This is a genomic window from uncultured Kushneria sp. (genome assembly GCF_947497025.1).
GTDB lineage: Bacteria > Pseudomonadota > Gammaproteobacteria > Pseudomonadales > Halomonadaceae > Kushneria.
Genome location: NZ_CANMFC010000008.1, coordinates 1 through 57671, shown reverse-complemented (window position 1 = coordinate 57671; position 57671 = coordinate 1). Strand labels below are relative to the sequence as shown.

The window sequence follows — 57671 nt, the reverse complement described above, 5'->3', positions numbered from 1 at the left end:
GATCGCCTGATTCATTGAGCGACACGCTGCCCATGCGCGAGCTCAGAAAGCCGATCACACCCTCGGGGGCCATGGCCGGCAGCAGCGCGCGGGCCAGGCGCAGCGGCGCCATGGCGTTGAGATCGAAAAGCTCACCGACTTCCTCCGGACTCGCCTGCTCGGCGCGCTGATGGTCCGGCCCCATGATACCGGCCGAGATCACCAGCAGATTCAATGTGCCTGTCCCGAACGCTGCAGCCAGCTCACCGGGGCGGGACGATTGGGCGAGATCAAGCTCGATCATTTCAAGTGCTGCACCGTACTGTTTCTGCAGCGCCGAGAGCGCCTGCGGCAGGCGCGTGGTATTACGTACCGTGGCTGTGACCTGCCAGCCGCGTGCGAGCATCCCCCGTACCAGTCCCAGTCCGATCCCGCGGGAGGCGCCCACGACCAGAGCGCGGTGCCAGAAGGGTTCAACGGTTGCGTTATGGCTCATATCCTCTCTCCATGGTCGTTCTATTCAAGGCGTATTTGATTTAAAACATGGGGTTGTCGTTGGCGGATGCTTCCGGTACTGCATGGACCACATCCCGGTGCTCGATGACTTTACCGTCATCGACGCGGAAGATATCCACCACGGCTTCACTGGAGCCGGCGACCATTGATCGAGTGGACGATATCCAACAACATAAAGGCACCTCAAACCCCCGCCTCAGGCAAACCCTCCGTTGGCACGCAGTATCTGGGCGTTGACCCAGCCGCCATCAGGACCGACCAGAAAGGCGACGGTGCCAGCAATCTCCTCGGGCTGGCCCAGCCGCTCAAGCGGCGCCATGCCGGCAATATGGGCCACCTGCTCCTCACTCTTGCCTTCGAAAAAGAGCTCGGTGGCGACCGGCCCTGGCGCCACGGCGTTGACCGTGATCTCACGTCCGCGCAGCTCATTGGCCAGCACCTTTACCAACCCCTCGACGCCTGCCTTGCTGGCGATATAGGCCCCGTAGCCCGGAAAGGATTTCGCCAGCACACTTGATGACAGCGCGATGATTCGACCGCCCTGTTCCAGCACTTCAGCGGCTTTTGCCATCACCAGCCAGCTGCCGCGCAGATTGACTGACAGCGCGCGATCGAGCACGTCCAGGCTGTCGGTCGTGATGTGACCCATCTCCATGATGCCGGCATTGTGAACGACCACATCGAGACGTCCGAACCTTTCAAGCGTGGTGGCAAAGAGTCTCTCGACCGCCGCGGCGTCGCTGATATCAGCCTGAACAGCCTGTGCCCGCCCGCCGGCCGTTTCGATGTCGGTGACCACTGCCTGAGCCTTCTCGGCGCTGCCGGCGTAATTGACGATGACGGTAAAGTTGCCCTCCGCCAGCTTCAGCGCAATGGCACGGCCAATACCGCGGGATGCACCGGTGACAATGGCCACCTTTTGCTGCTTGCTCATGAGTCTGCTCCATGTCCGGGGTGAACTTCTCTTGCTCGGCATTGCAGTACACGCCACTGCAACGGTCAGGACTACACTGACCATAGCCTGTCCCGCCCTGACAGGCTTTTCGGTCATCCATGTCGAGGAGAAGTCGCATGATCAATATCAGTGCCGCAGGCCGCTATACGCTGGGCGCCTGGCAGGTCTGTCGAATGGGGTATGGCGCCATGCAGCTGGCCGGTCCCGGTGTTTTCGGGCCGCCAAAGGACCCGGCCATGGCCCGTCGCGTGTTGCAGGCGGCCATCGAAGCAGGTGTTGATCATATCGACACCTCCGATTTCTACGGCCCGCACGTCACGAATCAGCTGATCCGCGAGGCCCTGCACCCGTACCCGGATCAGTTGCACATCGTGACCAAGGTCAGCGCCCGACGAGACGAAAAAGGCGGCTGGCTGCCGGCGCTTTCCCCCGAGGAGCTGACCCGAGCCGTGGAAGACAACCTGCGCCATCTGGGTCTTGAGGCACTGGATGTGGTCAACCTGCGCAGCATGATCGATACGCACGGCCCGGCAGAAGGCTCGCTGGAAGGTCCCTGGACCACCCTGCTCGAGTTAAAGGAGCGCGGGCTGATCCGCCATCTGGGACTGAGCAATGTCACTGCCACTCAGGTGCGCGAGGCACAAAAGAGCGGTGAGGTGGCCTGCGTGCAGAATCAGTACAACCTGGCCCGGCGTCTGGACGACGCGCTGATCGACGAGCTGGCCACGCAGAACATTCCCTACGTGCCCTTCTTCCCGCTCGGCGGCTTCACGCCGCTTCAATCAGACGCCCTTGATGAAGTGGCCGCGCGCATCGAGGCCACCCCGATGCAGGTTGCGCTGGCCTGGCTGCTGCAGCGCTCGCCCAATATTTTATTGATTCCGGGCACCGCGTCGCTTTCGCATCTTGAAGAGAACCTGGATGCTGCCAATCTGCTGCTTCCCCACGCGGAGCTGGCCGTACTGGATCAGATCGGTCAGGGTGAGGCGCACGGCAGCGCGTAATCAGGGCGTGTATGCCAGCAGCGCGACTTTCCCGCCAGCGCCTGCTCCGATGCCGGCCCGTTTTCAGGGCCGGTATCGCCGGGCAGACGCCCGGGCCTACAGGATCAGCATGCTCAACACGATATAGCGCAGCGCCTTGCCAACCGTGACAAGCGCCAGAAACCAGAGCAGATTGACCCGCAATATGCCGGCGATCAACGTCAGCGGATCGCCGATGATCGGCACCCAGGAAAGCAGCAGCGACCAGCGCCCGTAGCGGCGAAAACGCCGCTCGGCACTGATCATGAGCCCGGGCTTCTGGCGCTTGAGCCAGCCCTGGTTGGCCCAGTACCCCATGGCGTAGCTCACGACCGACCCCAGTACATTGCCGGTTGTGGCAATGATCACCAGCGTGACCGGCGCGCCACCCCCGAGCAGCAGCGACGCCAGTATGGCTTCCGAGCCCAGCGGCAATAGCGTGGCCGATAAAAAGGCCGAAATGAACAGTCCGGTCAGACCGATATCCAGTAGTTCTCCTCCATGACACCACGCTGACAGGGGCCGGTATGATCAGAGACACCCCTCCCGATCGCCCCCACCCTCACAGGGAGGCGACCTGACACTTCGATGCCTGAATGGTGAGCGATGCAGGCCTGCGTGAAGGTGTCCAGACGCGTGCCGGCCGTCTGGCATAAGGCCAGTGGCCATTTTTCAGAATCAGGCTTGGGCCCTGTCGGGACAATGACAAAAAGGGCCGGCGCCAGGCAATACCTGAAAATGAAGACAGCGGGTGGCGTACGCTGGCCAGCGACATGCAGGCCCGGGGAATGGCTTCTGCCCTTTTCGGCTCGATAATGGCCTTCTGCACCGGCCGACCGACGGCAGGCCCGGCCGTCGGCGAGCTCGAAAACCCGCTACACTGATGACTTTGCCGGCCCCTTCACGGCGCGTTCTACGCCGGATGAAGGCCGCTGGTCCCCCTTCGCTTTGGCATGGACGCTGACAATCTCTTCATGATCGATCGCTTTTCGATGACCCTTTCAATGCCCCCCAATGATGCTGCACGCCTGATGTCCCATGCGTGATCGCCGGCTTTTTCGCTCGCTGAGCGTCTACAACTACCGGCTCTGGTTTGGTGGTGCGCTGGTGTCCAACATCGGCACCTGGATGCAGCGTATCGCCCAGGACTGGCTGGTGCTGACGGTGCTCACGGCCAATGATGCCAGCGCCATGGGGATTACCATGGCACTGCAGTTCGGCCCGCAGCTTTTGCTGCTGCCGCTGTCCGGCTTTGCCGTGGACTACCTTGATCGCAGGCGCCTGATCATGCTCTCTCAGGCGTTGCAGGGTCTGCTGGCGCTGGGCCTGGGGCTTTTGACCCTGACCGGCGCCGTGACGCTCTGGCAGGTCTATCTTTTTGCGTTCGGGCTGGGCTGCGTGACGGCCTTTGATGCCCCGGCGCGCCAGGTCTTTGTCAATGATCTGGTCGGCGAGAAGTTTCTGGCCAACGCCGTGGCGCTCAACTCCACCTCGTTCAACGCCGCGCGCATGGTGGGCCCGGCCGTGGCGGGCATGCTGATTGCGGCGGCAGGTACCGGCTGGCTCTTTATCATCAATGCGGTCTCCTTTGCCGCGGTACTGGGCGCGCTGTGTCTTTTGCGCGTCAAGGATCTGCACATCACGGAGCGAGCCACGCAGCGCCGCGGCAGCCTGACCGAGGGCTTTCGCTACGTGCGCCATCGCCCTGATCTGAGCGCACTGCTGATCATGCTCTTTTTGATCGGCACCTTCGGGTTCAACTTTTCGGTCTTTATCTCGACCATGTCGGTCAGTGTCTTTCACGGCGATGCCCACCAGTACGGGCTTTTGACCACCTGTCTGGCCATTGGCTCGGTGATCGGAGCACTGCTGGCCGCCCGGCGTGAACAGCCGCGCATGAGTCTTTTGCTGGTGTCGTCGTTGTCATTCGGCGTGTTCTGCCTGCTGGCCGCGCTGGCACCCAGCGTCTGGCTCTTTGCCATCGCGCTGATGCTGACAGGGCTTTCGGCACTGACCTTCATGACTGCCTCCAACGCCACGATGCAGCTCACCACGACGCCGGCCATGCGCGGGCGCGTGATGGCGCTGCGCATTGCGGTCACCATGGGCGGCACACCGATCGGCGCCCCCATCGTGGGCGCCATCGCCGATCACGCCGGCCCGCGCTGGGCGATGTTGGTAGCCGCGGCGGCAGGGCTTGGTGCGGCCTGTGTGGCGATGCGGGCGATCTCTGCCGAACACCGCCAGGGCGCACAACAGATCGACGGTCGCGACTAGCACTTTCAGCACTGCTGGAGCGTTGATTTCGCTTCTTTTTCTCAAAAGCCCGGCGTATAGTGCGCTCGCTTTCGACCGCCCGGTCGAAGGTCCTGCTTTCGAAAGACCCGGCGGCTCCTCTGCCCGCCGACGCCCATCAGGATCAAGACACCTCATGTCACGCCAGCTGTTCTCCATGGCCCTTGCGCCATTACTCGGCCTTTTTATTTTTGGTATCGGCAATGGTTTTCTGATGTCGCTGGTGACGGTGCGTCTGGACGCCGCCGGCGAATCCGCCACCACCATCGGCTGGATATCGGCCGCCTTTCATGGCGGTCTGGTGATCGGGGCCCTCTTTAGTGACCGGATTTTGCTGCGTATCGGCCATATTCGCGCCTATGCCTGTTTTGGCGCGCTGGTAGCGGTGACCGTGCTGGCTCAAGGGTTATGGGTGAACGCCGAATTCTGGTTCGTCATGCGCTTTTTATGCGGCTGGGCCACGCTCGGCGTCTATCTGGTGATCGAGAGCTGGCTTTTAAGCGCCTCCGACCCGAAGGTGCGCGGTCGTTTGCTGGCGCTCTACATGATCGCGCTGTATGGCGCCGGGGTGATCGGCCAGCTGCTGCTGGGCATCGCCGATATCGGTGACGACACGGCTGCGTTCATGATCATCGCCATTCTGGCCGCGCTGTCCATCCTGCCGCTGGGGCTGATCCCGCGGGTATCACCCTTGATTGAACATGCCGAGCCGCTCTCCCCATGGCGGTTGATCACGGTCACACCAACCGGTGTAGTGGGCTGTTTCATGGCCGGGCTGTTGATTTCGGCCGTTTATAGCCTCTTGCCGCTGTATCTGCAGCGCATCGGACTTGAATTGCAGGACGTCGGCCGAATGATGGCGATCGTGATTCTCGGCGGGATGCTGCTTCAATATCCCATCGGGCGCTGGTCGGATCGCCACGACCGGCAGATGGTGCTGATTCTGACCAGCGTAACGCTGTCCGCCCTCTGTTTTGGTCTGCTGCTGATCGGTGATGCCCCCCTGCTGATGGCCGGCATGCTCTTTTTAATCGGTGGCAGCGTTTTCGTCCTCTATCCGGTAGCGATCAGCCATGCCGCCGACCGGGCGCCGGCGGGCGCACTGGTGCGCATGAGTCAGGGGCTTTTGCTGATCAATGAGCTGGGCGCCACCTTCAGCCCACCGCTGATTACGCCGGTCATGTCGCGTCTGGGCAATGGTGGTCTGTTCATGGCGATGGGGGGGCTTGGCGTGGTGCTGGCGGTCTTTTTGCTGTGGCGGCGCAGTCAGCGTCCGGCGCCGATGCCGGTGGCGCCCTTCAATTCAAACGCACCGCATTCCGTGGTCGGCGCAGAGCTTGTGGTCACCGAAGCACTGGTGCAGGGGGCGATCGAGCACGAACACCAGGAAGACCTCTCGCAGGTGGTGCCGGACGTGGACACCGCGCATCCTGATCCAGCCTCCCCCATGGGAACGGGCCGGCCGGCCTGATAACAGGCTCCTGACAAGCCATGCCGGGAGAATTCCAACGCAATGCCGGCATGGTGTCACGGCCCCGGGGCAATCGCTGAAGGGTGATGACCCCGCCCGCCGGACGGTCATTGAAGGACGCTCAGGGTGGACAGGTATGATCTGTCCCCTGGTCTTTTTATTCAGAATGCATTCAGGTTTGAACCAGGTCGAAAGTGCTTCATTGATGCCGCCGTAAACCGGCTACGCTGTAATAGTAGAATGAGTAGTAGAACGCTCATGATAATAACGTGCCGACCCGGCACGCGTTTCCATTCGATGATTTCAAGGGGCTCTGCCGTGAACGCTGCTGCCGAAACGACGTATCGACGCGGATTGAATCCGCTGCACGGAGTGCTGCTGGCCGGCACTTTCGTGCTTTTTCTTGCCGCCCTGCTGAGCGATTATGCCTATCTCACCAGCTACCAGATCCAGTGGGCCACGTTTGCCTCCTGGCTGATTGCCGGGGCGCTCGTCTTCAATGGCCTCGCCTTTTTGTGTGGCGTGCTCGGACTTTTTCGCGCCGGTAACCGCCGCCGCGGCCTCATCCATATCGCTCTGCTGCTGGTGAGCTTTGTGCTGGGCTTTATCAATGCGCTGATGCACGCCATGGACGCCTGGGCGGTCATGCCCACCGGTTTCATCCTGTCGATCATCGTGACCCTGCTGGCGCTTGCCGCCACCTGGATCGGTTTTTCAAATACTGGCGCGAAGGTAAAACAATGACACTTTCAAGACGCTACCTGACCACGCCGCTGGCAATTGCGCTGCTGGCCGGCACAGCCGGCGCCTCGGCATCCGAGCAGTTCGGCGCCAATCCGAACCTGCCGGAACCCCAGCGCGGGCTCCTGCCCAACATGACCGTGCCCGAAAAGGCGGCGTGGAATGATGAAACGCCTACCGTTCCCGACGGCTATAGCATCACGGCCATTGCCACCGATCTGAAAATTCCGCGCCAGACGCTGGTGTTGCCCAACGGCGATATTCTGGTGGCCGAAGGCAGTGGCGGCCACGCGCCGAAGCTCAAGCCCAAGGACTTCATTGCCGGCGTCATCCAGGCCAAGGGCAAGACCTCGGTCAAGGGTGGCAACCGACTGACGCTGCTGCGTGATGCCGATGGCGATGGCACCTACGAAGAGCAGATGGTATTTGCCGACGGCCTCGACGCGCCCTACGGGCTTGCCCTGATCGATGACCGTCTCTATGTCGCCAATCAGGGCTCGCTGGTGCGCTTTGACTATGAGGAAGGTCAGACGCAGGCCAGCGGCCCGCCCGAGCTTGTGACGCTGCTGCCCTCCGAGATCAACCACCACTGGACCAAGGCGATGACCGCCAGCCCGGACGGTCAATATCTCTACGTGGGTATCGGCTCCAACAGCAACATCACCGAGCGCGGCATGGAGGCCGAAGTCGACCGCGCCGAGATCTGGCAGATTGATGCCGAGACCGGCGCGCATCGCGCCTATGCCACCGGCGTGCGCAACCCGACAGCGCTGACCTTCCAGCCGGGCACCGATACACTCTGGGCGGTCGCCAACGAGCGCGATGAGCTCGGCCCGCATCTGGTACCGGACTATCTGACCTCGATTCAGGACGGCGGCTTCTATGGCTGGCCATACAGCTACTGGGGGCAGCACGTTGACCCGCGCGTCAAGCCGGAAAACCCCGACAAGGTCGAATCGGCCATCGCGCCAGACTATAGCCTGGGCTCTCACCGGGCACCGCTGGGGATCGCCTTTTCCAATCCACAGGTGGGTGGTGAATACAGTGAGGGCGTGTTCATCGGCCAGCACGGCAGCTGGAACCGCGCCGACCCGGTGGGGTACAACGTGGTCTTCGTGCCCTTTGAAAACGGGGAACCCGCGGGCGACCCCGTCGACTTTGTCTCCGGCTTTCTCACCGATGACAGCCGCACCCGCGGCCGCCCGGTGGGCGTAAGCGTCGCGCCGGACGGTGCGGTCATCGTGGCTGACGACCTGACCAACGCCGTGTGGCGCGTCACGCGTGATGACGCCGGCTCAGTGCCGCCAGCCCCGGCCGCTGCCAATGACGACAGTGCCGCCATGCCGGAGAGCGACTCCAGCATGCCGGAAACCGAGCCGGCGACGCCCGAGGACAAGGCCTTCATGCCCGAAAGCGATTCGGCCACGCCCGATAACAGCATCGATATGCCCGAGACCGAGCCGGCAACGCCCGACGACAAGGCCATGATGCCCGAGGCGCCCTCAGACACTCCCAATGAGCAGTCCGACGACGCCCGGAAAGAACCTGCCACTACGGCGACCTGATCACACGGTTTTGACAAGACACCATCCTCATCCCCCGGAGCGAGCGCCCCGGGGGATTTTTTTGGCACGGCCGACTCTGAGGAATGCCGTTACGAGTGCGTTTTTGTGTGCTCACCAAGGGCGATGTCCTGTTCACTCAAGACCACCACCTGACGCGGCCACCAGTCGGGGGTGATGATCACGAATGAACGCCATGAGTTTCTCGCGGATGCTCGCCTCTGCCGCCCAGCCGGACAGCGGATCGACCGTCATCATGAAACAGGTAATGGTCTGTGCCGAGGCGGTCTGCGCGGTCACGCTGCACAGCAGCTTGTGATGCTCGATGACGTTCTCTTCGGCCATGGCATACTCGAGAAACTTCTCGCGCAGACAGGCCACATCAGCGTTGAGGTGCAATGTCAGCTCCAGGGTTCGATACTCCACGGTGCTTTTGGCCGACAGGTTCTCAAAGGGTTTTGAAGCAAAGTATGTGACCGGCACGATCAGACGTCGCTCGTTCCATACCCGCAGCAGGATATAGGTATAAAAGATACCCTCGACGTAGCACCACTGTCCCTCGAACATCACCAGATCACCGATGCGCAGGGGCTTGGCCAGCGACAGCTGAAATGATGACAGGATATTGCCCAGCACCGCCTGTCCGGCGATGCCCAGCAGTACCGCCAATACGCTTGCCGAGGCGAGGACCGACATCCCCAGCGTTTCGAACAGACGCACCTGACCGAGCACGTAAATCGTCACCAGCACGACCATGATCAAAATGATGACCCGGCGCAGCGCATAGAGTGTGGTCAGAAGCTTGCGCTCATCCTGGGGCTTGGAGTCATCGATCTCGCCGGCCATGCGTCGGGTCATGTGCAGCATGAAGGTATCGATCAGATGCAGCGCAATCATCCCGACGCCCCAGGCCATGACGATGGTAAGCGTCACCCGCAGGGTGTTGGCCACCACAGCCGAGAAGGAGACCACGAAGTCAATCAGGGTCTGCATGACCAGCGCCATGACAATCAGCGCCACCGGGCTTCGGATCTGGGTAAAGAAAATGCTTGGAGAACCCGAAGGCAGCCAGCGCGTCATGATCGCCATGAGCAGGTGAACCCCCTTGCCGATCAGAGCGATCGCCAGCAGTACCAGCGGGATGGCGATCCACTCCCACAGCCTCAAAAGCCCGAAGGTCTCCTTTAAAGGCTCGGGGATATAGCCCTCAAAACGTGAGGGGCCGTAGCGATCATAGAGTGCCGGAATCGAGGACACGCTCTCCGGTGTGATCAACCAGATGGGCTCGTCGTCTCCCACCCGGTAGCGGCCCAGGCGAATGTCGTAGGCATCGTTACCGGCCTCGAGCGAGGCCAGCTCGATATCCCGCCGCATCTTGCCCGCGCGCGGATCCTTGCCGGAGACATCCTCGATCATGCCATCCGGGCGCGACGAGAGCGTGGAGATATTGAGCCACTTGCCGCGCCGAAACACCTCGGCCAGTTGTCGGGCCAGCTCTCCGCCCCGGGCGTGCTGCTCGCTCGGAGACAGATCGGCGAGATTGAGAATGTGCGCGGCACCTTCATAGTCACCGTTTTCAATGAGGTGCATGAAATGGCGCATCGTTTCGCGTGGCGTTCGAAGGCTTGTCCGGTCAATACGGTCGTCAAGCCCGACGTTTAAAGAGCTGATCTCGTACCAGCCCTCCTCCCCATTACCACTACCACTACCACTACCACTACCGCTGCCACTACCGCTCTCCTGCGCCATGCAAAGGCTTGATAAGACCAGCGCTGCCAGCGCTCCCAACCACAACCACCACGGCCTGTTTATCGTCATGCCTGCGTTACCGGGTTCGTGAATCATCCATGAAATTATCTGCCGGAGCATTCTACACCGGGCAGCGCCCGGGCTGGCGCGACTTATTCTGTCTTGTACCCTTGCCTGAACGCGGATGCATGCGGGCCACACAGGCGCTGCGCGCCCGGATCGACCATGCTGAAGACGAAGGTTGCAGACAATCAGTAACGCCCTGATAGCCATCACGAACAACACCGGCGGGAGGTGATCATGACCGACGAGACAGGACAGACACGCAAGGCGCTCTACGAACAGGCGCAAAAACTCGGGATTGCCGGGCGCGCCGCCATGAACAAGGCAGAGCTGGCCGCGGCGCTTGAGCGCGATGGCTCAGGCACCGCCCAGCCGGTCATCGGCACCCGGTTCGAGACCTTTCGCCGGCTGGCCAACGCCGTGGCCGGCGGTGAGTTTATCCTGCGACCGCGGGTGCTGGCCGGCTTTGAGCGGCGAGTCCACGTGCGCCAGACCCTGCGGGAAGATCACCAGACCCGCATCGCCGATGGCACCGAGGAAACAGCGATCAAGTTCGACCAGCTCTCGAACTCCCTTTTCTCGTTCTTTCGCGGCACGGCACTGCTGTTTTATCGCGACATGGCCGGTGATGACGCCTAGCTGCCCACCGTGCTGGCACTGGGCGATGTGCATCCCGAGAATTTCGGCATCATGCCCAACGTCAGCAACGTGCCGATCTTTTCGGTCAACGATTTCGACGAGGCCTATTACGCCCCTTTCACCTGGGATCTCAAGCGCGGCGCGACCGGTTTCATGATCGCCGCCGAGACCGAAGGCGAACTCAAGCGCAAGCACCGGACCAAAGTGGTGCGCCACTTCATCAAGGGCTACATCGAAACCATGCAACGCCTTGCCCGGGACGGCACCGAGCAGGAAGAGGAAATGCGCTTTGATAACGCCCCGAAACTGATTCGAAAGTTGTTCAAGGAGGCCCACGAGGCGCGCGCCGACTGGCTCAGGGAGGATTATCTCGACGAGACAGGCAGACGTTTTCGCTCGACCGACAAGCTGGTGCCGGTCTCTACTCGCCGCGACGAGTTTCAGCAGATCACCGACCGACTGATCAAGAGTAACGCCATCGAGATACCGCCGAGCGCCCGGGCGCCCGTTGGCACCGGCATGCGCGTGAAGGATGTCGCGATCCGCCGCGGCCAGGGCACCGCGTCATTGGGGCTGGATCGCTACTATGTGTTGATCGAAGGCCCGCAGGGCGATGGCACGGATGATCTGATCATTGAATACAAGCAGGCCCGGCGCTCGGCGCTGGCCGGTCTGGTGCCGCCCAACCAGCACGAGATGGACACCCGCGCCGAGCGCATCATCCACGCCCAGGCGGTGCACCTGATTCGCGGCGACCGGTTCTATGGCCATATCGAATTTGACGGGCACAGCTATATGTCCCGCGAGCGTGCGCCCTTTCGTGACAGCATCGATCTGGATGATCTGTCCAAAAGCGACTGGAAGCAGTACGCCCGCATCTGCGGTCAGGTGCTGGCCGGGGTGCATGCGCTGTCGGACGAAGCCGGCCGGGTGGATTACGACATTGAACCGGCGATCATCGATGCCTTCGGCCCGTCAGCGCTCTTTACCGAAGACATGGTGAGCTTTGCCGAAGAGGCCGCCGAACGCGTGCGCCGTGACCACGACATGTTCCGGGAAGATCACGCCCGCGGCGCGTTTACGCAGCTGGACCGGGTGTATCGGTGAGTGGCGGCGTGATCAGCGCCAATGGCTGACCGTCAGCATGAAGCCGGATCATGCGGGTGCTGGCGTTTAGCCTGTCAGGTAGACGCTGAGCCGCCTTGGGTACCAGCGCCATCGCGGCCTCCAGCTTACGAGCACTGGCCTCAAACCGCTGCTGGTGTAGCGTCCAGCCCCGGGTGAGATGCTCCCGGAGAACACGCGTGGCCCACTGACGAAAGCGAACTGCCCGACGCGAGTTGACGCGATAACCGACAGAGATGATGACATCGAGATTGTAAATTTGAACACGTCGTTTTCCCTGCCTCTGGCCTTCCTGCCGAACTATCGAGGATTCCTCGATAGTTGCGAAGCCCCCAGTTCGCCATCGGCATAGATGTTTTTCAAGTGAAGGCTGATGTTATCAACCGAAGTATCGAAGACCTCACTCATTTGCCGCCGCGTTAGCCATACGGTGTCGCGGCCTTCATCCAGATGTATCTCAACGGCCTTGTCGGCCTCGTCATAAATCAGGATTGGTGGTGATTCACTCATGTCAGTCTGGTCCGCATGCATTGGTGATCAGCGAACCATAGCATGGTGTGTTCAGGGGCTCGTATTGCCAAAAGAACGCTCTCTTTTTGATGAGGACTGCCTGCGGTAGAACACGATCAGGGATTCTCGAAACGCTTTCAGGGCACGGTCAGCAGAATGATGGCTGCCGCCAGCAGCAGCCCCACACCCACCAGCGTGGCGTGAAAGGTGCGAACATACAACCCCACCACCACCATGCCCGCCCCGACCGGCAACAGAATCAGCCCGGCGATGAACAACCAGTCCACCAAAAACGTGTTCATGGAAACCTCCCCGAAAATAGCGCCCTGCTCAAGGATAGCTGCCATGCCCACCAATGCTTTAGGCATTCGTCACTACCGGACTGATGATGCCGACAGCACGCTCGCGCTTTTTCAGAGCAGCGTGACGTGGCCTCACAGGACTATACCCCGGCGCAGATCGAGGCATGGGCCGGCAACATGGATCAAAGCGTCTGGGCCAACAGTCTTGAATGCCAGCTCACATGGGTCGCGATACAAGAGGGCATGCGAGCGGGCGCCGTATCGCGATGACATCGACCTCGAGGATCTGTCCAAAGGCTCGGCAAGTACCATCGTGATCGCCGGCCAGGCGATACGCTGCCGACAGATGATATTAGCGTGCTAATATCCATGATCCCGTCGCCATCCGGATTTGCCGCCTGTGTCAGCTGCCACGCCCCCTTCCCAGGATTCCACCCCATGGCCGACCATTATATTGCTGGCGCTGACCGCGTTTTGCGCTTCGGCCACCCAGCGCATTCTCGACCCCATGCTGCCGCGGCTGGCGGATGTCTATATGACAACGCTGAGCGCTGCCTCCTGGGCCATCACGGCCTTCGCCATCGTCTACGGCTGCCTGCAGTTGGTACTCGGCCCGAGCGGCGATCGTTACGGCAAGCTGCGGGTGATCTCGCTGTTCTCGATGGTGGCGGCGGTGGCGAGCCTGCTGTGTGCGCTCTCGAACAGCCTGACGACGCTGATCGCGGCGCGCATGCTGGCAGGCGTCGGCTGCGCGGCCGTCATCCCCCTGGCGATGGCGTGGATCGGCGACAACGTCCCCTACGAAAAACGCCAGGCGGTGCTGGCGCGCTTTTTGATCGGCCAGATCTTCGGGCTGGCCTGCGGCCAGACCTTTGGCGGGCTGGCTGCCGAGCAGAACTGGTGGCAGTGGCCGTTCGTGGTCTACACGCTGCTGTTCACCTGTGCCGGTGGGCTGTTGTGGTATCGCGCCGGCCGTCACGAACGCCCTCAGGGGCGAAAGCCGGAGGCGCTTGGCGTGAGCCTGCGCCACGTGCTCGCCAGGCCCTGGCCGCGCGTAGTGCTGATCAGCGTATTCTGCGAGGGGGCGGCGGTATTCTGCGGCTTCGCCTTCGTCGCGAGCCATCTGCACCTGGCCGGCGGGCTACCGCTGACCGAAGCGGGGATGATACTGGCGACGTTCGCACTGGGCGGTTTGAGTTTCGCCCTGCTGGCGCGCCAGCTGGTCCCCAGGCTGGGCGAAAGCGGCCTGTGCCGGCTGGGCTGCGTGTTGATCGCCCTCGCCCTGGCCGCGATCTGTTGGCGCCCCACCCCACTGGTTGCCGTGCTCGGCTGCTACGGCTTCGGGCTGGGTTTCTACATGCTCCATAATACCTTGCAGACCACCGCGACGCAGATGGCGCCGGAACGCCGCGGGGCCGCGGTATCGTTGTTCGCCACCGCCTTCTTCACCGGCCAGTCGCTGGGTACCGGCCTCGGCGGGGCGATCATCGCACTCTACGGAACGACACCAACGCTGGCGCTGGCGGCCATCGCCGTGCTGCCGGTGGGCTTCGGTTTCGCCTGGCAGATTCAGCGTCACGGCAGGCAAATGACCCGCGCCTGATGGGCCAGCGGGTGCTGGCCGTGACAGCGATTCGACAGCCAGGCCTCAGTCGCGTCTTGAACTTCCTTCTTAAACCATCGCTGGCTCGTCTCATGAAATGCGGTGAGCCAGCAAGTGTCATGGCCATGAACAACAAGGACCTGCCTGACATCTCCCTGCGCCGTTACACCATGGATGATGCCGACATTACGCTCGCACTTTTTCAGCGCGCCGTGCGTGAAGTGGCCTCACGGGATTACACCCCCGCGCAGATCGAGGCATGGGCTGGTCATATAGATCGCCGCGTCTGGGGCAACAACCTGGAACGCCAGTCCACATGGGTCGCGATGCGGGAGAACACCCTCGCGGGCTTTGCCAGCCTTAACGACCACGGGCATCTCGATATGCTGTTTGTCAGCCCGGATCATCAGCGCCGCGGCGTAGCAAGGGCGCTATTAATGACCGCCGAGCAGGCTGCTTGGCAACGCGGTATGGATCGTATGACGACCGAGGCGAGTCTCACCGCCCTGCCCTTTTTCAAGGCGCGAGGGTTTGAGGTCGTGAAGGCGCAGGAGATCGAGCGGCGCGGTCAGGTGCTGAAGAATTTTCGGATGGAGAAGGCGCTACACGGCACCGGCAGCGCACGCTAACATCTTTTCAGCAGATGCGGTCCGCAGGACTGGTCGTCGAGGACGCCGCCGGAGGCAACATAAAGCTTCAAAATTCACTTATTACTCCTCACTCAAAGCTCAAAAGGCAGAATTTTTCTGTCAAAGTTCTACATAATACTCATATATCTGCCGATTATAATATTCTGCTCTCTAGATAGAGCAAAATCACATCTGGCGTAAGCTCGTACACCTGAATATTCATACCCAAGCAAAATCAAGCCAAGTGTAGAGTGCTAGTTAAAAATTTTTCTTTGAATAACTAAGCGCGCTCCGACTCTTTGCAAAGATCCCAACAACGTCACTTTTCCAACCGCAGACAGCAGCAAGACTAGAAACCACTAATTTAAAATGTAATCAGGGTTAAAACATGCCTTTCAAGACAGTTGATGAGGATGTCCAGAAGTCGCTCTTGCTGACTTTGATCACTGCGGAAAAAGTGAATTTCGCGTCCTCCCAGAATGGTGTTTCAGTAATCAAGAAGATCGTTTTGGAGAACCAGACGGATAAACCGCTGGAAAACCTTACCGTCGAGCTGACTTGCAAGCCAAGCCTGTTACGTCCCAAAACATGGAAGCTGGACCGACTGCCATCAGGCGGGCGGCAAGAGCTACATGATCTGGAAACCCCTCTGGACACGGTTCTTCTGGGTGGCCTCAACGAAGCTGAAAGAGGTGAGCTAACGCTGTTAGTGCGGCAGGGCGATGTCGAGATGATATCCGAGAGCTGTCAGGTAGAGATGCTTGCACGCGATGAATGGGGCGGCGTTGGCGAGATGGCGCATCTTTTGGCAGCCTTCGTCTCTCCCAACGATACGGTCGTTGCCGGAATACTCAAAGAAGCGGGGCGGCTTCTTGAGGTAACAGGGCAAAGCGGCAGCATGGATGGATACCAGTCCAAAGATCCGTCGCGATCGTGGATGCTGGCAGGAGCCATCTGGTCTGCCGCTACAGGCCTAGGTTTAACCTATGCCGTACCCCCAGCCAGTTTCGAGCTGCACGGCCAGAAGATTCGCGACCCGGGACGCATCCGTTCCGAAGGGCTTGCAACCTGTCTCGACAGTGCGCTCTTTTTGGCCGCCTGTTTTGAGGCGGCGGGACTGAATCCAGTCATTCTGTTTTGTGAAGGGCATGCCTGGACAGGGGTTTGGTTGACCGAAAGGGATTTCGGGACCATAAGCGAACCGGACGTTATGACAGTTCGCAAGGCACTTGATGCCCGGGAACTTGTAAGCATGGAAACCACTCTGCTTACAAAACGACCCAGCATTGGGTTCGAAGAAGCAGTGGATAGCGCACGTGAGCTTACTTCAGAGCGCAATGAACACAGTTTTACCATGGCCGTCGACATTCGTCGCGCCCGTGCGGCACGAGTGCGACCTCTTGCCAGCCATCGCAGCGAGCCCGCCATCGAAATAGAGGACATCCCGGCAAGCCCTGCTGCACTTCCCAGACCATTGTTTCTGGGGATGCTTCCCGGTGAACTGATTGAAGAAGAGCCGGCCACTCCTGCAGACCGGATATCACGTTGGCAGCGAAAGCTGCTGGATCTTTCTTTGCGTAACCGGCTACTGAATTTCAAGGATACCCAGCAGACGCTGCCATTTTTTTGCCCGGATGTTTCATCGCTGGAAGATCAGCTTGCAGGTGGTAAAAAATTTCGCGCACTGGCGTTAAAGGATGAAGACCCGGTTGGAACGCGGGATCTGCTGGCGAAGGAGGAGCCGAAACTCCTGAAAGAAGTGGCCACGGACGCTTTCTCAAGGGGGCAGATTGCGGTGGCTCTGACGCGTAGGGAGACCAACTCACGGCTTCTGGAGCTATACCGACGTGCCAAAAGTGATATGCAGGAAGGAGGCACCAATACACTTTTCCTTGCCGCCGGTTTCCTGCGCTGGAAGAAAACGGAAGGAGATACACAAAGCTATCGTGCGCCACTTTTACTTATCCCGATCAAGATTTCCCGACAATCCGCGCAGTCCGACTTCGTCATTGAGCATCATGAGGATGAGGTTCGCTTCAACACAACGCTTCTTGAATTTTTAAAAAGAGACTTTGATCTCAAGGTTCCGGAGCTGGAAGGAGAACTACCGCGCGATGACAGCGGCTTCGACCTGCCACGAATTTTTGAAATCATGCGGCAAAGAGTAAGAGACGTAGCGGGGTTCGAGGTGGTTGAAGACGTTGCGCTTTCGACCTTTTCCTTTGCCAAATTCCTTATGTGGAAGGACCTGGTCGAGCGTACCGATAGCCTGCGCGAAAGCGCGCTTGTAAAGCATCTGGTTGATAATCCGTCCGAGCCTTTTCTTGCCAAGGGAGATCCGGGACTGCCTGATGCTACGGATGTCGATCGGCGTCTCGCACCGCGTGATCTTTTCACCCCTCTACCAGCGGACTCTTCTCAACTTGCAGCCGTGCTGGCAGCCGAGGAAGGGCATGACTTTGTGCTCATTGGACCGCCAGGTACAGGCAAGAGCCAGACCATCGCCAACATTATTGCGCAATGTCTTGCGGTGCAGAAAACCGTTCTTTTTGTTGCCGAAAAATCCGCAGCGCTGGATGTGGTTCATCGTCGCCTTTCAGCGCATGGACTAGGTGATGCGGTACTGGAGCTGCATTCCAACAAGGCTGATCGTAAATCAGTACTGTCACAGCTTGGACGCAGCTGGAAGCGTGCGACGCGAGACTGCGAAGCCGAGTGGGTCAGGGTGACCGACGATCTTTCCGTCACCCGCGATCAGCTGAATGCTTACGTCGCAGCGCTGCATGAAAAAGGAACTCAGGGCTTCAGTATTTTTCAGGCCATCGGAGAAGCCTCGGGTGGAATGCCGCCGTTCAGACTTTCCTTTGCGAACAAGGATGCTCATGACACGACCAGCTATACGCGCCTTAAAGATCTGAGCGAGGCGCTGGGCCGATGCCATGAAATCATCGCAGGGCGGCAACCGTTATCGCTTGTTCAGGCGGATGACTGGTCCTTTTCATGGCAGGCCGAACTTCTCGAGCAGACCGCTGCGCTCGCCTTGGCCACGCATGAGCTATCCGATGCCGCCGAAGGGCTTGCACATCAATCCGGCTTGGCTTGGAACGGCGTCGGCACCCCAGAGAAACTTGAGACGCTGCAGCAGCTTGCCGACATATCCGCAACCGGCGAAGACGTGAGCTGGTGTTTGTCGCAAGACATGGCAGAAATACAGCATCAGGCTCAGGCCCTGCGCGATCTGCTTGATCAATATAACAATGCCATAAGTCGTGCGTCGGCACGCTATCCGATGGAACGGCTCGACGAGATGCCTCTGGATAGACTGGACGAGAGCTGGCGACTCGCCCAAGCGAAGATGTGGCCGCTGACTATCTTCGCGAAATCTTCAGTACGCAAGTTACTGCAGACCTATGCCGAGAGCGGTCAGGCAGACCCTGGCAGAGACATTGCGGCAATGCAGGATGCAAGGCGACTGCGGACAGAGATTGAAGCAAATGTCTTACAGAAATGCCCCATCGTTGACGGCGTGAACACTGATATGGAGCGGTTAATGGATTGGGTGTCTCAGGCAGGCAACCTGAAGGCAACACTGGATGCCATGGCACCAGCCGTTTCGGATCAGGCCCGCTGGGAAACCACCAGACTGAGTCTGGCACAGCGTGCGCAAAGCGATCTGCATCGCGCCATGAGGCATTTTTCGCAACAACGTTCCATCTGGAAGAACTGCGCTGGCGCTTTTGCCCGGGTCTCACTGTCAGATCCCGAACAGCTGTCGCTGTCGAGGCTTGCCGAAAGCCTCGAAGAAGTTCTGGATCACAAGGACCACCTTTCCGACTGGACACGCTGGATCGATATTCGACTGCAGGCAGAGGCAGCCGGCTTGGCGCCTCTTGTAGAGGCTGTCGAAGAGGGGCGTCTTGACGATGATGTCGAGTCCGCCTTCGTCGCCGCTTATGCCGCCTGGTGGCTGCCGCTGGCGATGGATGCACGAACACCGCTAAGAGGTTTTTCGCATTGGGCGCACGAGGACGCGATCAAGCGCTTTCGCGAGCTTGATAATCGCGCAACAGAGATGGCAGCGAGCCAGGTTCTGAGACGCATTCAACACGGTCTGCCGGCACAGGACGCCGTAGCTCGGCGGTCCGAACTTGGCACGCTTCGGCATCAGCTGACCCTTCAGCGGCCCAGCATGCCGATTCGAACGTTGATTTCGGAAATGCCGAACAGCTTTACCAAGCTGGCACCCTGCGTACTCATGTCGCCTCTGTCAGTAGCGCAGTACCTGCCTGCCGGACAGGCGGCCTTTGACGTCGTGATTTTCGATGAGGCCTCCCAGATCACTACATGGGACGCCATCGGCGCGATCGCAAGGGGTCGACAGGCGATTATCGTAGGTGATCCCAAACAGCTGCCCCCAACCAATTTTTTTGGCCGCAGCGACGATGGCGATCAGGACATGCCCGAAGCGGAGCGCGATCTAGCCTCCATTCTTGACGAGGTAGCCTCAGCGGGCATCCCGACAAAGCAGCTTGACTGGCACTACCGCAGCCGGGACGAATCACTCATCGCTTTCTCCAACTGGCACTATTACAGCGGTCGCCTTGTGACCTTTCCTTCTCCGGCGACGGCCTCCAATGCAGTCCAACTGCATCAGGTGGACGGTGTCTACGGGCGGGGTCTGGGGCGCACCAACGAAGCTGAGGCGCGCGCAATCGTGCGCATGACAGTAAATCGTCTGACCGAATGGTTGGCATGGACTGAAGAAGATCGACTTACACTGGGCATCATTACCTTCAACATTCAACAGCAAAGTCTCATTCTTGATCTGCTCGACGAAGAGCGGCGACAAACTCCTGAACTAGAGTGGTTTTTCGAGGATGCTCGAGAAGAACCCGTAATCGTCAAGAATCTGGAAAACATCCAAGGCGATGAGCGCGACGTTATGCTGTTCTCGATCACCTTCGGGCCGGATCACGCGGGCCGACTCTCCATGGCCTTCGGCGCCTTGAACAGCGATGGTGGTGAAAAACGCCTCAATGTCGCCGTAACTCGTGCCCGACAGGAGCTGCACATTTTCGCCTCCCTGCGCGCCGATCAGATTGATCTGACTCGCACCAAGGCGACGGGCGTGAAGCACCTTAAGGCTTTCCTCGACTTTGCCGCGCGTGGTCCGATCGCCCTGCCGGCTCAGGACGAGGGTTCGCTGGGACCAGTCGAGAATGTCTTCGAAGCCGCAGTCAAGGCGGCCATTGAGGCCAAGGGCTGGGAACTTCGTCCACAGATTGGCGTTTCAGGATTTCGCATTGATCTGGGCGTTGTCCATCCAGACCATGCAGGCGTGTACTTGGCTGGTATCGAATGCGACGGGGCAACATACCATGGCTCCGCTACGGCGCGGGACAGGGACAAGATTCGACAGGCGGTGCTTGAGAATCTTGGCTGGACCATCCTGCGAATCTGGTCCACGGACTGGTTTCGAAACCCTCGTACGGTCGCCGATCGCATCCATGCAATGCTGGTGGAACATCTTGAGATGGACCGCAACAAGAGAGCTACGGAAAAAACCAGCCTTGTACTGACAGATCGGAACGAGAGTACCGAAGCCTTTGTCAGCGCCGCCCATGACGAGCAACGAAGTAACATTACGCTGGATAGCCCCGCAAAAGATCAGGCGGCTGGCCCTATGCGGGTGGAAGCGTCACTCACACGGCAGGAGCCCATGGTGGCAAGGTCGATGTCTTCTGATCATTTCGTAACATCGGCCACCATGGAACCTGACGAACCTATGCCGGACCCCGTGCTGTTCTATCATCAAGCGTACCTTCCGACCCTAGCGCTTCTTGTGGCTGGTGTCGTTGATCGCGAAGGGCCTATGCCCCTGAGCCTTCTCAGCAAGCGCATTGCCAGCATGCACGGCTGGCAACGAACCGGTAGGCGCATCTCCGAGCAGGTGGCCAATGCGCTGGATCGCGTCGAAACACACCGCGAAGACAACGTCGATTTTCTCTGGCCAATCGGAAGCTACTCGGACAGGACTGCATTTCGATCAGGACTGGATCGCTCGATCCGGGATATTTCTCGAGCCGAAATCGCCGAGCTTTACGATCGTCATGAGTCCTTACTTCTAAACAGTCAGGACCAGATTCTGGAGCTTGCTCGTTATGCTGGTATTGCCCGGCTTTCAGCGGAGAATCGCGCTTATCTGGAAGGTTGCATCAACTGGAGAGCTTCTTCGCCCTTGTAAAAGCTAATGCACCTTTCGAGGTCTATCGAAACAAAAAACCCGCCTTTCGGCGGGTTTTCTCATTTAGCAAGCAGCTACAGCCTCATTCCCACTCGATCGTCGCGGGCGGCTTGCTGCTCACATCGTAGGTCACGCGCGACACGCCGCTGATCTCGTTGATGATGCGACCGGAGACCTTCTCCAGCAGCTCATACGGCAGGTGCGCCCAGCGAGCGGTCATGAAGTCGATGGTCTCCACCGCGCGCAGGGCGATGACCCACTCATAGCGGCGGCCGTCCCCCACTACCCCGACGGACTTGACCGGCAGGAACACGGCGAAGGCCTGGCTGGTCTTGTGATACCAGTCGGCGTTGTGCAGCTCTTCAATGAAGATGGCGTCCGCCTCGCGCAGGATGTCGGCGTACTCCTTTTTGACTTCCCCCAGAATGCGCACGCCCAGGCCCGGCCCGGGGAACGGGTGACGGTAAACCATGTCGTACGGCAGGCCGAGTTCGAGGCCGAGCTTGCGCACTTCGTCCTTGAACAGTTCGCGCAGCGGTTCGACCAGCTTGAGCTTCATGGTCTCCGGCAGGCCGCCCACGTTGTGGTGCGACTTGATGACGTGCGCCTTGCCGGTTTTCGAGGCGGCGGATTCGATCACGTCCGGGTAGATGGTGCCCTGGGCGAGGAAGTCGACGCCTTCGATCTTCGCGGCTTCACGGTCGAACACGTCAATAAACGTGTTGCCGATCGCCTTGCGCTTGGCTTCCGGGTCATCCACGCCCTTGAGCTTATCCAAAAACTCGTCTTCGGCATCGACACGAATGACGCGCACGCCCATGTGCTGGGCGAAGGTGTCCATCACCTGGGCGCCTTCGTCCTTTCTGAGCAGGCCGTTGTCGACGAACACGCAGGTAAGCTGATCGCCAATCGCCTTGTGCAGGAGCGCTGCCACCACGGAGGAATCCACCCCGCCGGAGAGGCCGAGCAGCACGTGACGGTCCCCGACCTGCTCGCGGACGCGCTCGGAAAGATCCTCGATGATCTTCGCCGGGGTCCAGAGCCGTTCACAGCCGCAGATCTCGAGCACGAAGCGCTCAAGGATGCGCTGGCCCTGGGTGGTATGAGTCACTTCCGGGTGGAACTGCACTGCATAGAGGCGCTTTTCAGCCCAGCTCATGGCGGCGATCGGGCAGCTCGGCGTGGAGGCGGTGATTTCGAACTGTTCGGGAACGCTGGAAACCTTGTCACCGTGGCTCATCCACACGTCCAGCAGTGCATCGCCGCGCTCGCCGATGTGGTCCTTGATGCCGCCGAGCAGGTCATCCTCAGAGGAGACACTGATCTGGGCGTAGCCGAACTCACGCTTTTGCGAGCCTTCAGTGGCTCCGCCCAGCTGGGCGGCCATGGTCTGCATGCCGTAGCAGATACCGAATACCGGCAGCCCCATGTCGAACACGCACTGGGGCGCCCGCGGAGAGTCCAGCTCGGCGACCGATTCCGGCCCGCCGGAGAGGATGATGCCGTTGGGGTTGTACTCGCGGATCTCTTCTTCGGTGATGTCGAAGGCGCGCACTTCCGAATAGACCCCAATCTCGCGCACGCGGCGGGCGATCAGCTGGGTGTACTGGGAGCCAAAATCGAGAATCAGAATCTTGTGGGCGTGAATGTCGGTCATCGTATCTCTCTACTGCGGCGAGGATATAAATAAACAAGCGGGAAGCTTTCGCCTCCCGCTCTTCAAACTGGACTGCCCGGCAGCCGGTGGACGTGCCCTGCCCGCGCATCGATCAATGAGGATCATGATCACACGCGGGCAGCACATGCCATCAGCTCCGGTAGTTCGGCGCTTCTTTCGTGATCTGCACATCATGGACGTGCGATTCGGCAAAGCCTGCGCTGGTGATGCGAACAAATTCCGGCACGGTGCGCATGGTGTCGATATCGTGCGAGCCGGTGTAGCCCATCGAGGCGCGCAGGCCGCCCATCATCTGATGGACGATGGCACTCATCAGGCCCTTGTAGGCCACGCGGCCTTCAATGCCTTCCGGCACGAGCTTCTCGACGCCTTCGTTCTTGTCCTGGAAGTAGCGATCCGACGAGCCCTGGGTCTGGGACATGGCGCCCATCGAGCCCATGCCGCGGTAGGCCTTGTAGGTCCGGCCCTGGTAGAGCTCGATCTCGCCCGGGGATTCTTCGGTACCCGCCAGCAGGCTGCCGACCATGACGCAGTGCGCACCGGCCACGATCGCCTTGGCGATATCCCCGGAGAAGCGGATGCCGCCATCGGCGATCAGCGGAATGTCATAGGGCTTGAGGGCCTCGGCGACATCCGCGACCGCGGTGATCTGCGGCACGCCCACACCGGCGACGATACGGGTGGTGCAGATCGAGCCCGGGCCGATGCCGACCTTGACTGCATCCGCACCGGCTTCGGCCAGTGCCTTGGCCGCCGCGGCGGTGGCGATGTTGCCGCCAATGACCTGCAGCGCGGGGAAGTGTTCCTTCACCCAGCGCACGCGCTCGAGGACGCCGGCGCTGTGGCCGTGGGCGGTGTCGACCACGATCACATCAACACCGGCGTCATACAGCGCCTGAACGCGATCGCCGGTGTCTTCACCGGTACCGACCGCGGCGCCGACCAGCAGGCGACCGTCGCTGTCCTTGGCGGCGTTCGGGTAGGTGCGGGCCTTTTCGATGTCGCGCACGGTGACCAGACCGCGCAGATGAAAGTCATCGCTGACGATCAGGATCTTCTCGATGCGATGTTCCTGCAGCAGGCGCTTGATATCTTCCAGCGGCGTGCCTTCCTTCGCCGTAATCAGCTTCTCGCGCGGCGTCATGATCGCTTCGACGCTGTCGCTGTAGTTGGGCTGAAAGCGCATGTCGCGACCGGTCACGATGCCGACCAGCTCTTCACCCTTCACGACCGGAAAGCCGGAATAGCCGTACTCCCTGGCCATGGCCAGCAGGTCGGTGAGCTTGGCATCGGGGCTGACCGTGACGGGGTCCTTCACGATCACGCTTTCGTGCTTTTTGACCTTGCGTACTTCCGCGGCCTGAGCCGCGATCGACATGCTCTTGTGCACGATACCGATGCCCCCTTCCTGCGCCATGGCAATCGCCAGGCGAGCTTCGGTGACGGTATCCATGGCAGAGGAGACAAGCGGAATATTGAGGACGAGGTTGCGGGTCAGGCGGGATTTCAGAGAGACGTTCTTCGGCAGGACATCGGAATAACCGGGAACGAGTAATACGTCGTCAAACGTAAGCGCTTCTTGAGCTATACGCAGCATAACTGGCGTCCACTGAGTGGGTTGTACAGGCGGCGGGAAATAATTAATCGAGCATTTTAACGCTTGAGGCCCGCCCATACAACGGACATCCCGCCGGCTGCGCGCTATTGCCGCCATATACATTGCCTTTTTCGATACCTGAATATGCGCACGACACTTCACGCGGCAGACACCGGCGCACGCGCATGACAGACTGATGCCATCAAACTGAATCTCCCGCATGGAGCCGCCATGACCCCCTCTTCATCGAATGAGGCACTGAGCGTTTTCGAACTCAACCGGCGCGCCCGCGGAGCGCTTGAAGACACCTTTGGCGAAGTCTGGGTCGAGGGTGAGCTATCGCGCGTGTCGCGCCCGGCCTCGGGACATCTCTACTTCACGCTCAAGGATGACCGCGCCCAGGTCAGCTGCGCACTCTTTCGCAACCGGGCCCGCTTTGTCGCCGCCCCCATGCGTGAAGGCGACAGCGTACGCATTCGGGCGAAGGTCTCGATCTTCGAACCCCGCGGCGACTATCAGCTGATCGTGGAAGCGGTGCAGGAAGCCGGCCGCGGCGCCCTGCTGGCCGCGCTGGAACGACTAAAGACAAAACTCGAGGCCGAAGGCGTTTTCGACAACGCGCGCGAACTGCCCTGCCCACCGCGGCATCTGGGCATCATCACCTCCGCCAGTGGCGCGGCCCTTCAGGACGTGCTGGCCGTATTGCAGGCGCGCTGGCCGCTGCTGGACGTCAGCGTGCTGCCAGTGCCGGTACAGGGCGATCAGGCGGCACCTTTGATGATCCGCGCGCTGGCCGCCGCCGGACGCGACGGCCGCTTTGATGCGCTGTTGATCACCCGCGGCGGCGGCAGTCTGGAGGATCTGTGGTGTTTCAACGATGAGCGTCTGGCCCGCGCCATTCAGGCAAGCCCGGTTCCGGTGATGAGCGCCGTAGGCCACGAGATCGACACCACCCTGAGTGATCTGGCCGCCGACGTGCGCGCCCCCACGCCCTCGGCCGCCGCCGAACGGCTGGTGCCGGATCGTCGTGACATTCTGGAGCGGCTGGCCACCCTGACGCAGCGTCTCGAAAGCGCTCAACAGCGCCAGCTCGAGCAGCTCGAGCAGCGTCTGGATCACGCGGCCTCGCGCCTTCGCCACCCTGGCGAACGCCTGAGCACCCAGCGCCAGCGTCTGAACGATCTGAAGGCCCGTCTGACACGGGCCATGTCGTATCAACTGGCGCAGTCCCGCCAGCAGCTGGCAAGCGATCAGGCGCGGCTGCAGCAGGCCTCCCCCGAGCGCATGCTGCGTGATCGCCGCGAACGACTGGACGCCCTGGAACAGCGCCTGAAGGCCGCCCCGGAGCGCCAGATCAGCGCGCAGCGTCAACGACTGGAAGGAGTAATGCGCGAGCTCAATGCGGTCAGCCCGCTGGCCGTGCTGGGGCGTGGCTATGCGATTCTGGAGTCCCCTTCCGGGGTGGTGCGCCGCTCACAGGACACCACCCCCGGGGAAGTGCTCACGGCCCGTCTGGGTGAGGGCCGGCTGAAGGTGGAAGTGAAGCGCCGGTTGAAGCGCTGATCAGATCTGTCCTGTGGCGTAAACCGGCTTGAAGCTGTTGGGATCGAGTTCGTGTCGGGCGAGCAGCTTGTAAAAATCGGTGCGATTGCGCCCGGCAATGCGGGCCGCCTGGGTGACATTGCCTTCGGTAATCTTGAGCACCTTGACCAGGTAGCCGTGCTCGAAACCGGCCCGCGCGGCATTGAACGACGGCAGCGCGTTATCCTCGCAGGCCAGCGCCTGTGCCACCAGCGCATGGGCAATGATTGGCGCGCTGGACAGCGCCACGCACTGCTCGACCACGTTGACGAGCTGGCGCACATTGCCCGGCCAGGCATGGGAGGCCAGCAGGTTGATGGCCTCCTTCGAGAATCCCTTGACCGAGGGCTTGTGTCGATCGGCCGCCAGCTCCAGGTGATAGCGCGCCAGAATGGGGATGTCCTCCGGGCGTTCACGCAGGGCCGGCAGGCGCAGGTTCACCACGTTGAGCCGGTAGAACAGATCCTCGCGAAAGCTGCCCTCACTCATCGCGGCATTGAGGTCACGATGGGTCGCCGAGATCACGCGGACATCCACATCGACGCTCTGTGTGCTGCCCAGCGGGCGTACCTGACGCTCCTGAAGCACTCGCAGCAGCTTGACCTGCAGTGACAGGGGCATATCACCGATTTCATCGAGAAAGAGCGTCCCCCCGTGCGCGGCCTGAAAAAGCCCTTCATGGGCGTTCACTGCGCCGGTAAAGGCGCCGCGGGCATGGCCGAACAGTTCACTTTCCAGTAGTTGCTCGGGCAGCGCCCCGCAGTTGATGGCAATGAAGGGATGCTCGGCGCGCGCACTGGCACGATGCAGGGCGCGCGCCAGAAGCTCCTTGCCGGAGCCGGAGGGGCCGGAGAGCAACACGCTCACATCGCTGCCGGCGACCTTGCCGGCCTGCTCGAGCACCTGCTCCATGACCGTGCTGCGGGTGATGATGTCGCGACGCCAGGCGGGGTCTGCCTCATCGCTGGCAGGCGAGGTCTGCATGAGGGCCTCATCCACCAGCGCAAAGAGTTCGGTACGATCGATGGGCTTGGTCAGAAAGCCGAACACCCCCTGACGGGTGGCACTGACGGCTTCGGGAATGGAGCCATGCGCGGTCAGAATAATGACCGGCAGGCCCGGATGGCGGGACTGGATCTCGCCAAACAGCGCCATGCCGTCCATGCCATCCATGCGCAGATCCGATAACACCAGATCAGGGCGCTGCTGTTCTACCAGTGACAGTGCCTGGGCACCGCTCTCAACGGTACTGACCCGATAGCCACGGCTTTCAAGACGCATACCCAGGAGCTTCAAGAGACTCGGGTCATCGTCGACCAATAGCAGATGGGCAGTTTTCACGTATGTCTCCTTGCACACCCAACGCGCGAGGAGGGCTCAGGGGCTCTGCCTGGCGTTCATGCTCTCCTCTATCGCGGTCAGGGCATCCAGTTTCTTTTTCAGCTCGACGTTTTCCTGCTCCAGCACCTGAATCTGCTGGCGCTGACGGCTGTTACCCTGAGTACTGCGATTATGCTGTGCATCCAGCCTGGATTGAAGCCTGGATTGAAGATCGATGCGACGCTCCAGATCCCTTTGCCACTGCTGCAGTAAAGGCTGAATGCTCTCGGGGGCCTGGGCGGTATAGCGCCTGAACAGCGCAAGACCTGCCGGCCAGTGCTCGGCCTCCTCCTGAGAAAAGACCACCGCTCGGGCCAACCCGCCACGAGGCGTGTCGCTGCCCATGTATTGAAGCACTTCATCACGCCATTGCTGTGTGCCGGTTTGCGCAGCACGACCAAAGGCGACCCACGTCGGTAGCAGGCATTCGTCATCCACCATGGTGGGAATGCCACGGGTAATACACCCTTCTTCAGCAGCGCCGGGAACGCGATCGCCCAGCATGGCGCATCCGCTTAGCAGCATGGTCGCCGTTAAAAGACTGCCTGCGATCAGATTGTGCTTCATTGTCATATCCTTGCCAGCGCCGCCTTTTCCCTTGCGGCCCGGGGTAGAGAGGGATTGTCCTGTGAAGACTCTTCCACGATCCAGGGAAGTACCAGTTCAAAGCAGACTTCACAGCCGTTGATCGAGTCCTCGATCAGACTCAGCGTCCCGTGCTGTGCACGCGCACTCTCGGCGGCCACAGAAAGTCCGATACCGGACCCCTTGAGCGGCCCCTTGCGCTGCGAGCTGCCCTGATAGAACGGCTCAAACAGATGGTCGCGGTCACGCTCGTTGATGGCCTGGCCGCTGTTGGCCACATCCAGCGTCAGGTGCTGCTGATCGGCGCTCGCTGAAATATAGAGCCGCCCCTCGTCTTCGCCATAGGCAATGGCATTGGACACCAGATTGTCGAGTATACGAGCCGTGCGCGCCCGGTCGGCCTGCCAGTACAGCGGCGCGCGGCGCTCCTCGACGACCATGCCCTTTTGCTGCAGGGCGAGACGATGCTTGGAAAGCACCTCATGGATGACACTTGCCACGTCAAAGCGCGTCACATTGAGACGCCGATTCTGCTGGAGCAGATTGTAGTCCAGCAGCTGTTCGATCAGCGTCTGCAGCTCCTGACCGCTTTCATCGATCAACAGCACGATTTCGCGCTGGCGCTGGGTCATCTCGCCGACCACACCATCGGCCAGCAGTCCCGAGCCTTCGCGAATACTGGCCAGCGGCGTCTTGAGCTCATGAGACATGTGACGCAGAAACTGCTGCTTTTGTTCCTCAAGCTCACGCAAACGTGCCGACAGCCATTCAAGACGTTCCTCCAGATTGACCAGCTCCAGCGGGCCCTGAATCGGGTGACTCTCCTCGGTATCCCCACTGCCTCCGATACCGAGAATGCGCTGCTCGAGCTGGCGAATCGGGCGGATGATACGCCAGGTGAAAAAGAGGATCAGCATTAGACTGAACGAGACCAGCGCCAGCGTGGCTTGCCACAGGCGGGTCGTGACCTGATCGGCCTGGGTGCGGATCTCGTCGATGCGAGCATCGACCTGCCGCCGGGTGGCCTCGGCCAGTGCTTCCGTAGTGGCCGTAAAGCGGCTGAATTCGGAAAGCTGTGCGCTCAGGCTCGCCTCGCCGGGTGTCGGCAGGGTCTCCAGTACGGTCAACTGCTGGCGCAGCGACTGCATCAGGGGGTTGTCCCCCATGAAAGCGGCATGCTCGTTGAGCAGATCGCTGTAGCGCGCGCGGCGCTCACCATAGATTTCAAGCAGGCTCCGATCATCGAGTACCGCATACTGACGGGCGCTGCGCTCCATGTCCGTGGACAGATTGGTCAATTGACGGGCGCGACGGGTTTCGTCGACCGCCTCGCGAGCGCTGACATCCGCCAACTCTGAAAGCTGGGAAAAACTTTGACCGGCGAGATGAATCAATACACCGATCGGCAGCATGACCAGCAAAAAGGCGGTCAATACCTGCTGAAGAAGGGATCGAGGACGCCACCGACGCTTTATTCGAGAAGCCATGAGTTGACAATCTCCGACAGGCGAGCCGTTAAATGAAATCGTGAGGAATGCGGGAGAGAATAACCGATATTCTCACCGTCCGATAACGTCCGTACACATTTTTCACTCATTCAGTTTCATTAACCCCGGTGGAATAAAAAAAAAGAGCCGGCAGGGCCGGCTCTCAACATACGCAGGGAACTGAAGGGTAATGTGGTGATACGCCCTGCCCGCCTGACCATGCAGGGCCAAATCACCGAGGGCCTGGAGGGGCCCGAAGCCACGCTATCGAGATTGACATTCAGGCTTTCGATAGCGCCTGCGGCTTCTTCATGATCAAAGACACGCCGTGGCGCTGTCTCTGAAAGACGGACCCGGGATGGCATCCATGCCATGGCCGGAACGGCCTGATGCCTCCTTTCATGGGTCTTCGGCGGGCAAGCGTCACAGGGCACTCATTTCCACAGAAGCCTTCATGACATGCTTTTTCGCCATGCATAATCCGTAGCCAAAGACGTGCCATCATTAAATTTCAACTTTAAAAACAAAAACTTGAAAATTCAAACCGCTCAAGAACACCTTTCCCTGCAAATACAGCGCCATGGCAAACCCCAAAAGCGTCGCCAGATGGCGACAACGCAATCTTCTTTATAATTTATCTATATGTTTTTATTGAATTTTATGATGTCTCCATGGACCGACAAATGCCGCCTGGTGCTGTCTTGAAAGCAAGACAGTGGTGCTTGCTTATGCCTGGGGTCAGCTCCCTGCCTTTGACAGGCCATGGGAGGTCAGTGTCTTGAGCAGCACTCTGGAATTGCGCTGCGGGTTGTAGAGCTGACGCCGCCTTTGAGGCAGCGCCTCAAGGTCTGACGTCACAAAACCACGCTCCAGAAACCAGTGCAGGGTATGAGTCGTCAGCGCAAACAGAGTGGTCAGACCCTGCTCGCGGGCGCGCTGCTCTACACCCTCGAGCAGCAGATCGCCGCGCTCGCCGCCGCGGTAACTGGGATGAACCGCGACACAGGCAAGCTCCGCGCTACCTGCTTCCGGATAGGGGTGAAGCGCCGCACAGCCGATCACCATGCCGTCACGTTCAATGACCACATAGTCGTCGATCTCCTGTTCCAGCCGCTCGCGTGAACGCGCCACCAGCATGCCCCGCTCTTCCAATGGACGCAGCAGCTCCAAAAGCCCGCCGATGTCGTCGATGCGGGCACCGCGCAGCTGCTCATAGCGCTCGCGGGTGATCATGGTGCCGACACCATCACGGGTAAAAAGCTCGGCCAGCAGCGCATCGCGGTCCTGCCAGGAGATCAGGTGAGTACGGCCCACGCCCTGACGGGCCGCATCGCAGGCAATATGCACATGCTCGGCCAGTTCGGTATTCTCGTGCTGGCAGGCCAGTGCCTGCGCCTCCTGCAGGTTGGGCTGACGCAGCAGTCGACCCTGGGCATTGTGCAGCCCGCCAGCACGGCCCACGATGATCAGCTTGTCGGCATGGAGCGCAATGGCGGCGTGGCGGGCAATATCGGCTGCATCCAGATCAAAGACCTCACCCGTACTGGAGTACCCCAGTGGTGGAAGCACCACCAGCGAGCGCTGATCCAGCAGGGTCCGAATGGCATCGCTGCGTATCCGGCGCACCTCGCCTGCCCGCAGAAAATCGACGCCTTCCCGAATCCCCAACGGCTTGGCCATGACCAGATTGCCGCTGATGGCATTAATCTCGACGCCATGCAGCGGCGTATTGGAAAGCCCCGGCGAAAGCCTGGCTTCGATGGCCAGACGCAGGGTTGAGACTTCGCGCTCGATCAACGTCATGCAGGCTTCATCTACCACGAATCGACCCTGATGGCGTGGCGGCGTCAGCGCGGCCTCCTGCAGTGCCTGGCGTACCTGGGCGCGCACACCAAAGACCAGCACCAGCCGCACCCCCAGGGTATGCAGCAGCGCCAGGTCCTGAATCAGCGGCGCACGACGCTCGGGCGTCAGCCCTTCTCCCTCGATCAGTACCACAAAGGTACGTCCCCGGTGGGCATCGATATAGGTCGATGAGTTTCGAAACCAGTCGGCAAAGGGAAATGAGATATCCAAGGGGACTCCAGGATCAAACAGGCATCAATAAGGACTCACAAGGGTGAGATGTCCCCATCTTAAAGCAGCCGGCGCCGGGACGCAGGCTCGGGTGATGTCACCGAACGTCGGACACAAGGGCCTAACACAAGAAAAGGCCGCCGTGGATCACGGCGGCCTTTTCTGGCAAATCATGGCAAAGCTCTGTCGAGAGCCTAGCCAAACATGCCCTTGAGCATGAAAAAGAAGATGATCGACAGCGCCGCACCGGCCGGCAGCGTCACCAGCCAGGAAATCACGATGGTGCCCAGCACCCGCAGGTTCAGCGCCTGCATCCCGCGCGCCAGACCCACACCGAGTACTGCGCCGACCAGCGTATGCGTGGTCGAAATCGGCAAGCCCGTGCCGGAGGCGATCACCACGGTCGTGGCAGCAGCAAGCGTTGCCGCAAAGCCACGCGAGGGCGTCAGTTCGGTAATGCCGGTGCCGACGGTGGCAATCACCCGGTGGCCATAGGTCAAAAGCCCGACCACGATACCGCCTCCGCCGAGGATCAGGATCCACCAGGGCAGCACCGCGCTGCCCCCGATTTCGCCCTGATTTTCCACGACGCTGACCACTGCCGCCAGCGGCCCCACGGCATTGGCCACGTCGTTGGAGCCGTGGGCAAATGCCATGGCACAGGCCGTAAACATCATCAAAACACCGAAGATGCGCTCGACGCCTGAAAAACTGGAACGATTCTCCTTGCGTGGCTCGTGTCCGATACGCCGTTCAAGCAGGATACCCAGCAGCGTAATGATAGCGCCGACGCCCATGGCCCAGAGCAGCGCATTAGTAAAGCTGAGGTTCAGCCCCACATGGCTCAGACCCTTGAGCAGCGTCACCATCGCCACGATGAATCCGACCAGAAACATGTAGCCCGGCACATAGCGACGCGCCGCTGCCAGCGGATCCTTGTTTTCAAAGATCAGGGACTGAATCGAGCGGAACAGCAAAAAGGCGATCAGGCCCGCCATGACGGGTGATACCACCCAGCTCGAGACGATCTTGCCCAGCACGTCCCAATGCACTGATTGTGGCCCCAGGCCTGCCACGGCAAAGCCTGCGATAGCGCCCACGATTGAATGCGTGGTCGATACCGGCCAGCCCTTTTTCGAGGCCACCATCAACCAGATGGCAGCGGCCAGTAGCGACGACAGCATGCCGTAAACAAGGTACTGCGGAGTTTCACTGAGCAGTGAAGGATCAATGATGCCATTGCGAATGGTGGCCGTGACTTCACCGCCGGCAAGCCAGGCGCCAAGAAATTCAAAAATAATGGCGATAATGATCGCCTGACGAATGGTAATGGCCTTCGAGCCCACCGAGGTGCCCATGGCATTGGCGACGTCATTGGCGCCCACACCCCATGCCATGAAAAAGCCAAAGGCACAGGCGAGAATAATAAAGAGCTCGCCATGCTGTACGATGATGTTCATAGAAAATGTCGTTATCCGAACTTCAGCACCCGATGGTGACGTGCACCTATCGGGCCAAAAGGATTTGCAGGCGACTGCCTACGCGTTCAGAGCGGTCGGAAACCTCACCGATCCAGTCAATGATCTGGTAAAGGAACATGACATCGATTGGCGGCAGTTCTTTTTCCAGCTCAAAAAGGCGGCGGCGGATCATGACCTGCTGATCGTCGGCCTGGTGTTCAAGCTCATGGAGCTTGCGAATCTGATCGTTCAGAAGATCGGAAACATTGCGTCCAAACCCCGATTCCAGCAGATCATCCAGCTCGGCCAGCGCCTGCCGCGCCTGATGCACGGTGGCGACTGCCGTACGCACGTATTCCTGAAAGATGTCTTCCATCGCCTCGGGAATACGCATGCGACGGCCCAGCATGATCCCGGCGATATCCTTGATCTTGTTGGCTATCTTGTCCTGTACACTGATCAGCTCGAGCAGGTCGGAACGCGAGACCGGCAGAAAAAGGCTGTTGGGCAGATTCATGCGGATATGGGTTTTCAGCTCGTCGGCCTCATGCTCGCCGGCGCTGATGCTATTGCGAATCTCGCCAGCGCGTGTCCAGTCCTGCTCAAGGGTTGCCTGAAAAAAGATCGGCAGCAGGTCGGCACACTCGACGGTCTTGTCGATATGTTCAAGCAGCGGCTGAAACGGCGACCGGCCGAACAGTGCTGAGAAGGGATTGGATGACACCATGGTAATTTCACTGCAATGAAAAATGGCGTCACCAGTATATTTATCTGATCACCCTGCGTCATGAAAATTTAACGTTTGGCCCCCGGATAGAGCGAATCAACACATGAATCCGAGCACGCACAGCGACGACACTGTCACAAATGCCCCTGATTCCCCGCAGGAGGTGGAACTCAAGCTGGCGCTGGGCCAGGGCAGCGCCGAGACGCTGAAGGCCCACCCGCTATTGCAGAGCACGCCCTCCGAGACGCATCGACTGGCCAATGTCTATTACGACACGCCCGACCGTGCCCTTGAGCAGCATCGCGTAGCCCTGCGCCTGCGCGGCGACGGCCAGCGCTTTGTTCAGACGGTCAAGACCGCCGGCAGCGGCCACGGCGGACTGCATACCCGTGGTGAGTGGGAGACCCAGCGTGACGAAGAAAGTCTGGACACGGACTGGCTGGCAGGACTCGGGGTGATTCCGTTTGAGCAGGACGCCGTACGGCAGACGCTGCAACCGGTCTATCGTACGGACTTTCAGCGCACCCGGTGGCTGCTCGAACATGAGGGCAGCCATATCGAATTGGCGCTGGATATTGGCGAGGCCATCGTCGGCGAGCGTCGGGTTGCCATCCATGAAATCGAACTTGAGCTCAAGGCTGGCCGGGAAGCGGCGCTCTGGTCGCTGGCCGAACAGCTGGCCGGGCAATGCGCTCTACGCCCGGCCAATGCCAGCAAGGCGGCGCGGGCCGTCTCCCTGCGCGAGCAGCAGTGGACGCTGCCGCCCTGCGCGCTCGATATGCCGGAACAGTGTCTGGAGCGTGCGATTCTGGCGCTGGATGCCTTCCAGGACAGTCGAGAGCCGGAATTTCTGTATGCCGCCCGCCAGGCGCTGCTTAATCTAACGCGTCATGACGAACCGGGCGTGGCGATGCTGGCCGGCCGACTGGCGGACGCCCTGGCGCGTCCCGAGTGGCTTGATGGTCCTTTCGGCCAGCAGTGGCTGCTGTTGATGCAGCATCTGTATCGTCAGTAAACAACCGCAGCATTGATCACGGGCCGACCTGATGCCTTAAAACGACGTCGGCTGCAGGGCTACTGGCAAAAGCGTGGCATTGAGCCGTCCCAGCACGTCCTGGGACGGCATGGGCCGGGCATAGATAAAGCCCTGGATCTGCTCGGCCCCCATGTCGCACACCGTTTTGAGCGTCGCACTCTCCTCGACTCCTTCTATTACCACGCGAAAATCGAGGCGGCGGCACAGATCGATGACCGACGTCATCACGTGGCGCTTGCGCGGCTCACGCTCCAGATCCATCACAAAGCGGCGATCGATCTTGATGCAATCCAGCGGCAGCTCGCACAGCTGTGACAGCGAAGAGTAGCCGCTGCCGAAGTCATCAAGGGCAATGGAGATGCCGTGCTCGCGCAGCCGGTTCAGATTGCGCAGTGCAATGGCAGGTTCGGCCAGCACGGCCGACTCGGTGATTTCCAGATTGACCCGCCGCGGGTCAGCACCATGCTTGTTGATCAGCCGCATCATGTCATCGACCAGCATCGCGTCCTTGAGCTGATGGCGGGACAGATTGATATTGATCACGAAATTCTGGCCAAAGCGGTGAGTAAAGGCCGGATCCACCAGAATGTGCAGCGCCTTGTCGATCAGCTGCTGACTGAGCTGATGAATCAGGCCAGTGGATTCCGCCGCCTCGATAAAGGCGCCGGGCATGGCGATGCCCTCCTCGCCATCGCGCAGACGCATCAGCGCTTCAAAGGCAACTACCCGCCCGCCCTCACTGACACTGACAATGGGCTGCAGAAAACAGAGCACGCCATCACAGGCCAGTGCCGCACGGATCAGCTGCTCTCCACGACTGGCCTGCCGGGCGCGCTCCTGAAGCTCATCGCTGTAGTAGTGGATACCGCCCACGCCCGTGCCGGAGGCGTTACTAATGGTCAGGCGCACCTGCTTTCTCAGCGTTTCCACGTTGACAGTGCTGCCGGCGTCAAAGGGCACCACGCCCACGACATACGACAGCCATACGCGCCCTGTAGGTGTTTCCAGCGGCATGCCCAGCATCTGCTGAATCGGCTCGACCAGGCGCGCCATGGTCTTTTGATCATGAAAGGGGGCGACCAGCGCATAGCTGAAACCGGGCAGCGCAATCAGCCTGCCGGCAGGCAATAGCGTGACCAGCAGATCGGCGATGCGGGTTTCCAGTTCGCGGGTATTGCTGAAATGCTCGGATTCGCTCAACAGCGTGGCATTGACCAGGGTGATCTGGATCAGCGCATGGCGCGCGTTGTACGTATCCTTCAGGGCATCTTCCAGAAGCTGGTCGAGCAGATCGGAGTTGCCAAGCCCGGTGACCGGATCACGATAGCGCTCATCGGTGATATCACTGAGCACCCCGGTCAGACCCGCCCCCCCTGCCTGATCATGGCTGACCGTGCGCAGGCGCACGAAACGCCACTGCCCCCGGCCATCCAGAAGACGGCATTCGATTCGCGACAGCCCACGGGTAGCGGCCGCCTGATGACATAGCATTTGTACCCGGTCGCGGTCCTCGGGGTGCAGCTTCTGGCACCACTGGGTCAGTGACAGGGGTTTGACGTTGTCGTGATACAGCATTTCCCAGCGTGATGACAGCGTCAGGGCATCGTCTTGTGCCTGCCAGTGCCAGATCACGTCGTGCTCACACAACAACATGCGCTCATATTCAGACAGCGGGATACCGTCCGGCGCCGGGCGAACAGCCTCCGGCGTCGAGGGAGTCTCGAGCAGCTCAAGCAGGTTGTCGCAGCAGGTCGACAGGTGGGCAAGTCTTTTCTCGTCGGGCGACGTCGATCCTGTCGCGAGCTCATCGGCCAGATAGCGGATATCGTGACATAATGCCTGCACCGTACGACTCATGGCGCACCCCGTAAATGTTGTTGCTGACCGGCGACGGACCTTATCGCGCACTGCTCGTCACCCTCCTTCGACGGATTACCCAAAATACGCATGCGTTAGCCATCAAGCGTATTGCTGTCTTTAACGGCGGGGGCTGCGTTTGCTGAAGCGTCATGGCATGATTTTCCATCGTTTCCCATGAGCCCGGAGACTACACACTCCCCCAAGGATTTCGGAGCGCCGGTGAGCAGCGACCCCCACGAAAAACAAATGACGCTTCGAGACCGTATCTTTCAGATCATTTTTGAATCGGATACCCCGGCCGCCAAGGGCTTTGATATTGCTCTGATCATCATGATCGTGTTGAGCGTTACCATCATCCTGCTCGATAGCGTCGCCAGCCTGCAGGCGCGCTACGGCGAGGCCTTCATGATCGCCGAATGGGTCTTTACGGTCATCTTTACGGTCGAGTATCTACTGCGCCTTTATTGCCTGGATCGTCCGGTGCGCTATGCCCGCAGCACCTATGGCCTCATCGATCTGCTCAGCCTGCTGCCCTCCTGGCTAAGTCTGATATTCCCCGGCGCTCAGGCCCTGCTGGTCATCAGGGTACTGCGTATCATGCGTTTGTTCCGGGTACTGCGTCTGATGGGCTTTGTCAGCGAAGGGCATTTGCTGCTCGAGGCGCTGGAGCGCAGCCGCCAGAAGATTTTGATGTTCTTGATGACCGTCATGTCGCTGGTCATCGTGTTCGGGGCACTGGTCTATCTGATCGAGCCGGTCGAGGCCGGCTTTACCAGCATCCCCAAGTCCATCTACTGGGCGGTAGTGACGCTGACCACGGTGGGCTATGGCGATATTTCCCCCATTACGCCCCTGGGGCAGTTCATCTCGGCGATGATGATGATCCTGGGTTATTCGATTCTGGCCGTGCCCACCGGCGTGTTCTCGGCCGAGGTCATGCGCTCGATTCGCCGCGATCACTACTCCGATGAGGCCTGCCCGGGCTGCGGTCACGAAGGCCACGAGCGCGATGCCAAATACTGTCGTCGCTGTGGTACCTGGCTCAATGAAGAGGCCGAAGATCCCAGGCGCAAGGAGCTCGACGAAGAGATCGAACAGCTGCAGCAGGACCGCCAATCCATCAACGAGGAAATGAAGCTGCTAAAGCAGGAGCGCGACGGCACCTCGCCCTCCCACGACGGCTGCGACCACCCGGATGAGCCGCATGAACCCGATGAGCCACCGAATCATCGATAGCCACCACGCAGTGTCATGACCCAAAAAAACCTGCAGACGACCCTGCAGGTTTTTTTGTGGGCAACGACCGGGTCGCCGGATGACTCATCAACCAAAGGCGCTGGTATCGCCTCGCCCCTGTCGAAGGACTTCGGGCGGCAGGATTCGCATGTCCAGCACCGTGGTGGGTTCCATCGGGCAGGCGCCGCCATCGATGATGGCATCGAGCTGCGCACCGAAGCGGTCACGAATTTCTTCGGCATCCGTCATGGGCAGCGTCTCGTCCGGCGCAATGAAGGTCACGCTCATCAGCGGGGCGCCGGCGGTCTCCAGGATATCCCGGGTGATGCGATGATCAGGCACCCGAATGCCGATGGTACGCCGCTTGGGGTGCAGCAACAGCCGCGGCACCTCATTGGTGGCATCAAGGATGAAGGTGTAGGCGCCCGGCGTATGGGCCTTGAGCACCCGAAAAACCGGACTGTCCATGCGGGCATAGGTACCGATCTCGTTGAGATCGGGAAACATCAGGGTGAAATTGTGCTTGTCATCAAGGCCACGCAGCCGCTTGATCCGCTCCACGCCCTTTTTATTGCCCGGCAAACAGCCCAGCGCGTAGCCCGAATCGGTCGGATAGGCAATGACCCCCCCTTTTTCAAGAATCTCGCGCGTTTGGGTTAAAAGGCGCTTTTGCGGGGTTTCCGGATGCAGGGAAAAGAACTGGCTCATGGATATCTCTCCTGGGTCTGGCAAAAATGGCGCTTAAGGCCTTTTAAAGGCGGGTATCAGCCGCGGATGCTGCCAGATGGGCATCAGCTGACTGCGAGGCACGGCACTCAGGGTGCCCGGAGCAAGTGCACCGCCCTGATAGTGAAAGTCACTGCCCAGCGAGGCATAAAGCCCTCGCCTGGCCAGAAGCGAGGCCAGATCGCGGCTGCGGTCATCATTCTGGTAGCCGCTGATCAGCTCGGCGCCCTCGCCGCCGAGTTCGGTGAACTCATCCAGCAAAAGCCCCAGCCGACGCCGGGTCAACCCGTAGCGCAGCGGATGCGCCACCACCGCCACACCGCCAGCCTGGCGAATGCTCTCAAGCGTTTCTTCCAGTGTGGGCCAGTGGACCTTCACATCGCCAGTCTTTCCCGCCCCCAGATAACGCTTGAAGGCACGTGTCATGTCCGGCACGAGCCCTGCCGCGACCAGCGCCCGGGCAAAGTCGGGGCGCCCCAGCAGCCGGGCGCCTGCGCTCTGTTCGCGCGCGCGCGCCAGGGCATTGTCAAGACCGACCTTTTCCAGCCGTCTGGCGATCTCCAGCGCCCGATCATGCCGAGCCTGCGCCAGACGTTCGAGCAGCGCCATCATGGGTGCCTGAGCCGGGCCATGCCACAGCGCGACCACGTGAATGCCCACCCCCTGCCAGCGGGTGGACAGCTCGACCCCGGGCACCAGCGTCATGCCCAGCGCCCGAGCCTCGCGTGCTGCCGCCTCGACGCCATCGATGGTATCGTGATCGGTCAGTGCCGCGCACGACAGACCACGCTGATGACACAGTGTCATCAGCGCCTGCGGCGAAAGCCTGCCGTCAGAGGCCGTGGAGTGCATATGAAGGTCGATATGGCCGGCCTGCTCGAGCGTCATACCGGGATCAAAGGATGACGATCCGGTGTCAGGGAATGACGAGATAGTATCCTGCGGGTTCATTGGCCTCCCGGTAGCAGCAAAATCAGTGGCAGCGAAGTCTGCGTGGTATAACAGCGTGGCCGTCACTCAAAACGTGACGACGGTAAGTGCGGGCATGTTGCGCCGGGTGTCCCAAAGAATCAATGAAAGCCCATGGTGATGCGCCACGCCCTGCCCGCTGGTCTTTTTTCAGGAGTGTTGTGTATGAAAATGCTGATCGACTTTCTGCCGATCGCCATCTTCGTTCTGGTCTATCAGATGACCAAGGATATCGTGCTGGCCACCGCCGTGCTGATTCCGGCCACCATTGTGCAGGTGCTCTTCACCTGGTGGCGCTGGCGCAAGGTTGAAAAGATGCACCTGGTCACCCTGGCGCTGGTCGTACTGCTGGGCGGTGCCACCGTCATTCTGGGGGATGGCGACTTCATCAAGTGGAAGCCGACCGTGGTCAACTGGCTCTTTGCCGTGGCCTTTCTGCTCTCGCCGCTGTTCGGCGGCAAATCGCTGATCCAGCGAATGATGGAAAAGAACCTGACCCTGCCGGCCCCGGTCTGGATGCGCCTGAATCTGGCCTGGGTGGTCTTCTTTCTGGCCATGGGCGCGATCAACATCGCGGTGTTCACCCATTTCAGCGAGGAAGTCTGGGTCAACTTCAAGCTCTTTGGCATGATGGGCCTGACGATTTTGTTCATCCTCATTCAGGGCGTTTATCTGGCCCGCCACCTGCCCCGCGAAGATGAGGCGATCAAGGGCACCGACACCAGGGAGAAGTAAACATGCTTTACACCATCATCGGAGAAGATGTGGATGAAAGCCTTGCGGCACGACAGAGCGTGCGCCCCGAGCATCTGGCCCGTCTGGAGGCCCTGCGCGACGAGGGTCGTCTGGTTCTGGCCGGACCGTTTCCCGCAGTGGACGGCACCGATCCTGGAGAAGCCGGCTTCAGCGGCAGCCTGATCGTGGCCGAGTTCGACTCTCTCGAGCAGGCACGTGCCTGGGCCAATGACGATCCCTACGTCGGCGCCGGTGTTTATGCACAGGTCAGCGTCCGTCCGTTCAAAAAAGTGCTGCCCTGATCTTTAAAGAGTCCATATTCGCGGGGCTCGCGCATGCTTATCCACAGGATTGTCGTTATGCACACTCTGCGTGGATAAGCCTGTGACAACATTGTGCGATCCCCGCGAACACATTGCGCAAAGCGTGATAATGACAGGCCTCCCAGAAATTGTTCAAATTTTGATCACTCCTGAACTTTCCCCGGTATTGTCCCTTGTCTTCTAATCATTTCCCGGCGCCTTTCGCCCTTCAGCCGGCACAGCTTCACTGGCGCGACGACAACGCACCTGAAGCCGTTGACTACGGCGATGTCTACTTCTCGCGTGAAGACGGCCGACGCGAAACCGAGCATGTCTTTTTGAACGGCAACCATCTGACCGTGCGCTGGCAGGACTGGCCTCATGCCCGCCCCTTTGTCATCGGCGAGACCGGCTTTGGCAGCGGTCTCAACGTCCTGTGCGCCGCCCACGCCTTTCTGGCGAAGGCGCCGGACAGTGCCCGCCTGCATGTGATCTCCACCGAGCAGCATCCGTTCACCCGCGAGGACCTGGCCCGCGCGCTGGGCCATCATGAGGACTTCGCCGAGCTGGTCAGCGCCCTGATCGAACAGTGGCCGCCGACCCTGCGCGGCATTCATCGCCTCACACTGCACGAGCGCGTCACGCTGGATCTTCACTTCGGGGATGCGGCCGAAAGCCTCGAGCAGCTGGAAGGCCGGGTGGACGCCTGGTTTCTGGACGGCTTCGCCCCGTCCAAAAACCCGGCCATGTGGTCAGAGACCCTTTTTGCAGCCCTGGCCGGTGCCAGCCGTGAAGGGACGACGTTTGCGACCTTCACCTGCGCCGGCGTGGTCAAGCGGGGGCTGCGGCAGGCCGGTTTCGAGATCCGGAAGGTGCCGGGCTTTGGCCGCAAGCGCGAGATGCTCAGCGGCCACATGCCGACCTCGCCGCCCCTGCATGCCCGCCAGCAGGCGCGACGTCGCCTGACCCCCTGGGTGATCGATGCCGCGCCGCGCCCGGCCAGAAAAAATGACCACATCGCCGTGATCGGCGCCGGCATTGCCGGCACCAGCACGGCCCACGCGCTGGCAAGACGCGGGCGACGCGTGACCCTGATCGACCCGACCCCACCCGGCAGCGGCGCTTCGGGCAATCGTCAGGGCGCGCTCTATATTCGCCCGGCGGTCGAGGTCAACGACCAGAGCCGGTTCTACCTGGCGGCGCTTCAATATACGCAGCGCTTTCTGGACCGGATCGACCCCGGGCATCACCTTTGGCACCCGACCGGCGTGCTGCAGCTGGCCACCAGCGAGCGCGAGGCCGAGCGCCAGCGGCGCTGTCTTGATCACTGGCAGTTGCCCGAGAGTGTGGTGCGCGGTGTCACCCGTGAAGAGGCAGCAAGGCTTGCCGGACAAACGCTGGCCGATGGCGTGCGTCACGGCCTGTATTACGCCGGCGCCGGCTGGGTGCGACCGGACCGCCTCTGTGAGCGCCTGGCCGCGACAGCGGGGATCACCCGGCACCAGGCAGCACTTGAGGGGCTGGCTTCAACGGACACGGGCCATGACCTGACGCTCAGCGATGGGACGCACCTGAGTGCCGATCACGTGGTGCTGGCCTGTGCCGACGGTGCCACGACGCTGCCGGCCGCTGCCTTTCTGCCGCTGCAGGCCGTCCGCGGTCAGGTCAGTCATTATCAACTCGATGAACGGGGCCATGCCCTGTCGCCGCACTGCGTGGTCTGCGCCGGCGGCTATGCCCCGCCGGCCCGGGAAGGGGTGCAGAGTCTGGGGGCCTCCTTCTCGCCCAACGACCGGGACCTGTCGCTGCGCGATGAAGACGATGCCTTTAACCTGACAGAGCTGAGTCACACCCTGCCCGAGCTTGCCCGGGTGTTGAAGGAGACCCCGGCGCTGCCCTCGCGCAGCGGACTTCGCTGCGCCAGTCCCGACAAGTCGCCCTACGCCGGCGGTCTGCCGCAGGTCGAGGTCTGGCGGAAGGCCTACGCGAGCCTGGGGTTTGACGCCACGCGCGTACCGGACACGCTCGGGCGCTATCAGTCGGGCCTGTGGGTGACGCTGGCCCACGGTTCACGCGGGCTGGTCAGTGCCCCGCTGATTGCCGAGCTGCTGACTTCGCGCATCTGTGACGAGCCGCTGCCTCTGCCCGAGTCGCTGGTGGACCACCTCAACCCGGGACGGCGTCTGATTCGCGCCATCATCCGCCGTGAAGCGCAGGCGCCTTCTAGCTGTTAACGATGCGCTCGAGCGCCTCGCGATCCAGACAGCGGTAGGAAAACGAGGGTCGGCCCACCTGGCCATAGGCGAAGGACTCGGTGAGCAGACCCAGATTGGCCAGATACTTGAGATACTTGCGTATCGACACCCGGGACATGCCGGCCACTTCGGCCAGCCCTTCGGTGGAAAACTCGTCCTGCAGCAGCGCCAGAATGGCCTCACAGACCTGGGCCAGACTATGGGCGGTCAACCCCTTGGGCAGGCCGTTCAGACGCCGGGGGGCATGACTGTCGGCCCGAAACAGGGTATCCAGCGTCTGCTGGTCCACCTGATCACTGAGGACATCAAGGGCATCACGTCGCTGCCGGCAGGTCTCGAGTGCCTCGCGAAAGCGCTTGAACTCGAAGGGCTTGACCAGAAAGTCGTTAATGCCCAGCCGCCGTGCCTCGCGCACGGTCTCGGTTTCCGAGGCGGCCGTAATCAGGATGATGTCGGTGTCGATATCACGCTCGCGCAGCCAGCCGGCCACTTCAAGGCCGCTGCGCTTGCCCAGATAGACATCCAGCAGCACCACGTCGACGGTCTCGCGCTCCAGCACCACCAGCGCGGTGGTGACGTCGCTGCAGCGTCCTACCAGCGCCATGTCGCCGACCCTGGTGAGGTAGTCGACATTGAGCTTCATGACCATCGGGTCATCTTCTACGATCAGTACTCTCATGTGTGGCTGCTCTTGCACCTGATGAACACGCCGGCCCTGCCGGCGCCTGGTCATTGACGTGTTCGCCCGCTCGCCGCGTCAGCGTGTGAGGCACCGTTGGCAGGATGATAGGGGTAGCTGACTTCGATCAGCGTGCCCTGCCCGGGCGATGAATAAAGCGACAGACTGCCTTCAACGGCATCGACCTGCTCGCGAACCAGAAAAAGCCCCAGGCCGCGGCGCTCTCCCTTGCTGGAAACGCCGTGCTCAAATATTTGAGCCTGGCGTTCAAGCGCAATGCCGGCCCCGTTGTCCTGAATCTGCAGCGACAGCGTACGTGACTCCAGCGCCATGTGAATGGCGACCCGAGGGTCATCACTTGTGTCGAGCGCCTCAAATGCATTCTCGAGAAGATTGCCGATGATACTGACCAGCGCATGTACCGTGGCGCCGTCACTGGCCTGGGGAATGGGTGTTTCGGCCTCGACGCTCAGCGTGATGCCCTTCTCCCGGGCCTCGCTCTGCTTGCCGATCAGAAAGCCCGCCAGCACCGGTTCACGCACGCGCTCGACGATGGATTCCGAGACGGCATGACGGTAGTCGACCAGTTCCTGCAGATATTGCCTCAGCGCCGGCAGGTCTTCCAGCTGGGCCAGCCCCAGAATGACATGCAGCTTGTTCTTGAACTCGTGCGTGGTGGCCCGCAGGGCTTCGGCATAGCGCCTCACGCCGGTGAGCTCCTCGGCCAGCGCCTGCATCTCGTGGCTGTCACGAAAGGTCATGACCGCCCCGACCAGACGCCCGTCAGCCTGCATCGGCTGGTAGTTGCCCAGAAAGGACTGCCCTCCCAGCAGCATGCGGCGATTGATCATGGGCCGGTCACTGAGCACCTGATGCTCCTGGTAACTGGCGGGCAGCAGCACCTCGAGCTTCTCGCCCAGCCTGATGTTGTGCGCGTTGATATCCCCCAGCAGCAAACGCGCCGCCGGGTTGATCAGGGTCACCCGGGCTTCGGCATCCACGGCAATGACGCCTTCATGGATGGCATCCAGCGTGACGCGTCGCTCGGCCACCAGGCGCGCAATATCATCAGGCTCCATGCCCATCAAACGCCGACGGATGGTACGCGCCAGCCACGCCGAGCCCAGACCGCCGATGACGAGAATGGCCAGAAAGAGAAACAGCAGCCGCTGGTGGGAGGCCGCCCGCAGCGGCGCCAGATGTGAGAGTGTCACACCCACGGAGACAGCGCCGATAATGTCGCCGCTATCGTCGTGCACGGGCGCAAAACCGCGAATGCTGGTGCCCAGCGTGCCGATCGCCAGCGAGGCATAACGCTCGCCCCTCAGCGCCGGGCCTTCGTCACCGCCGCGAAAGCGATGGCCGATCCATTTTTGATTGGGGTGGGTCAGTCGAATGCTCTGTGGATTCACGAGGACAATGAAGTTGACATTGAGCAGCTCGCGCAGCGCTTCCATGCGCCGTTCGATGTCGGAGTCCGGTGAGGGGGGCGCGTCACGGTTCAACGCCTCGATCACTTCGCGACTGCGGGCCAGGGTGGTGGCCACATTGACCACACGATCCTGCTGAACACGGGTGATGCCGCGCCAGAGCTGATCGCTGAACACCCCATAGGCCACGGCCAATGACGCCATGATGGTGATAAAGGCCAACAACGCTGCCAGGGTATTTAAACGAACCGGCGATTTACGCGGCCAGGGGTAATCATTCACGTTCGCGGATATGTCCTGTCATGGGTCGCCGCATGGGCCAATGGATGACGTCTGCCCTATTGTGCCAGAACCTGATCAGATCTCGTGGTTTAACGGCCACTACCAGCTACCACCAAAGATGAATAAACCTTGGTGTTATTTCATAAGGTATCGACCTGTGAACGAGTACAGCAAAGTGTTTTCATTAGTTTCAAAAGTATTTTTTTAATTCATAAAACTTGGTCACGGGCGGCGCGTCCGTAATCCTCGCGTCAGCCTGTCAGGGGTCCATATAGTTCATCGCGATGCTGCCCTGACACCGCATACCCGTTCTCCCATCCGTTTTTTGATTGACACACAACAGGTCATTGCCATGTCACAGTCCGACACTGCCAGGGCAGCCAACAGCCCCGCCACAACGTCCTTTACCTCCTGGCGTATTTTCGGGCTATCCCTGCCCCTTTTCGCCATCGTTCTGGCCGTGCTGATCGCTGCCATGATGCTGGACGCCCTTCCGACCGGCATGATTGGTGCTCTCGCGGCGATGATGATCCTGGGAGAGCTGCTGGGATTTGTTGGCGACCGCCTGCCCATCGTTAAAAGCTACCTGGGCGGGGGCGCCATTCTGGCCATTTTCGGCGCCGCCGCACTGGTCTATCTGCAGTGGCTGCCCGAAAGCGTCAGCGACAATGTCACTGACTTCATGAAGGGCGGCGGCTTTCTCAATTTCTACATCGCCGCGCTGATTACCGGCAGCATTCTGGGCATGGACTCGAGGGTGCTGGTCAAGGTCGGCACCCGTTTTGCCCTGCCACTGTTGTGCTCGGTACTCTTTGCGGCGCTTTTTGCCATGGGCGTCGGCTTGTTGCTGGGCTTTTCTCCTCAGGATGCCGTGGTCGTGATTACCCTGCCCATCATGGGCGGCGGCATGGGCGCAGGCGCCGTACCGCTGAGCCAGATCTATGAGCAACTGCTGGGCCAGCCGGCCAGCTACTACATCTCGATTCTGGTGCCGGCGCTGGCGCTGGGCAACGTCTTTGCCATCATCATTGCCGGGCTGCTCAACGGGCTGGGCAAACGCGTCCCGTCACTGACCGGTAACGGCCAGATGATGCCGGGCGTTGAAATCAATGAAAGTGAAACCACTCCCGATCTGAGCAAGCTGGGCATCGGAATCGTGATCGCGCTGAGCTTTTATGTCTCCGGCGAGATTCTTGGCACCATCATTCCGCTGCACCCCTACGCGCTGATGATCATTCTGGTCGCGCTGGTCAAGATCAGCGGCCTGCTGCCGGAAAACGTGACCGATGCCGCAGCGCAGTGGTTCCGCTTCGTGGCCAAAACCTGGACCTTCGCACTGCTGTTCGGTATCGGTATTGCCTATACCGATCTGGGACAGGTCATTGATGCCATCTCCATCACCTACGTCCTGATTGTTCTCGCCGTAGTCGCCGGGGCAGCCTTCGGTGCGGGGCTGGTCGGGCGTCTGGTGGGCTTTTATCCGATCGAATCCGCCATCACGGCCGGACTTTGCATGGCCAATATGGGCGGCACCGGCGACGTGGCAGTGCTGTCGGCGGCCAACCGCATGCAGCTGATGCCCTTTGCCCAGATATCCTCGCGGCTTGGCGGCGCCCTGATCCTGCTGCTTTCAAGCCTGCTGGTGCCCCTGCTGTTCGCCTGATCGGCGATGGCGCCCCTGGCGGGGCCAGCCGGAAGACAAAACGCCGCTCCCTCGGGAGCGGCGTTTTTTTATGTCCATGGTGGTCAGTGGGGGTATCACCGGTCGGCTACCAGTCGCCTTCCTCTTCATCATCGGCGACCTGACGGCCAAAGGCGCGCCACTGCTCCAGCGTCATGACCTCGGTCAGCTCGGTTTGCAGATCGTGCACGATCAAGAGCTCACCGCGCTCGAGCTGAGCACTGACCTCGCCAATCCAGCCGCGTTCGCCCTCGCCGGTGTCGGTGGTGTCGTAGCCCTGGCGGGTGACGAATTCGGCCAGCAGCCGGTTCAGCGTGTCTGCCGGCAGCATGCGTGAAGGGACTTCCACAAATCTTCCACTGCTCATGACGCGTTCTCCGATGACGGGGCACTTTCATGCTGGTTCAACAGGGCCAGCAGGGCCTGCTCGTCCATGACCTCGACCCCCAGCTGACGGGCCTTTTCAAGCTTGCTGCCGGCCGCCTCACCGGCAACCACGGCGTGCGTCTTCTTCGAGACGCTGCCGCTGACCTTCGCACCCAGCGCTACCAGCCGCGCTTTCGCCTCATCACGCGTCAGCGTCTCGAGCGTCCCGGTCAGCACCCAGGTCTGGCCGGTCAAAGGCTGTTCACGCTCGCCGACCTCGACCTCCTCCCAGTCGACGCCGACCCGGATCAGATCCTCGATCGTTTCACGGTTGTGCGCCTCGGCAAAAAAGTTGTGGATATGGCCGGCCACGATCGGCCCAATATCGGCGACGGCCTCCAGAGACGCCCGTGAGGCGTCCATGATCCGCTGCAGCTCGCCAAAGTGCAGTACCAGCGCATTGGCGGTCGCCTCACCGACTTCCGTGATGCCCAGCGCGTAGATAAAGCGCGCCAGCGTGGTATGTCTTGAGCGCTCAAGCGAGGCCACCAGATTATCGGCCGACTTCTGCGCCATGCGCGGCAGTTCGGCAAGCTTTACCGCCTCGAGACGAAACAGATCCGCCGGGGTTTTTACCCATTCGCGCTCGACCAGCGCATCGATCAGTTTGGTGCCCAGCCCATCGATATCCAGCGCTCGGCGGCTGGCAAAGTGCTTGAGCGCCTCCTTGCGCTGGGCCGGGCAGAAAAGCCCGCCCGAGCAGCGGGCATCCACCTCGTCACCAAGGCGTTCCACGCGAGAGTCGCAGACCGGGCACTGCTCGGGCATCTCGATGGCGCGCGTATCCTCCGGGCGGGCATCGAGGACCACACTGACAATCTGCGGAATGACGTCACCGGCCCGGCGGATGATCACGGTGTCATTGATGCGAGCATCAAGGCGTTTGATTTCATCCATGTTGTGCAGCGTGGCGTTGGAGACCGTGACGCCGGCCACCTGCACGGGCTCAAGCCGGGCCACCGGTGTCAGCCGTCCGGTGCGCCCGACCTGGAAGGTGACATCACGAATGACCGTGGTCTGCTCCTGGGCGGGGAACTTGAACGCCATCGCCCAGCGAGGCGCGCGCGACACAAAGCCAAGTTCGCGCTGGGCACGCAGATCATCGACCTTGAGTACGGCACCGTCGATATCGTAATCCAGCTGCTCACGGCGCTTGCCCATGCTTTCACAGAAATCGACCAGTCCATCGGCGCCCGTGACCACATCGATCTCGGGACTGGCGCGAAAACCGAACTCGCGAAGCTGTTGCATCAGGGCCGAGTGACTGGGCCTGAGCCACGCCTCATCAATACGGGCCACCTGATAGGCGCAGAACTCCAGCGGCCGGGCCGCGGCAATACCGGGGTCGAGCTGACGCAGGCTGCCGGCGGCCGCATTACGTGGGTTGGCGAATACCTTGCTGCCCCTTGCTCTGGCCTCGTCGTTGAGCTTTTCAAAGCCGGAATGGCTCATGTACACCTCGCCGCGCACCTCCAGCAGCGCTGGCAGGTGATCTCCCCGCAGTTTGAGCGGTATGGATTTCAGGGTGCGCAGGTTGGCCGTAATGCCCTCGCCGGTACGCCCGTCGCCGCGGGTCGCGCCCTGGACCAGCAGACCATTCTCATAGACCAGCGACACCGCAAGTCCGTCCAGCTTGGGCTCGCAGCAAAAACGAATCCCTTGCTCGTCGGTTTCAAGCCGCTCGGCCACCCGGCGGGCAAAGGCACGCACCTCCTGCTCGTCAAAGGCGTTGTCCAGTGACAGCATGGCTACGGCGTGTTGCACCTCGGGAAAGCCCTCGGCCGGCGGCGCCCCCACGCGCTGGGTCGGCGAATCCGGCGTCACCTGCTCCGGATGCTCGGCTTCGAGCTCCTGAAGCCGTCGCAGCAGGCGATCATACTCGACATCGGGGATGCTCGGCGCATCCTCGACATAATAGCGGTAGTTGGCCTGCTCGAGCTGCGCGCGAAGTGTCCTGATCTCATCAATAATCGGGTCAGCGCTTTTTTTTGCACACATGGCGGTGATTTGTTCCGTTCGACATGACCACCGGTGACCGGTGGCCGCAACATGGGTCAGCCTGCAGCGACAGGACCATGATAGACGGTCCTGAAATGATCAGGGGGCCCGAAGGCCCCCTTGACACGTACGGTGTTGCCCGCCGCCCTAATGCGCCTGATGGTGCAGCCGCCAGCGACGCTCGAACTCGTGCACACGTTGACGGGCAAACTCGACGGTCTGCCCGGTCATGACGCTGTGATTTTCATCCTTGAGCTCGCCGCCCAGATTGCGCACCAGTACCATGGCCGTTTCAAACATGGCTTCAAATGCATCGCGCGAGGATTTAGCACTGGGCATCGGCATCAGGAAGGTCACCCCGGGCGTGGCGTCCTCTTCCATGACCTCCAGATCGAAGGTGCCGGGCTTGACGACGTTGACCATCGAAAACTGTAGCGGGCTCTGACTGGACTCGGTCTCAAAGCGATGGAAAACACCGCGATCATCGAGTCTCAGACCACAGGCCAGCACCAGCTGAAGCAGATCAGGACCATGGAAACCGTCCTCATCGCGGGACATGACGCTGATGACGACGACCTCTTCGGCGTCTGCCAGTGCCGTACGCGCCGACTCGCCCTCGATCATGCTGCGCGCGGCACGCTCCAGTACCGGATGGCGTGATGCCCAGCGTGCGCTGTCGAACTGCGAACGCGATGCAGGCATCTCTTCAGGCGCCGGCTCCTCATAAGCGGGCGCCAGATCCGCTTCATCGAGGTCGACATCATCCCGCAGCGGATCGCGACGCTCGTGGCGGGTAAAAAGCGGGTCTTCGTCCTCGAACTCCTCATCACGAGCGGCAGGCCGCTCAGGCATCGAAGACGCTTTCTCACGCGACGGCTCTGCCACACGTGCGCGCTGGCGCTTGTCCTCACCAAACGCAAAGACCGATTTCAGGCGACGGGCAAACTCATCACGGCGACGCGGCGGCAGGTCATCCATCACATCATCGTCATAATCCGGCCGATCATCGACCTCACGCGGACCATGACGCTCACGCGTGCGATAGGCCGGCATATCGCGCTCGTCATCGATATCATCATCGATGTCCTCATGACGGGCACGATCAGGGTCGCGATCCCAGTCGCGCTCGATCTCCTGATTCCGCGCCTCAGGGTCCGGGTCATCGAAACGATCATCGCGCTCGTGCTCTCCCGGGGAGATCACGCGGGCGCCACCGTTGGGCAGCTCCCAGTTCATTCGCTCCTCACGCTCGACATCTTCCTGATCGCGTGCCGGTGTACTGGTGTCGATATCTCGTGAAAGGTCCATGCGCAGGCCACGTCGTTGCCGCTGCAGGCGCCGTACACCGTCAACCAGAATAATGGCGACGAGAACCAGCCCCAGGATAATGAGCCACTCTCTCAATTCCATGTAATCATGCCTGTTGTTGGCACCATGCCAAACCCGGACATGGCGCGATCGCCTTTCGAATAAATGGACGAATGTCTTTCACGACCCTGAACCTACCCTTGCCGGCGTGAAAGCTGTCGTCCGATGACAGCAATATGACGTCAATAACCCATATTGCGCAATCGCCCTTCGATTATATCCCTGCGAGACTTCCCGCTGCCAGGACCCGGCATTCAGGATCCCGCCAGCATTGCGCCATGGTGTCATGCCTCTACAAGCTCGGCAGCTTCCTCCACGCCCACCGACACCAGGCGGGAGACGCCCGGCTCCTGCATGGTGACACCCATCAGGCGGTCTGCTGCCTCCATGGCAATCTTGTTGTGTGTAATGTAGATAAACTGCACGTTTTGCGACATCTCTCGAACCAGTTTCGCGTAACGCCCCACGTTGGCGTCATCCAGCGGCGCATCCACCTCATCGAGCATGCAAAAGGGTGCCGGATTGAGCTGGAAGATCGCAAATACCAGAGACAGCGCCGTGAGCGTCTTTTCTCCCCCGGAGAGCAGATGAATGGTGCTGTTTTTCTTCCCCGGCGGCGTTGCCATGATGGCTACCCCGGTTTCAAGCAGATCATCACCGGTCAGCGTCAGCCAGGCTGCGCCGCCGCCAAACACGCGCGGGAACAGCTCGCCCAGACGCTCATTGACCTCTTCAAAGACCTTTTTAAAGCGCGTCCGTGTTTCCTGATCAATCTTTTTGATCGCCTGACTCAGGGTATCCAGCGCCTCGGTCAGTTCGGCATGCTGCCCCTGAAGATAGTCGCGACGCTCAAGCTGCTGCTCATACTCTTCAATGGCGGCCAAGTTGATGGCCCCCAGCCGACGAATCCTGTCGCTGACCGATTCCAGCTCTCCCTGCCAGACCTGCTCGGAGGCCCCGGCGGCCAGCCCTTCTTCCAGAGTGGCGCTGTCATGTCCCAGCTCGACAATCTGCTGCTCCTGGGCTTCGGCCTTGAGCCGCAGGGCCTGGACATCCATGCGCTCGGCTTCAAGCTGCTCACGCAGGGTTTCCAGCTCGCGCTCATGCCCCTGACGCTTTTGTTCCAGCTCTCGCATGGTGTTACCAATGGCACTGGCCTCGTCGCGACATTCGTTGAGCAGCTGCTCCTCGCGTGTGCGTTGATGCAACGCCTCATCAAGGGATTCGCGCAGCATTTCAAGCGGCTCAAACGCTTCTTCACGCTGCTGACGCAACATCTCGCGCTTCTCTTCAAGACGCGCGCGCTGATCACCGGCACGCGCACGCTGACCCTCGATGCCCTGAAGCTCCGTACTCAGGCGCTGACGTTCAAGCTCCAGCGTGTTGATGGCCTCTCGTGCCGGCGCCAGACGGGCATTGACGGCTTCGCGCGCCTCGCGGGTTTCACGCCGCTGCCGCTCGAGCTGTTGACGCTGGGCATCGTTGTCTTCGACGGTCGCAAGCGCCTGATCCCACTGCTCGCGCGCCTGCTCGAGGTTCAACCGGTGCTCCTCGAGCTGTTCGCGCATGAGCGCAAGTTCTTCCTCCAGCTCGCTGTCACGGCTTCGCAGGTGCTCAAGCCGGGTCCCCAGTTTCGAAGCTTCCAGCGCCAGCGTCTGACGCCCCTGCTGTTGCTGACGCTGATGCGCGTAGAGGGTTTCCAGCGCCTCACCGTCTCGGGTGCGCTGGCTGCGAAGCTGTTCGATCTGCGCCTCGCTTTCAGCCATCGTCTCCTCCAACTCGGCAAGCGCCAGATCAATGCGATCACGGCGCTGACGGTTGGCCACGACACTGCCGGTCTGCTCATCGCCGCTCTGGAGATGCGCCCAGTGACGGCCCAGCCAGAGCCCGGACGGCGCAATTACGCTCTCGCCGGCGGCCAGATGTTCACGTGCACGCCAGGCACTGGCATCATCCTCGACCGTTGTCACTCGCGCCAGCAGCGCACTCAGTGCCTCGGCCCCGGCCACCCTGGCGGCCAGCGAGCCTTCAGGTGCCGCTGATGCCGGCGCCCCCTCATCAAGCAAGGTCAGCGCCCCGCCCGGCAACGCCTGCAAAACTGCCTGAGCGTGCTCACCATCGACCACTCGCGCTGCCAGCCAAGGGCCAAGCACCACATCGACGGCGGCCTCCCAGCCGGCCTCGACGTCAAGGCGTTCGGCAAGCTGAGGCGCATCGGCCAGATCGTGGGCGTCCAGGTGGGCATCAAGGGCCTCATCGCCGCTGTCCAGTGCGGCCCGAATCAGGGCTTCAAGCGACGCGCGCTCGCCCTGCAGCGCACTGCGCCGGCTCTGGTGGTCATCCCGCTCGGTGGCCAGCGTTTGAAGCCGGGCCTCGATATTCTCGAGCGCCTGCTTCAGTTCAAGCCTTCGCGACTCATCACTGTCGATCTCGAGATCAAGCTCGGCCAGCCGTTCAGCGGCCATCTCGCGCTCTTCTACCAGCGCATTCTGTTCGGGCAGTTCGTCACGCTGCTTCTGGCGCTGGGCGATACGTGTGTTGAGATCATTGATGACGCCCTCAAGACGCTGCACCTCGCTCTGGGCACGCTCGGCGCTACGTGTGGCCTGCTGGTGCTGTTCACTGAAGGCTTCCCAGGCCTCGAGCGCGGCCTGCTCGCGCTCGTCGGCCTCTTCAAGCCCGGCCTCGACCATCTCGAACGCCTCGCGCGCAGCGTCAAGTTCAGGCGTCAGTGCCTCCAGGCGTGCGGTGATCTCCTGATAGCGCACGTCATCTTCACCGGCCAGACGGGCAAGATCGGTCAGATCCCGATCGATGGCGGCAATGTCGGCCTCGCTTTGCTGCTCGCGCGCCCGGGCACTTTCAAGCTGTTGCTCCATTCGAGCGATGGCGGCGCCGGTGTCATAGAAGGCGCGCTGGCGCGCATCCAGCGTCTGGGCCAGATCATCGTGCTGACTGCGGGACTGCTCGAGACGATTTTCGCTTTCGCGCATGCCGAGCACGTTGCGCTCGACGCTGTTTTCCAGCTCGCGAACCCGGGTATCACGCGTTTGCTGCTGCTCACGAAGGGCTCGGGCGCGAATGAGGGCCAGCTCGCCCTTGAGTCGATGCTCGCGCCCTTTCAGCTCACGGTAGCGTCTGGCGGCCTCGGCCTGACGCTTGAGACGCTCGAGCTGCTTGTCGAGTTCTTCGCGAAGGTCATCAAGGCGCTCGAGGTTTTCGGTGGTGCGGCGCATGCGATTTTCGGTTTCGCGGCGACGCTCCTTGTAGCGGGAAATGCCGGCGGCCTCTTCCAGCGTGGCGCGCAGCTCCTCAGGGCGCGCCTCGACCAGCCGGGAGATCATGCCCTGGCCGATGATGGCGTAGGAGCGCGGCCCAAGGCCCGTGCCCAGAAAGAGATCGGCGATATCGCGACGGCGACACTTCTGGCCGTTGAAGAAATACTGGGACTGCCCGTCGCGAGTGACCAGCCGGCGTACGGCAATCTCGGCGTATTGCGCCCAGGCCCCGCCCAGCTTGCCCTCACGATTGTCAAAGGTCAGCTCGATCGAGGCCTGGCCGACCGGCTTGCGCCCGGTCGAGCCGTTGAAAATGACATCTGCCATCGATTCGCCGCGCAGGTACTTGGCCGAGGATTCGCCCATCACCCAGCGCACGGCATCGATGACATTGGACTTGCCACAGCCGTTGGGCCCGACAATGGCCGTCATGTCGGTATCAAAGGGGACTGTCACCGGGTCGACAAAGGATTTGAAGCCGACCAGTTTGATCGATGTCAGGCGCATTCCAGTGGACAGCTCCGGGAACAGGTCAATCAGCGGGGCCAGGCGGCGACACGCAGGCGTGGCAGGTACCGGACAGCGCCGCGGCAAAGCGCGCCACTTTACTACGATTGACAGGCTTTCTCCATGTCAATGACTACCGCCACCGTATGGTTTCGGTTACCTTTGAAAGGGTGCCCGTGACACTGTTTGCACATGCACCCGCAAGGGTGATGGTCGTGTCACGCGCCCCTTGCGACGACGCATCATGTGTCGCCGGTCATGTGTCAGCCCATCGGATGCCCCTTCAGGGAGTTGCCTTATGTCAGCCCATACCGAGCCACGCTTTTTGCACCGCATGCCCAACATTCCGCTGGTCGAGGACGCCTGGGAGGAGATCGACGCCAGCGAGCTGGTGGATGTCCCCCTGCTGGGTACGGTGTCGGCCGGTCTGCCCATGGAAGTCTGTGCCGACAATGAAACGGTCCGCATACCTTCGCGCATGGTGCGGCGCAACACCTATGCCCTGCGGGTACGCGGTGATTCGATGATCGACTGCAACATCCATGATGGCGACATCATCATTATCGAAAAGCTCGAATCCGCCGAAAATGGTGAGACGGCCGTGGTGCTGATCAACAACCAGGAAGTCACCCTTAAAAAGGTCTACATCGACAAGTCGGGCGTACGCCTGCAGCCGGCCAACACCACCATGCCGCCGATCTATCTGAAAAACGACGATATTCAGGTGCTGGGGCTGGTGATGGGCGTGGCACGCCGCCCGGCCAACACGCCCATCAATGCCGCCTGACATGCGCTACCGCATTCCCTGTCTCGACGACGCGCCCTGGTTTGAAAAAAGCCTCGAGGTTCAAAAAAGCCGCTTCATCGCACGCGTTGCTCATGTGACCACGCCTGAACAGGCCCAGCAGTTGATCGATCAGGCACGTCTTGACCACCCGGACGCCTCACATCACTGTTCGGCCTTTATCGCCGGCCCTCCGGGGGAGCAAAATGCCATCGGCTTTTCCGATGATGGCGAGCCCGGCGGCACGGCCGGGCGTCCCATGTATCAGGCGCTGGAAGGCAGCGGCCTGGGACAGACGGCCAGCGTCATCATCCGCTATTTTGGCGGCACCAAACTGGGCACCGGCGGGCTGGTACGCGCCTACTCGAAAACACTGCTTCAGGCACTGGAAAGCCTTCCCACCCGGGAATATGTCACACGCCGCGTGCTATGGCTGACCACGGATTTTGCGCTGGAACACGAGCTGCGCCGCTGGGCCGAGCTCAATGATGCCCCTGTCGATCAGGCACTGCACGACGCCGATGGCGTAACGCTCGCCATGGCCTGGCCAATGGATCAGACACCCGATCTCGAGGGGCTCAATTCGCGCCTCAAGGGGCGACTGATCTGCCACGATGAACCGCTGGAGGCATCGTCCTGAGCGCTCTTCAGGATCGTGAAGCCTCAGGGCCATATGCCGGTAGTCATGAACCTGCTCGATTTCGGCCTTAATCCGCAGGCGGTACCGGGCCGCGTACCGACCCGGCCATAGCCGTGCCCTGAGCATGTGGTGAGCAACCATTCACGGCTCTCTTGCAATAACCGGCGTAAGACACCGCCTATTAAAATGTGCATGCCGCTTGTCATCGTGACCAACATGCCTATGATGGCGGCGCCAGTCACGACTATCGCGGACCTTCTGCCATGCCAGCCACGCCCCTTTCCATCTCCACGGCCGACACCTCACTCCGGGCAGGCCTGATCGGCCTTGCACCCATGGAAGGGGTGATTGACGCCCTGACCCGTGAGCTGTTGACCGAGCTGGGCGGCTTCGACTGGAGCGTAACCGAGTTCGTGAGAGTGACGGACGCTCGCCTGCCACCACGAGTCTTTCAACGCATCTGTCCGGAACTTGACGGTGACAGCCGCACCCCCAGCGGCACGCCGGTCTATCTTCAGCTGCTGGGTGCTCAGCCCGACAAGCTTGGCGAGAATGCACGGGTGGCGGCAGCGCTGGGAGCACCGGTCATCGACATGAACTTTGGCTGCCCGGCAAAAACGGTCAATCGTCATGACGGGGGGGCGGCGCTGTTGCGCACGCCCGAGCGCGTTTATCGAGCCGTACAAGGCGTCCATCGTGCTCTTGAAGGAACCAACGTACCGGTGACGGCCAAACTGCGCTTGGGGTTCGAAGACAAGACACTGGCACTGGAGTGCGCGCGCGCGGCCGAAGACGGCGGCGCACAGCGCCTGGTGGTGCATGCCCGTACCCGACGCGAAGGCTACCGCCCCCCTGCGCACTGGGAGTGGGTGGGCCGCATTCGCGAGCAGGCGGGCGTGCCGGTCGTGGTCAATGGGGATATCTGGACGCTGGAGGCGTACTGGCAAGCCCGAAAGGTGAGCGGCTGTCAGGACGTCATGCTGGGGCGCGCTGCGCTGGCTGACCCGTGGCTGGCAAAACGCATCCGTCACTGGCAGCTCACCGGCGAGCGTCTACCGGCCACGCGCTGGCAGGACCGCAGTGCCCTGCTGGCCGCCTATGTGCAGCGCATTGATCCTACCCTGCCCTCAAGGGTCGTGGTATCGCTTTTGAAGCAGTGGCTCAACATCATGCGCCAGCACGACCCGGAGGCAGGCGTGCACTTTCAAAGGCTTCGTCGGATTACCGCGCTGGAAGAGTTCATGAAGGCCCTGCAGGAAGAAACGCCGCCCTCGGAAACCGTGACGCCCATATCGCCCTGACGAGCTGAACCACAAGGGAGTACGCTTCAAGGCGCGCCTGTCACGACAGCGCGCAGAAAAACGGCGCCACAGGGCAGAAAGCAGAAAGCAGAAAGCCCCGTCCTTTCGGACGAGGCTTTGGAATCTGGCGCGCCCGGGAGGATTCGAACCTCCGACCACCTGATTCGTAGTCAGGTACTCTATCCAGCTGAGCTACGGGCGC

The 57671-nt window shown here is 61.0% G+C and carries 43 protein-coding genes, 1 tRNA gene and 1 pseudogene (1 of these 45 running past the window's edge); 19 read left to right on the top strand and 26 right to left on the bottom strand.

The genetic code is table 11. From position 1 onward, the window contains the following. The 3 genes in view from Q0931_RS14590 to Q0931_RS14580 are tightly spaced (at most 50 nt apart) and all read right to left on the bottom strand, a layout consistent with a single transcriptional unit that may run on beyond the window. Positions 1 to 475, bottom strand: the 5' portion of a protein-coding gene (locus tag Q0931_RS14590; protein WP_299261542.1) for an SDR family oxidoreductase. The gene continues 251 nt to the left of window position 1, outside the view; 475 of the gene's 726 nt are visible here — the first part of the coding sequence; it begins with the start codon at positions 473 to 475; its stop codon lies beyond the left edge, outside the window. Positions 476 to 515: 40 nt separating this feature from the next. Further along, positions 516 to 641: a hypothetical protein gene (locus Q0931_RS14585; protein ID WP_299261540.1), complete on the bottom strand. Its 126-nt coding sequence runs from the start codon at positions 639 to 641 to the stop codon at positions 516 to 518. Between the two features lie 50 nt (positions 642 to 691). Continuing rightward, positions 692 to 1429 carry an SDR family oxidoreductase gene (locus tag Q0931_RS14580; protein ID WP_299261538.1) on the bottom strand — a complete coding sequence of 246 codons (738 nt, stop codon included), beginning with the start codon at positions 1427 to 1429 and terminating at the stop codon, positions 692 to 694. 137 nt (positions 1430 to 1566) lie between these two features. Between Q0931_RS14580 and Q0931_RS14575 the strand changes: the two genes are divergently transcribed. After that, positions 1567 to 2454, top strand: a complete 888-nt coding sequence (locus tag Q0931_RS14575) for an aldo/keto reductase family oxidoreductase (protein ID WP_299261536.1) — start codon at positions 1567 to 1569, stop codon at positions 2452 to 2454. Positions 2455 to 2550: 96 nt separating this feature from the next. Here the strand turns inward: Q0931_RS14575 and Q0931_RS14570 are convergent, their stop codons facing one another. Continuing rightward, on the bottom strand, positions 2551 to 2907 hold the full coding sequence (locus Q0931_RS14570; RefSeq protein ID WP_299261534.1) for a YqaA family protein: 357 nt from the start codon (positions 2905 to 2907) through the stop codon (positions 2551 to 2553). A gap of 603 nt (positions 2908 to 3510) precedes the next feature. Here Q0931_RS14570 and Q0931_RS14565 point away from each other — a divergent pair. The 4 genes from Q0931_RS14565 (at position 3511) to Q0931_RS14550 (ending at position 8544) form a co-directional block, all read left to right on the top strand. After that, positions 3511 to 4749 (top strand): MFS transporter, encoded by a 1239-nt coding sequence (locus Q0931_RS14565; protein ID WP_299261532.1) that lies wholly within the window; start codon positions 3511 to 3513, stop codon positions 4747 to 4749. A 154-nt stretch (positions 4750 to 4903) separates the two neighbouring features. Continuing rightward, positions 4904 to 6238, top strand: a complete 1335-nt coding sequence (locus tag Q0931_RS14560; protein WP_299261530.1) for an MFS transporter — start codon at positions 4904 to 4906, stop codon at positions 6236 to 6238. 318 nt (positions 6239 to 6556) lie between these two features. Then, the gene (locus tag Q0931_RS14555; RefSeq protein ID WP_299261528.1) at positions 6557 to 6982 is read left to right on the top strand and encodes a DUF2231 domain-containing protein; all 426 of its coding nucleotides are present in this window, start codon (positions 6557 to 6559) and stop codon (positions 6980 to 6982) included. Beyond that, a complete protein-coding gene (locus Q0931_RS14550) occupies positions 6979 to 8544 on the top strand; it encodes a PQQ-dependent sugar dehydrogenase (RefSeq protein ID WP_299261525.1) in 1566 nt (521 codons plus the stop codon). The genes Q0931_RS14555 and Q0931_RS14550 overlap by 4 nt, the downstream gene beginning before the upstream one ends. A gap of 132 nt (positions 8545 to 8676) precedes the next feature. Here Q0931_RS14550 and Q0931_RS14545 read toward each other — a convergent pair whose 3' ends face one another. Further along, positions 8677 to 10359: a mechanosensitive ion channel domain-containing protein gene (locus Q0931_RS14545; RefSeq protein ID WP_366941624.1), complete on the bottom strand. Its 1683-nt coding sequence runs from the start codon at positions 10357 to 10359 to the stop codon at positions 8677 to 8679. Positions 10360 to 10590: 231 nt separating this feature from the next. Between Q0931_RS14545 and Q0931_RS14540 the strand changes: the two are divergent. Then, positions 10591 to 12099 (top strand): annotated as a pseudogene (locus Q0931_RS14540) (DUF2252 family protein). Here Q0931_RS14540 and rhuM read toward each other — a convergent pair. From rhuM to Q0931_RS14530, 3 genes are all read right to left on the bottom strand, one after another. Beyond that, a complete protein-coding gene (gene rhuM / locus Q0931_RS16775; RefSeq protein ID WP_366941626.1) occupies positions 12071 to 12421 on the bottom strand; it encodes a RhuM family protein in 351 nt (116 codons plus the stop codon). The pseudogene Q0931_RS14540 and the gene rhuM sit on opposite strands and share 29 nt — an antisense overlap. After that, entirely contained in the window at positions 12418 to 12627 is a 210-nt protein-coding gene (locus Q0931_RS14535) for a hypothetical protein (protein WP_299261523.1), read from the bottom strand. The genes rhuM and Q0931_RS14535 overlap by 4 nt, the downstream gene beginning before the upstream one ends. 137 nt (positions 12628 to 12764) lie before the next feature. Then, positions 12765 to 12929 (bottom strand): hypothetical protein, encoded by a 165-nt coding sequence (locus Q0931_RS14530; RefSeq protein ID WP_299261521.1) that lies wholly within the window; start codon positions 12927 to 12929, stop codon positions 12765 to 12767. Positions 12930 to 13383: 454 nt separating this feature from the next. Here Q0931_RS14530 and Q0931_RS14525 point away from each other — a divergent pair, with 454 nt between their 5' ends. The 3 genes from Q0931_RS14525 to Q0931_RS14515 all read left to right on the top strand — a co-directional run bounded on the left by Q0931_RS14525 (position 13384) and on the right by Q0931_RS14515 (position 21405). Further along, on the top strand, positions 13384 to 14532 hold the full coding sequence (locus tag Q0931_RS14525) for an MFS transporter (protein WP_299261519.1): 1149 nt from the start codon (positions 13384 to 13386) through the stop codon (positions 14530 to 14532). A gap of 125 nt (positions 14533 to 14657) precedes the next feature. Continuing rightward, positions 14658 to 15161, top strand: coding sequence for a GNAT family N-acetyltransferase (locus Q0931_RS14520; protein WP_299261517.1), 504 nt, complete (start codon positions 14658 to 14660; stop codon positions 15159 to 15161). A 388-nt stretch (positions 15162 to 15549) separates the two neighbouring features. After that, positions 15550 to 21405 carry a DUF3320 domain-containing protein gene (locus tag Q0931_RS14515; protein ID WP_299261515.1) on the top strand — a complete coding sequence of 1952 codons (5856 nt, stop codon included), beginning with the start codon at positions 15550 to 15552 and terminating at the stop codon, positions 21403 to 21405. 82 nt (positions 21406 to 21487) lie between these two features. Here Q0931_RS14515 and guaA read toward each other — a convergent pair whose 3' ends face one another. Further along, positions 21488 to 23062 carry a glutamine-hydrolyzing GMP synthase gene (gene guaA / locus Q0931_RS14510; protein WP_299261513.1) on the bottom strand — a complete coding sequence of 525 codons (1575 nt, stop codon included), beginning with the start codon at positions 23060 to 23062 and terminating at the stop codon, positions 21488 to 21490. 151 nt (positions 23063 to 23213) lie between these two features. After that, positions 23214 to 24680, bottom strand: a complete 1467-nt coding sequence (gene guaB, locus Q0931_RS14505) for an IMP dehydrogenase (protein WP_299261511.1) — start codon at positions 24678 to 24680, stop codon at positions 23214 to 23216. A 231-nt stretch (positions 24681 to 24911) separates the two neighbouring features. On the opposite strand from guaB, the gene xseA reads away from it, so the two are divergent. Next, positions 24912 to 26243: an exodeoxyribonuclease VII large subunit gene (gene xseA / locus Q0931_RS14500; RefSeq protein WP_299261509.1), complete on the top strand. Its 1332-nt coding sequence runs from the start codon at positions 24912 to 24914 to the stop codon at positions 26241 to 26243. Here the strand turns inward: xseA and glrR are convergent, their stop codons facing one another. The 6 genes from glrR to Q0931_RS14470 all read right to left on the bottom strand — a co-directional run bounded on the left by glrR (position 26244) and on the right by Q0931_RS14470 (position 33976). Beyond that, positions 26244 to 27602, bottom strand: a complete 1359-nt coding sequence (gene glrR / locus Q0931_RS14495; RefSeq protein ID WP_299261507.1) for a two-component system response regulator GlrR — start codon at positions 27600 to 27602, stop codon at positions 26244 to 26246. A 36-nt stretch (positions 27603 to 27638) separates the two neighbouring features. After that, entirely contained in the window at positions 27639 to 28208 is a 570-nt protein-coding gene (locus Q0931_RS14490; RefSeq protein WP_299261505.1) for a hypothetical protein, read from the bottom strand. Between the two features lie 2 nt (positions 28209 to 28210). Further along, positions 28211 to 29713 carry a HAMP domain-containing sensor histidine kinase gene (locus Q0931_RS14485; RefSeq protein ID WP_299261503.1) on the bottom strand — a complete coding sequence of 501 codons (1503 nt, stop codon included), beginning with the start codon at positions 29711 to 29713 and terminating at the stop codon, positions 28211 to 28213. A 738-nt stretch (positions 29714 to 30451) separates the two neighbouring features. Next, positions 30452 to 31789 (bottom strand): amino-acid N-acetyltransferase, encoded by a 1338-nt coding sequence (gene argA / locus Q0931_RS14480; RefSeq protein ID WP_299261501.1) that lies wholly within the window; start codon positions 31787 to 31789, stop codon positions 30452 to 30454. A 194-nt stretch (positions 31790 to 31983) separates the two neighbouring features. Beyond that, positions 31984 to 33249: an inorganic phosphate transporter gene (locus Q0931_RS14475; protein ID WP_299261499.1), complete on the bottom strand. Its 1266-nt coding sequence runs from the start codon at positions 33247 to 33249 to the stop codon at positions 31984 to 31986. A gap of 46 nt (positions 33250 to 33295) precedes the next feature. After that, positions 33296 to 33976 (bottom strand): TIGR00153 family protein, encoded by a 681-nt coding sequence (locus Q0931_RS14470; RefSeq protein ID WP_299261497.1) that lies wholly within the window; start codon positions 33974 to 33976, stop codon positions 33296 to 33298. Positions 33977 to 34079: 103 nt separating this feature from the next. Here Q0931_RS14470 and Q0931_RS14465 point away from each other — a divergent pair, with 103 nt between their 5' ends. Beyond that, positions 34080 to 34991 (top strand): inorganic triphosphatase, encoded by a 912-nt coding sequence (locus Q0931_RS14465; protein ID WP_299261495.1) that lies wholly within the window; start codon positions 34080 to 34082, stop codon positions 34989 to 34991. Positions 34992 to 35027: 36 nt separating this feature from the next. Here Q0931_RS14465 and Q0931_RS14460 read toward each other — a convergent pair whose 3' ends face one another. After that, positions 35028 to 36869 (bottom strand): EAL domain-containing protein, encoded by a 1842-nt coding sequence (locus Q0931_RS14460; protein WP_299261493.1) that lies wholly within the window; start codon positions 36867 to 36869, stop codon positions 35028 to 35030. 249 nt (positions 36870 to 37118) lie between these two features. Here Q0931_RS14460 and Q0931_RS14455 point away from each other — a divergent pair, with 249 nt between their 5' ends. After that, the gene (locus tag Q0931_RS14455) at positions 37119 to 38108 is read left to right on the top strand and encodes an ion transporter (RefSeq protein ID WP_299261491.1); all 990 of its coding nucleotides are present in this window, start codon (positions 37119 to 37121) and stop codon (positions 38106 to 38108) included. An 87-nt stretch (positions 38109 to 38195) separates the two neighbouring features. Here the strand turns inward: Q0931_RS14455 and Q0931_RS14450 are convergent, their stop codons facing one another. Both Q0931_RS14450 and Q0931_RS14445 read right to left on the bottom strand, forming a co-directional pair. Beyond that, positions 38196 to 38816 (bottom strand): L-threonylcarbamoyladenylate synthase, encoded by a 621-nt coding sequence (locus Q0931_RS14450; protein WP_299261489.1) that lies wholly within the window; start codon positions 38814 to 38816, stop codon positions 38196 to 38198. A gap of 33 nt (positions 38817 to 38849) precedes the next feature. After that, a complete protein-coding gene (locus tag Q0931_RS14445; protein WP_366941623.1) occupies positions 38850 to 39785 on the bottom strand; it encodes a PHP domain-containing protein in 936 nt (311 codons plus the stop codon). Positions 39786 to 39968: 183 nt separating this feature from the next. Between Q0931_RS14445 and Q0931_RS14440 the strand changes: the two genes are divergently transcribed. The 3 genes from Q0931_RS14440 (at position 39969) to mnmC (ending at position 43074) form a co-directional block, all read left to right on the top strand. After that, entirely contained in the window at positions 39969 to 40538 is a 570-nt protein-coding gene (locus tag Q0931_RS14440) for a septation protein A (RefSeq protein ID WP_299261487.1), read from the top strand. Between the two features lie 2 nt (positions 40539 to 40540). Beyond that, positions 40541 to 40840: a YciI family protein gene (locus tag Q0931_RS14435; RefSeq protein ID WP_299261485.1), complete on the top strand. Its 300-nt coding sequence runs from the start codon at positions 40541 to 40543 to the stop codon at positions 40838 to 40840. A 194-nt stretch (positions 40841 to 41034) separates the two neighbouring features. Further along, positions 41035 to 43074 carry a bifunctional tRNA (5-methylaminomethyl-2-thiouridine)(34)-methyltransferase MnmD/FAD-dependent 5-carboxymethylaminomethyl-2-thiouridine(34) oxidoreductase MnmC gene (gene mnmC / locus Q0931_RS14430; RefSeq protein ID WP_299261483.1) on the top strand — a complete coding sequence of 680 codons (2040 nt, stop codon included), beginning with the start codon at positions 41035 to 41037 and terminating at the stop codon, positions 43072 to 43074. Here the strand turns inward: mnmC and Q0931_RS14425 are convergent. Both Q0931_RS14425 and Q0931_RS14420 read right to left on the bottom strand, forming a co-directional pair. Further along, positions 43064 to 43774, bottom strand: coding sequence for a response regulator (locus Q0931_RS14425; RefSeq protein ID WP_299261481.1), 711 nt, complete (start codon positions 43772 to 43774; stop codon positions 43064 to 43066). The two genes, mnmC and Q0931_RS14425, sit on opposite strands and share 11 nt — an antisense overlap. A gap of 50 nt (positions 43775 to 43824) precedes the next feature. After that, positions 43825 to 45486: an ATP-binding protein gene (locus Q0931_RS14420; protein WP_299261479.1), complete on the bottom strand. Its 1662-nt coding sequence runs from the start codon at positions 45484 to 45486 to the stop codon at positions 43825 to 43827. Between the two features lie 352 nt (positions 45487 to 45838). Between Q0931_RS14420 and Q0931_RS14415 the strand changes: the two genes are divergently transcribed. Further along, positions 45839 to 47149, top strand: a complete 1311-nt coding sequence (locus Q0931_RS14415; RefSeq protein ID WP_299261477.1) for a 2-hydroxycarboxylate transporter family protein — start codon at positions 45839 to 45841, stop codon at positions 47147 to 47149. A gap of 106 nt (positions 47150 to 47255) precedes the next feature. Here the strand turns inward: Q0931_RS14415 and Q0931_RS14410 are convergent, their stop codons facing one another. From Q0931_RS14410 to smc, 4 genes are all read right to left on the bottom strand, one after another. Further along, on the bottom strand, positions 47256 to 47534 hold the full coding sequence (locus Q0931_RS14410; RefSeq protein ID WP_299261475.1) for a YheU family protein: 279 nt from the start codon (positions 47532 to 47534) through the stop codon (positions 47256 to 47258). Beyond that, entirely contained in the window at positions 47531 to 49591 is a 2061-nt protein-coding gene (gene ligA / locus Q0931_RS14405; protein WP_299261473.1) for an NAD-dependent DNA ligase LigA, read from the bottom strand. The genes Q0931_RS14410 and ligA overlap by 4 nt, the downstream gene beginning before the upstream one ends. Before the next feature lie 147 nt (positions 49592 to 49738). After that, entirely contained in the window at positions 49739 to 51001 is a 1263-nt protein-coding gene (zipA, locus tag Q0931_RS14400; protein ID WP_299261471.1) for a cell division protein ZipA, read from the bottom strand. A 242-nt stretch (positions 51002 to 51243) separates the two neighbouring features. Next, on the bottom strand, positions 51244 to 54744 hold the full coding sequence (gene smc, locus Q0931_RS14395) for a chromosome segregation protein SMC (RefSeq protein WP_299261469.1): 3501 nt from the start codon (positions 54742 to 54744) through the stop codon (positions 51244 to 51246). Positions 54745 to 55042: 298 nt separating this feature from the next. Between smc and Q0931_RS14390 the strand changes: the two genes are divergently transcribed. From Q0931_RS14390 to Q0931_RS14380, 3 genes are all read left to right on the top strand, one after another. Continuing rightward, positions 55043 to 55531: a S24 family peptidase gene (locus Q0931_RS14390; protein ID WP_299261467.1), complete on the top strand. Its 489-nt coding sequence runs from the start codon at positions 55043 to 55045 to the stop codon at positions 55529 to 55531. Between the two features lies 1 nt (position 55532). Further along, on the top strand, positions 55533 to 56168 hold the full coding sequence (locus Q0931_RS14385) for a YigZ family protein (protein ID WP_299261465.1): 636 nt from the start codon (positions 55533 to 55535) through the stop codon (positions 56166 to 56168). A gap of 335 nt (positions 56169 to 56503) precedes the next feature. Then, entirely contained in the window at positions 56504 to 57469 is a 966-nt protein-coding gene (locus tag Q0931_RS14380) for a tRNA-dihydrouridine synthase family protein (protein ID WP_299261665.1), read from the top strand. A gap of 125 nt (positions 57470 to 57594) precedes the next feature. Here Q0931_RS14380 and Q0931_RS14375 read toward each other — a convergent pair. Then, a tRNA-Arg gene (locus Q0931_RS14375) sits at positions 57595 to 57671 on the bottom strand.

Excerpts from the sequence above, each read along its gene's own strand:
- Q0931_RS14585 (WP_299261540.1), bottom strand. The coding sequence starts at position 641 with ATGGTCGCCGGCTCCAGTGAAGCCGTGGTGGATATCTTCCGCGTCGAT.
- Q0931_RS14580 (WP_299261538.1), bottom strand. The coding sequence starts at position 1,429 with ATGAGCAAGCAGCAAAAGGTGGCCATTGTCACCGGTGCATCCCGCGGT.
- Q0931_RS14575 (WP_299261536.1), top strand. The coding sequence starts at position 1,567 with ATGATCAATATCAGTGCCGCAGGCCGCTATACGCTGGGCGCCTGGCAG.
- Q0931_RS14565 (WP_299261532.1), top strand. The coding sequence starts at position 3,511 with ATGCGTGATCGCCGGCTTTTTCGCTCGCTGAGCGTCTACAACTACCGG.
- Q0931_RS14560 (WP_299261530.1), top strand. The coding sequence starts at position 4,904 with ATGTCACGCCAGCTGTTCTCCATGGCCCTTGCGCCATTACTCGGCCTT.
- Q0931_RS14550 (WP_299261525.1), top strand. The coding sequence starts at position 6,979 with ATGACACTTTCAAGACGCTACCTGACCACGCCGCTGGCAATTGCGCTG.
- Q0931_RS14545 (WP_366941624.1), bottom strand. The coding sequence starts at position 10,359 with ATGACGATAAACAGGCCGTGGTGGTTGTGGTTGGGAGCGCTGGCAGCG.
- Q0931_RS14535 (WP_299261523.1), bottom strand. The coding sequence starts at position 12,627 with ATGAGTGAATCACCACCAATCCTGATTTATGACGAGGCCGACAAGGCC.
- Q0931_RS14530 (WP_299261521.1), bottom strand. The coding sequence starts at position 12,929 with ATGAACACGTTTTTGGTGGACTGGTTGTTCATCGCCGGGCTGATTCTG.
- Q0931_RS14520 (WP_299261517.1), top strand. The coding sequence starts at position 14,658 with ATGAACAACAAGGACCTGCCTGACATCTCCCTGCGCCGTTACACCATG.
- Q0931_RS14515 (WP_299261515.1), top strand. The coding sequence starts at position 15,550 with ATGCCTTTCAAGACAGTTGATGAGGATGTCCAGAAGTCGCTCTTGCTG.
- guaA (WP_299261513.1), bottom strand. The coding sequence starts at position 23,062 with ATGACCGACATTCACGCCCACAAGATTCTGATTCTCGATTTTGGCTCC.
- guaB (WP_299261511.1), bottom strand. The coding sequence starts at position 24,680 with ATGCTGCGTATAGCTCAAGAAGCGCTTACGTTTGACGACGTATTACTC.
- xseA (WP_299261509.1), top strand. The coding sequence starts at position 24,912 with ATGACCCCCTCTTCATCGAATGAGGCACTGAGCGTTTTCGAACTCAAC.
- Q0931_RS14490 (WP_299261505.1), bottom strand. The coding sequence starts at position 28,208 with ATGAAGCACAATCTGATCGCAGGCAGTCTTTTAACGGCGACCATGCTG.
- Q0931_RS14485 (WP_299261503.1), bottom strand. The coding sequence starts at position 29,713 with ATGGCTTCTCGAATAAAGCGTCGGTGGCGTCCTCGATCCCTTCTTCAG.
- Q0931_RS14475 (WP_299261499.1), bottom strand. The coding sequence starts at position 33,249 with ATGAACATCATCGTACAGCATGGCGAGCTCTTTATTATTCTCGCCTGT.
- Q0931_RS14470 (WP_299261497.1), bottom strand. The coding sequence starts at position 33,976 with ATGGTGTCATCCAATCCCTTCTCAGCACTGTTCGGCCGGTCGCCGTTT.
- Q0931_RS14465 (WP_299261495.1), top strand. The coding sequence starts at position 34,080 with ATGAATCCGAGCACGCACAGCGACGACACTGTCACAAATGCCCCTGAT.
- Q0931_RS14460 (WP_299261493.1), bottom strand. The coding sequence starts at position 36,869 with ATGAGTCGTACGGTGCAGGCATTATGTCACGATATCCGCTATCTGGCC.
- Q0931_RS14455 (WP_299261491.1), top strand. The coding sequence starts at position 37,119 with ATGACGCTTCGAGACCGTATCTTTCAGATCATTTTTGAATCGGATACC.
- Q0931_RS14450 (WP_299261489.1), bottom strand. The coding sequence starts at position 38,816 with ATGAGCCAGTTCTTTTCCCTGCATCCGGAAACCCCGCAAAAGCGCCTT.
- Q0931_RS14445 (WP_366941623.1), bottom strand. The coding sequence starts at position 39,785 with ATGAACCCGCAGGATACTATCTCGTCATTCCCTGACACCGGATCGTCA.
- Q0931_RS14440 (WP_299261487.1), top strand. The coding sequence starts at position 39,969 with ATGAAAATGCTGATCGACTTTCTGCCGATCGCCATCTTCGTTCTGGTC.
- Q0931_RS14435 (WP_299261485.1), top strand. The coding sequence starts at position 40,541 with ATGCTTTACACCATCATCGGAGAAGATGTGGATGAAAGCCTTGCGGCA.
- Q0931_RS14425 (WP_299261481.1), bottom strand. The coding sequence starts at position 43,774 with ATGAGAGTACTGATCGTAGAAGATGACCCGATGGTCATGAAGCTCAAT.
- Q0931_RS14415 (WP_299261477.1), top strand. The coding sequence starts at position 45,839 with ATGTCACAGTCCGACACTGCCAGGGCAGCCAACAGCCCCGCCACAACG.
- Q0931_RS14410 (WP_299261475.1), bottom strand. The coding sequence starts at position 47,534 with ATGAGCAGTGGAAGATTTGTGGAAGTCCCTTCACGCATGCTGCCGGCA.
- ligA (WP_299261473.1), bottom strand. The coding sequence starts at position 49,591 with ATGTGTGCAAAAAAAAGCGCTGACCCGATTATTGATGAGATCAGGACA.
- zipA (WP_299261471.1), bottom strand. The coding sequence starts at position 51,001 with ATGGAATTGAGAGAGTGGCTCATTATCCTGGGGCTGGTTCTCGTCGCC.
- smc (WP_299261469.1), bottom strand. The coding sequence starts at position 54,744 with ATGCGCCTGACATCGATCAAACTGGTCGGCTTCAAATCCTTTGTCGAC.
- Q0931_RS14390 (WP_299261467.1), top strand. The coding sequence starts at position 55,043 with ATGTCAGCCCATACCGAGCCACGCTTTTTGCACCGCATGCCCAACATT.
- Q0931_RS14385 (WP_299261465.1), top strand. The coding sequence starts at position 55,533 with ATGCGCTACCGCATTCCCTGTCTCGACGACGCGCCCTGGTTTGAAAAA.
- Q0931_RS14380 (WP_299261665.1), top strand. The coding sequence starts at position 56,504 with ATGGAAGGGGTGATTGACGCCCTGACCCGTGAGCTGTTGACCGAGCTG.